This is a genomic window from Burkholderia sp. ABCPW 14, from assembly GCF_001523835.1.
Classification (GTDB): domain Bacteria; phylum Pseudomonadota; class Gammaproteobacteria; order Burkholderiales; family Burkholderiaceae; genus Burkholderia; species Burkholderia mayonis.
Map to the genome: position 1 here is coordinate 1 of NZ_LOVS01000199.1, position 46,932 is coordinate 46,932.

42 protein-coding genes and 3 pseudogenes are annotated in these 46,932 nt (G+C 66.2%); 22 read left to right on the forward strand and 23 right to left on the reverse strand.

The genetic code is table 11. From position 1 onward, the window contains the following. The first annotated feature begins 172 nt into the window (after positions 1-172). A complete protein-coding gene (locus tag WS62_RS30050) occupies positions 173-1,135 on the forward strand; it encodes a LysR family transcriptional regulator (RefSeq protein ID WP_066578843.1) in 963 nt (320 codons plus the stop codon). Positions 1,136-1,568: 433 nt separating this feature from the next. Here the strand turns inward: WS62_RS30050 and copC are convergent, their stop codons facing one another. Beyond that, a complete protein-coding gene (gene copC, locus WS62_RS30055) occupies positions 1,569-1,946 on the reverse strand; it encodes a copper homeostasis periplasmic binding protein CopC (protein ID WP_066578846.1) in 378 nt (125 codons plus the stop codon). A gap of 150 nt (positions 1,947-2,096) precedes the next feature. On the opposite strand from copC, the gene WS62_RS30060 reads away from it, so the two are divergent. After that, on the forward strand, positions 2,097-2,819 hold the full coding sequence (locus WS62_RS30060; protein ID WP_066578847.1) for a pseudouridine synthase: 723 nt from the start codon (positions 2,097-2,099) through the stop codon (positions 2,817-2,819). Between the two features lie 117 nt (positions 2,820-2,936). Then, entirely contained in the window at positions 2,937-3,125 is a 189-nt protein-coding gene (locus WS62_RS30065; protein ID WP_010102128.1) for a hypothetical protein, read from the forward strand. Here the strand turns inward: WS62_RS30065 and WS62_RS30070 are convergent. Further along, positions 3,118-4,197 carry an NAD-dependent epimerase/dehydratase family protein gene (locus WS62_RS30070; RefSeq protein WP_066578927.1) on the reverse strand — a complete coding sequence of 360 codons (1,080 nt, stop codon included), beginning with the start codon at positions 4,195-4,197 and terminating at the stop codon, positions 3,118-3,120. The genes WS62_RS30065 and WS62_RS30070 overlap by 8 nt on opposite strands. 28 nt (positions 4,198-4,225) lie before the next feature. Between WS62_RS30070 and WS62_RS30075 the strand changes: the two genes are divergently transcribed. The 3 genes from WS62_RS30075 (at position 4,226) to WS62_RS30085 (ending at position 7,187) form a co-directional block, all read left to right on the forward strand. Beyond that, entirely contained in the window at positions 4,226-5,257 is a 1,032-nt protein-coding gene (locus tag WS62_RS30075) for a CDP-6-deoxy-delta-3,4-glucoseen reductase (RefSeq protein ID WP_066578849.1), read from the forward strand. A gap of 280 nt (positions 5,258-5,537) precedes the next feature. Continuing rightward, positions 5,538-6,722 (forward strand): acetylornithine transaminase, encoded by a 1,185-nt coding sequence (locus WS62_RS30080; protein ID WP_066578852.1) that lies wholly within the window; start codon positions 5,538-5,540, stop codon positions 6,720-6,722. A 6-nt stretch (positions 6,723-6,728) separates the two neighbouring features. Further along, positions 6,729-7,187, forward strand: coding sequence for a GNAT family acetyltransferase (locus WS62_RS30085; RefSeq protein ID WP_066578858.1), 459 nt, complete (start codon positions 6,729-6,731; stop codon positions 7,185-7,187). A gap of 171 nt (positions 7,188-7,358) precedes the next feature. Here WS62_RS30085 and WS62_RS30090 read toward each other — a convergent pair whose 3' ends face one another. The 8 genes from WS62_RS30090 to WS62_RS30125 all read right to left on the reverse strand — a co-directional run bounded on the left by WS62_RS30090 (position 7,359) and on the right by WS62_RS30125 (position 14,452). Continuing rightward, positions 7,359-8,027 carry a DUF2278 family protein gene (locus tag WS62_RS30090; RefSeq protein WP_066578861.1) on the reverse strand — a complete coding sequence of 223 codons (669 nt, stop codon included), beginning with the start codon at positions 8,025-8,027 and terminating at the stop codon, positions 7,359-7,361. A 302-nt stretch (positions 8,028-8,329) separates the two neighbouring features. After that, positions 8,330-9,046, reverse strand: a complete 717-nt coding sequence (locus WS62_RS30095; RefSeq protein WP_066578864.1) for an ABC transporter ATP-binding protein — start codon at positions 9,044-9,046, stop codon at positions 8,330-8,332. Then, entirely contained in the window at positions 9,046-9,819 is a 774-nt protein-coding gene (locus tag WS62_RS30100; protein ID WP_066493674.1) for an ABC transporter ATP-binding protein, read from the reverse strand. The genes WS62_RS30095 and WS62_RS30100 overlap by 1 nt, the downstream gene beginning before the upstream one ends. A 61-nt stretch (positions 9,820-9,880) precedes the next feature. Then, positions 9,881-11,050, reverse strand: a complete 1,170-nt coding sequence (locus WS62_RS30105) for an ABC transporter permease subunit (RefSeq protein ID WP_066493673.1) — start codon at positions 11,048-11,050, stop codon at positions 9,881-9,883. A 10-nt stretch (positions 11,051-11,060) separates the two neighbouring features. Next, positions 11,061-12,011: a branched-chain amino acid ABC transporter permease gene (locus tag WS62_RS30110; RefSeq protein ID WP_066578867.1), complete on the reverse strand. Its 951-nt coding sequence runs from the start codon at positions 12,009-12,011 to the stop codon at positions 11,061-11,063. 222 nt (positions 12,012-12,233) lie between these two features. Then, on the reverse strand, positions 12,234-12,737 hold the full coding sequence (locus WS62_RS37735; RefSeq protein WP_066578929.1) for an FscRII: 504 nt from the start codon (positions 12,735-12,737) through the stop codon (positions 12,234-12,236). Between the two features lie 276 nt (positions 12,738-13,013). After that, the gene (ispH, locus tag WS62_RS30120) at positions 13,014-13,994 is read right to left on the reverse strand and encodes a 4-hydroxy-3-methylbut-2-enyl diphosphate reductase (protein ID WP_066493671.1); all 981 of its coding nucleotides are present in this window, start codon (positions 13,992-13,994) and stop codon (positions 13,014-13,016) included. 2 nt (positions 13,995-13,996) lie between these two features. Then, on the reverse strand, positions 13,997-14,452 hold the full coding sequence (locus WS62_RS30125) for an FKBP-type peptidyl-prolyl cis-trans isomerase (RefSeq protein WP_066493670.1): 456 nt from the start codon (positions 14,450-14,452) through the stop codon (positions 13,997-13,999). Between the two features lie 137 nt (positions 14,453-14,589). Here WS62_RS30125 and radC point away from each other — a divergent pair, with 137 nt between their 5' ends. The 4 genes from radC (at position 14,590) to nadB (ending at position 17,863) form a co-directional block, all read left to right on the forward strand. Next, the gene (radC, locus tag WS62_RS30130; RefSeq protein ID WP_066578870.1) at positions 14,590-15,375 is read left to right on the forward strand and encodes a RadC family protein; all 786 of its coding nucleotides are present in this window, start codon (positions 14,590-14,592) and stop codon (positions 15,373-15,375) included. A 299-nt stretch (positions 15,376-15,674) separates the two neighbouring features. Then, on the forward strand, positions 15,675-15,908 hold the full coding sequence (gene rpmB / locus WS62_RS30135) for a 50S ribosomal protein L28 (protein WP_004186391.1): 234 nt from the start codon (positions 15,675-15,677) through the stop codon (positions 15,906-15,908). A gap of 17 nt (positions 15,909-15,925) precedes the next feature. Continuing rightward, positions 15,926-16,093 carry a 50S ribosomal protein L33 gene (rpmG, locus tag WS62_RS30140; protein ID WP_004185395.1) on the forward strand — a complete coding sequence of 56 codons (168 nt, stop codon included), beginning with the start codon at positions 15,926-15,928 and terminating at the stop codon, positions 16,091-16,093. Positions 16,094-16,261: 168 nt separating this feature from the next. Beyond that, positions 16,262-17,863, forward strand: coding sequence for an L-aspartate oxidase (nadB, locus tag WS62_RS30145; protein WP_066578931.1), 1,602 nt, complete (start codon positions 16,262-16,264; stop codon positions 17,861-17,863). Between the two features lie 126 nt (positions 17,864-17,989). On the opposite strand, the gene nadC is transcribed toward nadB, so the two are convergent. The 6 genes and pseudogenes from nadC to purN form a co-directional block, all read right to left on the reverse strand. Beyond that, positions 17,990-18,874, reverse strand: a complete 885-nt coding sequence (gene nadC, locus WS62_RS30150; RefSeq protein ID WP_066578872.1) for a carboxylating nicotinate-nucleotide diphosphorylase — start codon at positions 18,872-18,874, stop codon at positions 17,990-17,992. Continuing rightward, positions 18,871-20,007 (reverse strand): quinolinate synthase NadA, encoded by a 1,137-nt coding sequence (gene nadA / locus WS62_RS30155; protein WP_066578933.1) that lies wholly within the window; start codon positions 20,005-20,007, stop codon positions 18,871-18,873. Before nadA ends, nadC begins: the two co-directional genes overlap by 4 nt. 169 nt (positions 20,008-20,176) lie before the next feature. Next, positions 20,177-21,373: a DesA family fatty acid desaturase gene (locus WS62_RS30160; RefSeq protein ID WP_066578873.1), complete on the reverse strand. Its 1,197-nt coding sequence runs from the start codon at positions 21,371-21,373 to the stop codon at positions 20,177-20,179. A 241-nt stretch (positions 21,374-21,614) separates the two neighbouring features. Further along, positions 21,615-22,394: pseudogene (locus tag WS62_RS30165) on the reverse strand (mechanosensitive ion channel family protein); the annotation flags it as partial. A gap of 178 nt (positions 22,395-22,572) precedes the next feature. Then, entirely contained in the window at positions 22,573-23,835 is a 1,263-nt protein-coding gene (locus WS62_RS30170; RefSeq protein ID WP_066578876.1) for an RsmB/NOP family class I SAM-dependent RNA methyltransferase, read from the reverse strand. Beyond that, a complete protein-coding gene (purN, locus tag WS62_RS30175; RefSeq protein ID WP_066578877.1) occupies positions 23,832-24,494 on the reverse strand; it encodes a phosphoribosylglycinamide formyltransferase in 663 nt (220 codons plus the stop codon). Before purN ends, WS62_RS30170 begins: the two co-directional genes overlap by 4 nt. A gap of 123 nt (positions 24,495-24,617) precedes the next feature. Between purN and WS62_RS30180 the strand changes: the two genes are divergently transcribed. The 5 genes from WS62_RS30180 to dut all read left to right on the forward strand — a co-directional run bounded on the left by WS62_RS30180 (position 24,618) and on the right by dut (position 30,849). Then, positions 24,618-25,610, forward strand: coding sequence for a bifunctional riboflavin kinase/FAD synthetase (locus WS62_RS30180; RefSeq protein WP_066578878.1), 993 nt, complete (start codon positions 24,618-24,620; stop codon positions 25,608-25,610). 114 nt (positions 25,611-25,724) lie between these two features. Next, positions 25,725-28,562 carry an isoleucine--tRNA ligase gene (ileS, locus tag WS62_RS30185; RefSeq protein ID WP_066578886.1) on the forward strand — a complete coding sequence of 946 codons (2,838 nt, stop codon included), beginning with the start codon at positions 25,725-25,727 and terminating at the stop codon, positions 28,560-28,562. Beyond that, entirely contained in the window at positions 28,563-29,066 is a 504-nt protein-coding gene (lspA, locus tag WS62_RS30190; protein WP_066578895.1) for a signal peptidase II, read from the forward strand. 62 nt (positions 29,067-29,128) lie between these two features. Next, entirely contained in the window at positions 29,129-30,340 is a 1,212-nt protein-coding gene (coaBC, locus tag WS62_RS30195; protein ID WP_066578897.1) for a bifunctional phosphopantothenoylcysteine decarboxylase/phosphopantothenate--cysteine ligase CoaBC, read from the forward strand. Between the two features lie 62 nt (positions 30,341-30,402). Continuing rightward, complete coding sequence (gene dut, locus WS62_RS30200) at positions 30,403-30,849, forward strand: dUTP diphosphatase (RefSeq protein ID WP_066493660.1); 447 nt, start codon at positions 30,403-30,405, stop codon at positions 30,847-30,849. A gap of 80 nt (positions 30,850-30,929) precedes the next feature. On the opposite strand, the gene WS62_RS30205 is transcribed toward dut, so the two are convergent. The 5 genes from WS62_RS30205 to clpS all read right to left on the reverse strand — a co-directional run bounded on the left by WS62_RS30205 (position 30,930) and on the right by clpS (position 36,792). Beyond that, a complete protein-coding gene (locus WS62_RS30205) occupies positions 30,930-31,715 on the reverse strand; it encodes a COG4705 family protein (protein WP_066578899.1) in 786 nt (261 codons plus the stop codon). A gap of 154 nt (positions 31,716-31,869) precedes the next feature. Then, positions 31,870-32,622, reverse strand: a complete 753-nt coding sequence (locus WS62_RS30210; RefSeq protein WP_066578902.1) for a hypothetical protein — start codon at positions 32,620-32,622, stop codon at positions 31,870-31,872. Positions 32,623-32,706: 84 nt separating this feature from the next. After that, positions 32,707-34,083, reverse strand: coding sequence for an amino acid permease (locus WS62_RS30215; RefSeq protein ID WP_066578906.1), 1,377 nt, complete (start codon positions 34,081-34,083; stop codon positions 32,707-32,709). A gap of 97 nt (positions 34,084-34,180) precedes the next feature. Further along, positions 34,181-36,481, reverse strand: a complete 2,301-nt coding sequence (gene clpA / locus WS62_RS30220) for an ATP-dependent Clp protease ATP-binding subunit ClpA (RefSeq protein ID WP_066578909.1) — start codon at positions 36,479-36,481, stop codon at positions 34,181-34,183. Beyond that, positions 36,478-36,792 carry an ATP-dependent Clp protease adapter ClpS gene (gene clpS, locus WS62_RS30225; RefSeq protein WP_009892611.1) on the reverse strand — a complete coding sequence of 105 codons (315 nt, stop codon included), beginning with the start codon at positions 36,790-36,792 and terminating at the stop codon, positions 36,478-36,480. The genes clpA and clpS overlap by 4 nt, the downstream gene beginning before the upstream one ends. A gap of 530 nt (positions 36,793-37,322) precedes the next feature. Here clpS and WS62_RS30230 point away from each other — a divergent pair. Beyond that, positions 37,323-37,526: a cold-shock protein gene (locus WS62_RS30230; protein WP_004196460.1), complete on the forward strand. Its 204-nt coding sequence runs from the start codon at positions 37,323-37,325 to the stop codon at positions 37,524-37,526. A 126-nt stretch (positions 37,527-37,652) separates the two neighbouring features. Here the strand turns inward: WS62_RS30230 and WS62_RS30235 are convergent, their stop codons facing one another. Together WS62_RS30235 and icd are read right to left on the reverse strand one after the other, a co-directional pair. After that, a complete protein-coding gene (locus WS62_RS30235) occupies positions 37,653-39,239 on the reverse strand; it encodes a multicopper oxidase family protein (protein WP_066578912.1) in 1,587 nt (528 codons plus the stop codon). Positions 39,240-39,406: 167 nt separating this feature from the next. Next, complete coding sequence (icd, locus tag WS62_RS30240; RefSeq protein WP_066578915.1) at positions 39,407-40,666, reverse strand: NADP-dependent isocitrate dehydrogenase; 1,260 nt, start codon at positions 40,664-40,666, stop codon at positions 39,407-39,409. 259 nt (positions 40,667-40,925) lie between these two features. On the opposite strand from icd, the gene WS62_RS30245 reads away from it, so the two are divergent. The 6 genes and pseudogenes from WS62_RS30245 to WS62_RS38545 all read left to right on the forward strand — a co-directional run. Further along, positions 40,926-41,504: a pseudouridine synthase gene (locus WS62_RS30245; RefSeq protein ID WP_066578918.1), complete on the forward strand. Its 579-nt coding sequence runs from the start codon at positions 40,926-40,928 to the stop codon at positions 41,502-41,504. Between the two features lie 263 nt (positions 41,505-41,767). Next, complete coding sequence (locus WS62_RS35480) at positions 41,768-41,983, forward strand: hypothetical protein (RefSeq protein WP_081463944.1); 216 nt, start codon at positions 41,768-41,770, stop codon at positions 41,981-41,983. 187 nt (positions 41,984-42,170) lie between these two features. Next, complete coding sequence (locus WS62_RS30250) at positions 42,171-42,680, forward strand: DUF192 domain-containing protein (RefSeq protein ID WP_066578934.1); 510 nt, start codon at positions 42,171-42,173, stop codon at positions 42,678-42,680. Positions 42,681-42,927: 247 nt separating this feature from the next. After that, on the forward strand, positions 42,928-45,042 hold the full coding sequence (gene fusA, locus WS62_RS30255; protein ID WP_066578921.1) for an elongation factor G: 2,115 nt from the start codon (positions 42,928-42,930) through the stop codon (positions 45,040-45,042). Between the two features lie 180 nt (positions 45,043-45,222). After that, positions 45,223-45,892, forward strand: a pseudogene (locus tag WS62_RS35485) (HoxN/HupN/NixA family nickel/cobalt transporter); the annotation flags it as partial. A gap of 287 nt (positions 45,893-46,179) precedes the next feature. Continuing rightward, positions 46,180-46,932: pseudogene (locus tag WS62_RS38545) on the forward strand (hypothetical protein); the annotation flags it as partial.

Genomic DNA, 46,932 nt, shown 5'->3' on the forward strand with positions numbered 1-46,932 from the left:
CACGCGAAGGCTGCTCGGCGCGTGCCGGCCAGCTTCGTTCCGGGCTGATAGGTTGGCGTCGTGGCGCATTCAGCTTCCTGTCAAACGACCAAGCACACTCGATTCGCGTTTGTGCAGAGCATCCCTAGGATTCATCCATTAACAAGACATTTAAAGTCTCGTCAAATCATCTATGCGCGAGGTCAATCGTTTCTCCGAGATGGCGGTGTTCGTTCAGGTGATCGAGTCGTGCGGATTCTCTGCGGCGGGACGACGGCTCGACATGACGCCGTCGGCGATCAGCAAATTCATTCAACGGCTCGAGACGCGGCTCGGCGTGCGCCTGCTGAACCGCACGACGCGCAAGCTGCAGCTCACGCCGGAAGGCGCCGCGTTCTACGAACGTTGCGTGCGCATCCTCGAGGACATCGCCGACGCCGAGCGCGAAGCGACGCGTGGCACGAGTCCGCAGGGGCGCGTGCGAATCAATTCGCACGTGCCGTTCGGCAAGCGCCATCTGATGCCGCTTCTGCCCGAGTTCCAGCGCCGCTATCCGGAGATCAGGCTCGACATCGTGCTATCGGATACGGTCGTCGATCTGCTCGACGACCGCAGCGACATCGCGATCCGCTCGGGCGCGCTCGACGATTCGCGGCTCGTGATGCGCAGGCTCGGCGGCAGCCGGATGGTCGTCGTCGGCTCGCCCGCGTACTTCGCGTGCAGGGGCGTGCCGGAGACGCCGGACGATCTCGATCGCCACCATTGCATCGGCCTCAGCAGCAACACGAAGGCATGGCCGTTCGTCGTGGCGGAAGGCCAGCGTCTGCGGCCGTCGGGCGGCAACCTGCTGCTCGGCGACGGCGAGAGCATCCGCGAGGCGGCCGTCTCCGGTCTCGGGCTCGCGCGGCTCGCGCGCTGTCACGTCGCGGAGGACATCGATGCGGAGCGCCTCGTGCCGGTGCTCGAAGCGTTCAATCCGGGCGACGAGGAAGAGATCAGCGCCGTGTTCGTCGGGCCGAGCGAACATCTGCCGGCGCGCGTGCGCGTGCTGCTCGATTTCCTGAAAGAGCGGATTCGCATCGGATCGCGCGTGATCGACGATCGGGACGAGGCACCGGCGACCGGCACGCGCGCCACCGTCACACGGCTGCGCTGAGCGCGCCGCGGTCGACGCGCCTCTCGGCGTCCGTCGTCCCCCCGCTAGCGCGCGTTCTTACGGCAGCGTTTCGATGCGGAGCATAGGGGCGAACGCTCGTCGAGCGCCGCCGTGCCAGTTCGCCGCGTCACGCATTCGGCGCATCACGCCGGCGGGCGAGATATCGAGATGCAAGAAGCATGGGCGATCCGTTTCGACAATCGCCGGCGCCGCCTCGGATGGCACGCCTCGAATGCGCGGATTTATTTTTATTCGAATGCGCTTTAAATCGATTCGACCAGGCGACAATAAACCGATCGATCCAGATTAATCGATTCCGCGCAACCGGATCGAATACGGATGATATCGAATGACGGATTCGGAAATATCCGATTTCGGCAAATGCCGCGGCGTGTTCGAATGCCGCGGCCGCACATTGCTTATTGCTTGCCGCTTATTTCACGGTGAACTGGTAGCTGCCCTGCGTGCGATGGCCGTCGGTCGCGACCGCAACCCACTTGACCGTATACGCGCCCGCCTGCAGCGGCTTGAGCGCGACCGACATGCGCTTGCGATCGGATGCGTCGACGACCGCCTTCTCGGCCGCGGCCGGCGCGCCCGCCGCGTCGACGACGACGATCGAGCTGAACGCCGGCTCGAGCGTTTCGGTGAAGCCGATCGACACGGCCTGCGGCGCGGCGACCGCGGCGTTCGCGGGCGGATCGGTCTTTTCGGGTTTCGCGTGCGCGAACGCGACGCTCGACAGCGTGAGCGCGAGCGCGGCGGCGAGGCCGCGCCGCGCGACGGAAGTCATCGTAGTCGTAGTTGTCATCGGGTACCTTCGTTCGAACGGGGAGTTGCGGTCGCGCCGAGCGCGGCCGCTCGGCCCCGAGCTTACCAGTCCCGGCGTGCGCTTGCGCTCGAGCGCGCCGCGACCGTTTGCCCGATCCGCGTTTGATACGCTTGCTACAATGCGCGCGCTATGGATCTCGAAAGCATTCTGTTTACACAAGGCTTCGGGTCGCGCCGCCAGTGCCGCGCGCTCGTCGAAGCAGGACGCGTCGCCGTCGGCGGCGCGACGTGCACCGACGCGCATGCGTCGTTCGACACCGCCCATCTCGCGTTCGAAGTCGACGGCGTCGCGTGGCCGTACCACGCTCGCGCGTACGTCGTGCTCAACAAGCCGGCGGGCTACGAGTGCTCGCGCGAGCCGCAGCATCATTCGAGCGTCTTCAGCCTGCTGCCGCCGCAGTTCGCCGAGCGTGGCGTCCAGTGCGTCGGCCGCCTCGACCAGGACACGACGGGCCTCCTGCTGCTGTCCGACGACGGCCAGTTCGTCCACGCGTACACGTCGCCGAAGCGCAAGGTGCCAAAGACCTACGTCGCGACGGTGCGCCACCCGCTCGACGACACGCAGCTCGATGCGCTGCGTGCGGGCGTGCTGCTGCACGGCGAGCCGAAACCGATCGCCGCGATCGCCGCGCGCGCCCGAGGAGAACGACTTCTCGAAATGACGGTCGCCGAAGGGAAATATCACCAGGTGAAGCGGATGGTCGCGGCGGCGAGCAACCGCGTCGAGGCGCTGCATCGCGCGAGCATCGGCGGCTTCGCGCTGCCGGCGGATCTCGCCGAAGGTGCGTGGCGCTGGCTCGACGAGCGCGATCTGGCCGCATTGCGCGACACCGCGAAAACCCTGTCAGGGTAAGTCCGAACGGCTACTGCGCAGCCATCCGGACCATGTTGCCTCGCAGCATGGCAGCGTCATCAAGCCCCGCTATACTCGAAACAAAACCACAACACGTTCCGGGTTTGGGGGGACATCATGACCATCAGCAATCCGATTGAAATTTCGTCCGTGATACTCGCGTTCGCGGCGCTCGGCGCGATCATGATCGGCGGGCTGCTCACCGCGATGCATCTGAAGCGCAAATATCATCCGAGTCTGATCGGCGCGCTGATCGGCGCGCTGCTGTGCTTCCTGCTGATCGAGGCGCTGCCGGCGATCACTTGATCGGGCGCGGCGCGGCCACGGTGCGCAGGAAATCATCGACGGTCGGATAGCGCAGCGCGACGCGCAATTCGCGCTTCATCCTCGCGTTCGCGAGCCGTCGCGACTCGCGCATAAACGACAGCAGCATCGGCTCGAGCTGCTGCTCCGCGTCGGCACGCGTGATGCGCGGCGGGTAGTGCATGCCGAACGCGCGCGCGACCTGCTCGAAGTAATCCCCCATCTTCAACTCGGTGTCGTCGCTCGCATGGACGACCCGCGCGGGCTTGCCGCGCGCCGCGGCGCGCAACAGGATCGACGCGAGATCGTCGGCATGGATATGGTTGGTATAGACGTCGTCGGCCTCGACGAGGGCCGGTGTCCCCTTCTCGAGCCGCGCGAGCGGCAGCCGGTTCGCCGCGTAGATGCCGGGAATCCGCACGATGCGCGCGGACAGCGCGCCGCGCGCGGTCGCGCGGCGCAATTGGCGCTCGGCCGACACGCGCCGTCGCGCGCGCGGATTCGCAGGCCGCACCGGACGCGTTTCGTCAACCCATGCGCCGCCGCAGTCGCCATAAACGCCGCTCGTGCTCGCGTACACGACGACGGGACGCGACAGGGCGTCGGGTACAATACGCGTTGCCTGAAAAGGCGGCCAAGCCGATCCGGCAGCGGCCCGCCCCGCGCGCAGCCTGCCGTACGCCGGCGCGAGCTGACGCGACGGCCGCCGCGGCGACGCGAGCGCGGCGACGAGCGCCTGCGTTCTGCGATCGACGTCGCCCGTCGCCTGCGGCGGCGCGAGATGCAGCACGACGCTTGCGAGACGCGCGAGACGCGCGAGCGTCGCGCGCTCGTCCAGATCGCCGACGACGGGCACGACGCCCGCCGCCCGCAGTTCGGCGCAGCGTGCCCGATGGCTCGTCAGCGCGACGATGCGCAGGTTCCGGCGCCGCGCGCGCAACTGCGCGACGCAACGCATGCCGACGTCGCCGCAGCCGACGATCAATACGCGCGGCCTGCGCAGGATTCGTGTCGCAATCATGGTGTATCGGTTGATCCGTAGGAATGCATTGTAGCTGCCGTGCACGCATTGCACGGTCCCCACTTTTTGTTCTCAACGACTTATGGCTTTTAACGTAACTCTCAAGCAAAGCGGCCGGCAGTTCCAGGTCGAGGCCGACGAAACCGTGCTCGCGGCGGCGCTGCGTCAGAACGTCCATCTGCCCTATGGCTGCAAGAACGGCGCGTGCGGTTCGTGCAAGGGCACGATCGTGCAAGGCCAGTTCGAGCAGGGACCGCACTCCGCGTCGGCGCTGTCGAACGACGAGCGCACGCGCGGTCTCGCGCTGCTGTGCTGCTCGAAGCCGCAGAGCGACCTCGAAGTCGACGTGCGCGAGATCGCCGGCGTCGACGGCGTTCAGGTGAAGAAGCTGCCGTGCCGCGTCGCGGCGCTCGAGCGCCGCGCGGACGACGTGATCGTGCTGAAACTGCAGTTGCCGGCGAACGAGCGCCTGCAGTATCTCGCCGGCCAGTACATCGAATTCATCCTGAAGGACGGCGCGCGCCGCAGCTACTCGATGGCGACCGCGCCGCACGAGGAAGGCCAGATCGAGCTGCACATTCGCCACATGCCGGGCGGCAAGTTCACCGACCACGTGTTCGGCGCGATGAAGGAGCGCGACATCCTGCGCTTCGAAGGCCCGCTCGGCACGTTCTTCCTGCGCGAGGATTCGGACAAGCCGATCGTGCTGCTCGCGTCCGGCACGGGCTTCGCGCCGATCAAGGCGATCATCGAGCACGCGCATCATCTGAAGCTCGGGCGCCCGATGACGCTCTACTGGGGCGCGCGCCGCAAGAAGGATCTGTATCTGCTCGACGTCGCCGAGCAATGGGCGAAGGAGATCCCGAACTTCGAGTTCGTGCCGGTGCTCTCCGAGCCCGACGCGAGCGACGCCTGGACAGGCCGCACGGGCTTCGTGCACCGCGCGGTGATCGAGGATCTGCCGGACCTGTCCGGCTACCAGGTGTACGCGTGCGGCGCGCCCGTGATGGTCGAATCCGCGCAGCGCGACTTCACGCAGCACCACAGCCTGCCCGCCGACGAGTTCTATGCGGACTCGTTTACGAGCGCCGCGGACCTCGCCCACGCCGTCTGAGCACCGCGCGGCCTCGGAAAAAACCGCCGCGACACCGAATTGTCGCGTCGCAGCGGTTTACTTGAGGCCGCGTGATGCCTTATGCTTGCGCACATGAACCGCTTCCAGTCCTCCCTCCGACGTCGCCGCTCGCCGCTCCGCACGGATGCCGCCGGCTCGTCACGGACTCGCGCGTAACCGCTTCCCCGTTACGCGAAAGCTGTTCGAACCACCAAGCCACGGCGTCCCCCGTGGCTTTTTTTATTGTCTTTTCGCCGACCGCGCCCCGGAGCCTGCCGCTATGCCGCTGAACGACTTTCCGATCGACTCGCTGATGTACATCACGAACCGCCCCGACATCGTGTTTACGCACGGCAAGGGCTCGTGGCTCTACGACCACACCGGCAAGCGTTACCTGGACTTCATTCAGGGTTGGGCGGTCAACTGCCTCGGCCACTGCAACGACGGCCTCGTCCAGGCGCTGCAGGCGCAAGCGGAGAAGCTGCTCAACCCGTCGCCCGCGTTCTACAACGAGCCGATGGCGAAGCTCGCGAGCCTGCTCACGCAGCACAGCGTGTTCGACAAGGTGTTCTTCACGAACAGCGGCGCGGAAGCGAACGAAGGCGCGATCAAGCTCGCGCGCAAATGGGGCCGCAAATTCAAGAACGGCGCGTACGAGATCATCACGTTCGACCACAGCTTCCACGGCCGCACGCTCGCAACGATGTCCGCGAGCGGCAAGGCCGGCTGGGACACGATCTACGCGCCGCAGGTGCCGGGCTTCCCGAAGGCCGAGATCAACAACATCAACTCGGTCGAGAAGCTGATCAGCGACAAGACCGTCGCCGTGATGCTCGAGCCGATCCAGGGCGAAGGCGGCGTGATCCCGGCGTCGAACGCGTTCATGCAGCAGCTACGCGCGCTGACGAAGCAGCACGATCTCCTCCTCATCGTCGACGAAGTGCAGAGCGGCTGCGGCCGCGCGGGCACGCTGTTCGCGTACGAGCTTGCGAACATCGAACCGGACATCATGACGCTCGGCAAGGGCATCGGCGGCGGCGTGCCGCTCGCGGCGCTGCTGTCGAAGGCGGACGTCGCGGTGTTCGAGGCGGGCGACCAGGGCGGCACCTACAACGGCAACCCGCTGATGACGGCGGCCGGCCACGCGGTGATCTCGCAGCTCGTCGCGCCGGGCTTTCTCGAAGGCGTGCGCGCGCGCGGCGAATACCTGAAGCGCAAGCTGCTCGAGCTGTCGGAAGAGCGCGGCTTCGAGGGCGAGCGCGGCGAAGGCCTGTTGCGCGCGCTGCTGCTCGGCAAGGACATCGGCCCGCAGATCGTCGAGAAGGCGCGCGACATGCAGCCGGACGGCCTGCTGCTGAACGCCGCGCGTCCGAACCTGCTGCGCTTCATGCCGGCGCTCAACGTGACGAACGAAGAAATCGACCAGATGATGGCGATGCTGCGTTCGGTGCTCGACTCGCTCTGATCGCACATGTCGACCGCGATCGTTGCCGACGACGTCGCGATCCGCCCGTTCGAGCACGGTGATACGGATGCCGTGCTCGCCGTGTGGCGCGATGCGTTTCCCGCGTACTCGGACGCAAGCACGCCGCACCGCGATCCGCGGCGCTCGATCGAGCTCAAGCTCGCGACGCAGCCGGAGCTGTTCTTCGTCGCGATCGCCGGCGGGAGGATCGCCGGGACCGTGATGGCCGGCTACGACGGCCACCGCGGCTGGCTGTATTCGCTCGCCGTCGAGCGCGGCGCACGGCGGCTCGGTATCGGCCGCGCGCTGCTCGTGCATGCGGAAGCGGCGCTCACCGCGCGCGGCTGCCCGAAAGTGAACCTGCAGGTGCTGCCCGGCAACGACGACGCGTGCCGGTTCTACGAAGCGCTCGGCTATCGCGCGGAAGAACGGATCTCGTTCGGCAAGCGGCTCGCGCCGGATTGAAGCTGCAAACGAGGGCAGCGCGCCGCGAGACTGCGCGGCGCGCCCCGCGCTCTTCCGGTCACCACGGCGCGTGCGGCCCTGACCGGATGCCGGTTCACGTGATTCCTCATCGGCATGCCGGCCGACGCGCCGCCGCGCAAGCGCACGCCCCTTCCCGCCGCTTGCGTCTCGCTACGAAATCGGCCCCGCGCCCGGCAGCGGATTGCCGAGGCTGTCGGTCGGCACCGCCTGCTGCTCGAACGCCGCGAAATACGCGGCCCACTGCTCGCCGCCGAGATCGACGAGAAGCGCGCCGTCCTGCCACACGTCGTTGTGGTCGTTCGCGTCGTCGCCCGCCTGATGCAGAAAATACGGGCCGGTCGATCCCTGGTTCATGTGCGTGTCGTGAATCCCGTTGCCTTCGACGTACGTGCGCCCGAACACGTACAGATCGAGATTCTGCTGAAGCGCGGCGTCGACGAGCCGCAACACCGACGGAATCGGTTCCGGATGTTCGGTGCCGTCCATCACGTCGCTGACCCGCCACGCCCCCGTTTCGCTCAGGACGTCGCTGCGCACGTAGTCGAGCGCCGGCAGCGCGTCGTCGTTCGTCAGGTCGGTGTAGCCTTCCGCGGCGGCGGCGAGCATCTGCGTGACCGGATGATGAAAATCGTAGACGAGCTTGTACTTGAGCAAGTCGTCCGCGTCGTTGGTGCCGACATTGATCGCGGCGTCCCAGTCGCCGCCGTGCAACGCGAGCGTCAGGTGGACGTGATACTGCGTCTCGTTCGCGCGCCCCACCGCCTTCAGACCCGCGACCGCTTTGATCTTCGCTTTCACGAAACCGTAATCGAGGCTCATGTGCGTCTCCGTTCGATGGTGGCACGCACATTGTGCCCGAGCTGCGTGTCGGTTTTCGATATGCCGATCGGCGAACGCCGCGCATCGTGCATCGGGAACTTGATCGGGCACGAAAGCCGACATCGGACGTCGCTTCGAGCGCCGCAATCAGCGGGGCACGCCATCGCACTCGGCCGCCGCGCCCCGATGCACGCGCCGCGCCGATGCCCCGATGCACAAAACAAAAAGCCGCCACGGCGAACCGTGACGGCTTCCTGAAAACCGCGCCGCGCGACCCGGCGCACGGCAAGCGTCGATCGTGCTTACTCGCCCAGATACGCGGCGCGCACCTTCGGATCGTCGAGCATCTGCTTCGCGTCGCCCTCCATCGTGACCGAACCCGAATCCATCACGTAGCCGCGGTCGGCCGCCTGCAGCGCGAGACGCGCGTTCTGCTCGACGAGCAGCACCGTGATGCCCTCCTTCGAGATCGTGCGCACCACTTCGAAGATCTTCTCGACCATGATCGGCGACAGGCCCATCGACGGCTCGTCGAGCAGCAGCAGCTTCGGCTTGGAGAGGATCGCGCGCGCCATCGCGAGCATCTGCTGCTCGCCGCCCGACAGCGTGCCCGCGAGCTGCGTCGCCCGCTCCTTCAGGCGCGGGAAGAAGCCGAACATCCGGTCGACGTCCTTCTTGATCCCGTCCGTGTCGTTGCGCAGATACGCGCCCATCTGCATGTTCTCGACGATCGACATCCGCGCGAAGATTCCGCGGCCTTCCGGCACCATCGCGAGGCCTCGCTTCAGGAGCTCGTGCGGCGGCACGCCCTTGATCGACTGGCCGTCGTACTCGATGTCGCCCGCCGAATACGGCTTGAGACCCGTGATCGCCTTCATCGTCGTCGTCTTGCCCGCGCCGTTCGCGCCGATCAGCGTCACGAGCTCGCCCTGACGAACTTCCATGTCAACGCCCTTGACGGCCTGGATGCCGCCGTAGTTGACCTGCAAGCCCTTGATTTTCAACATTGCCGTTGCCATCAGTGCACCCCTGCGCCGAGATATGCCTCAATCACCTTCGGATTCTTCTGCACATCCTGCGGCAGCCCCTCGGCGATCACCTTCCCGTAATCGAGCACCGTCATGCGGTTGCACAAATGCATCACGAGCTTCACGTCGTGCTCGATCAGCAGGATCGTGCGGCCGTCCGAGCGGATCTTGTCGAGCAGGCGCGTCAGCTCGACCTTCTCGGTCGCGTTCATGCCCGCCGCCGGCTCGTCGAGCGCGAGCAGCTTCGGATCGGTCGCGAGCGCGCGCGCGATTTCCAGCCGGCGCTGGTGGCCGTACGACAGGTTGCGCGCGGTGTAGTCCGCGTACTGCAGCACGCCGACGTAGTCGAGCAGCTCGATCGCGCGCTCCTTGATCTCGCGCTCTTCCTTGCGCTCGGCCGGCGTCTGGAACACCGCGCCCAGGAGACCGTGCTTCGTGCGCACGTGGCGCCCGACCATCACGTTCTCGAGCGCCGTCATTCCGCCGAACAGGCGGATGTTCTGGAACGTGCGCGCGATGCCTGCCTTCGCGACCTGGTGGACCGCGGTCGGCGTGTACGTGTCGCCGTCGAGCCGGAACTCGCCGGAATCGGGCGTGTAGAGCCCCGTGATCACGTTGAAGAACGTGGTCTTGCCCGCGCCGTTCGGGCCGATCAGGCCGTAGATCTCGCCTTCCGGGATCTCGAGGCCGACGTCGGACAGCGCCTGCAGGCCGCCGAAGCGCTTGTTCACGCCTTTGACGGACAGTCGAATTTGTTCGCTCATTGTCTTTTCTCCTGTGTCGACCAGCCCTGGCGCGTTAGCGCTCACGCTGGTCCCACGTCGTTTAAGCGCGCACCGGCTTCTTGCCGCCGCGCTTCGCCAGCTTCGCGATTCGGTCCTCATGCTTCGGCGCGGGCCACAGGCCTTCCGAGCGATACAGCATGATGATCACCATCGCGAGGCCGTAGAGGCCCTGGCGGATCACTTCCGTATCGATGATGTCGTGACCGAACAGCATGTGCTGCAGCGGGCTCATCGTCGAGCGCAGGAATTCGGGGAACACGGCGAGCAGTACCGCGCCGAGGATCACGCCGGGAATGTGGCCCATGCCGCCCAGCACGACGCACGCGAGCACGACGATCGATTCCCAGAACGTGAACGATTCCGGCGACACGAAGCCCTGGAACGCGCCGAACATCGCGCCCGACAGGCCGCCGAACGACGCGCCCATCGCGAACGCGAGCAGCTTCACGTTACGCGTGTTGATGCCCATCGCCTTCGCAGCGATCTCGTCCTCGCGGATCGCGGCCCACGCGCGGCCGATCCGCGAGTGCTGCAGCCGCGTGCAGACCCAGATCACGAAGAGCGCGCAGATCACGAACAGGTAGTAGTACATGTAGACCGACGGCAGCGAGAACCCGAAGATCTCGTGCGTCTGCGCGAGGTTGAAGCCCGCGACATTGACGGGATCGATGCCCGTGATCCCCTGCGGCCCGTTCGTCACGTTGACCGGACGGTCGAGATTGTTCATGAAGATCCGCACGATCTCGCCGAAGCCGAGCGTCACGATCGCGAGGTAGTCGCCGCGCAGACGCAGCGTCGGCGCGCCGAGCAGGATGCCGAAGAACGCGGCGACCGACATCGCTATCGGCACGATCACGAAGAACGGCACGTGCAGGCCGCCCGGCAACAATTGCGCGATCCAGTCGAAATGCGACGTCAGGTGCGGCGAGCTCAGGAGCGCCGCGGTGTACGCGCCCACCGCGTAGAACGCGATGTAGCCCAGGTCCAGCAGGCCGGCGAAGCCGACGACGACATTCAGACCCAGCGCGAGCATCACGTACAGCATCGCGAAGTCGAGCACGCGCACCCAGTAGTTGCCGCCCGCCGCGCCGATGAGAAGCGGCGCCGCGACGACGAGCGCCGCGGTCAGCACGCCGATGGTGACGGTCTTCGCGGTGTGGCGCTCTTCGACGAGCGAAGCCGACGTTTCGATCGGTTGAATGGATGTCATGTTGTTCTCCTTACGCGCGATCGGCGACACGTTCGCCCAAGAGGCCCGACGGCCGGAACACCAGCACGATGATGAGCACGATGAACGCGAACACGTCTTGGTAGTTGCTGCCGAACACGCCGCCCGTCAGATTGCCGATGTAGCCCGCGCCCAGTTGCTCGATGAGGCCGAGCAGCACGCCGCCCACCATCGCGCCGCCCAGGTTGCCGATCCCGCCCAGCACCGCTGCCGTGAACGCCTTCATGCCGGGGATGAAGCCCATGTAGAAGTGCACGTTGCCGTATTCGGAGGCAATCATCACGCCCGCGAGCGCGGCGAGCGCCGAGCCGATCATGAAGGTCGCCGAAATCACGAAGTTCGGATTCACGCCCATCAGGCTCGCCGTGTTCGGGTTCTCGGCGATCGCGCGCATCGCGCGGCCGAGCTTCGTCTTGTGCACGAGCAGCAGCAGACCCGCCATCACGAGAAACGCGACGATGACGATCGCGATCTCGGTCATCGAAATCACCGCGCCCGGATTGTTCTCGCCCGCCTTGATCACGCTGATCGGATCGGTCGGCAGCAACTGCGGAAACGGCAGCGGATTGCGCGACCAGATCATCATCGCGGCCGTCTGCAGCAGGATCGACACGCCGATCGCGGTGATGAGCGGCGCGAGACGCGGCGCCCGGCGCAGCGGCCGGTATGCGACGCGTTCGATCGTGAAGCCGACGCATGCGCAGACGACCGCCGCGATTCCGAGCCCGATCGCTAGCGTCGCGACGTGGCCAAGACCGGGGAAGTGGTTCTGCAGCACCGTGATCGCGGAAAGCGCGACCATCGCGCCCACCATCAGCACGTCGCCGTGCGCGAAGTTGATGATGCCGAGAATGCCGTACACCATCGTGTAGCCCAACGCGATGATGGCGTAGACACTGCCGAGCACCAGTCCGTTGAGGATCTGCTGGACGAAAATATCCATTTAAAGCTCCTTGGCCCGTGCCGCCGGATGAGCGCTCCGCCACGCGGATAAGCGATGGAATCGCGACAACTCGACGACACTGCGGGTACTAAGTCAATACCGGTAAGGTGATGTCGGCCCGGCGCGGACGGTGCGGACTGTGTGACCGCGCGTCTTGCCGGGACGGATACGAAAACGGCACCGCACTGAAGCTTCGGTGCCGTCGCGAGTCCCGTCTGTAATTCACGACTTGAGGACGGTGTGCTTGGCCTCCTTGAAGTCGTAGAGCGTCCATGCGCCAACCTTCGCGTCGCCGATGCGACCGCGCACGACATCGGCCGTCGCCTCGCGGGCGGGCGCCGGCATCGGATGCGGCACGTCGAATGCTTCGCTCGGGTCGGCGCGCCTCGTGGTGTCGGCGGTCGCGCGCACTGCGTCGTTTGCGATCGGCGCACGCCCGGACGCCGCCGCCGCGCGAACGACGGCCGTCCGTCGCGCGACCGGGTCGCCCGGCGCGCCGATGCCGACGGTTACGACGATGTCGGTGCGCGCGCGCTTGATCTGAGTCGGCATCGCGGCGAAATTCGCCGCAGGACGCCCGCCACCGGCGGCGGGCGCGTCGCTCGGGGAAGCCGTCGGGGCCGCCTCGGCTTGCGCCGCCGCCCCGCCGTCGCGTCCGTCGGCGGCCGCTGCGAAGAGCGCAACCGCAGCGTCGACGGGCCCGGCGTCAACCAACTTCAGATGCATCAAATAAGGTCTCCAGCGCCTTGCCAAAACCATGTTTCAAAGGCCACCAAGCCTGAAAACGGGCGCATTGTAACTCTATTTATAGGACGACCAATATTCCTGATTCGACAGGGTTTTCCTGCATTGCAACCTTTTTTGAGCACGCCATTTCGGACGATATTGCAACTTGGTTGCACCGTCACAGTGCCGAATGGTTGCTCCATGGGGAAATTCGCCCAAAATAAAAGCGCGCCCTAAGGCGCGCTTTTTGCAATCTGACTGAAATGAAACCGGCGATCAGGCGGCGGGCGATAGATTCAAGCCGCGCGGCAACGGGAACGACACGTTCTCCTCGATGCCCTCGAGCGCCCGCACGTTGGTCACGCCAAGCTCGCGCAAACGCGCGATCACCGCTTGCGCGAGCACCTCGGGCGCCGACGCGCCCGCCGTCACGCCGATCCGGCGCTTACCGGCAACCCACGCAGGGTCGATCTGCTCGGGGGCGTCCACCATGTAGGCGGCGACGCCGCGCTTCTCGGCGACTTCGCGCAAGCGGCTCGAATTCGAGCTATTCGGGCTGCCGACGACGATCACGACGTCGCACTGCGGCGCCATGAACTTCACGGCATCCTGGCGATTCTGCGTCGCATAGCAGATGTCCTGCTTCTTCGGCTCGCGGATCGCGGGAAATTTCGTCTTGAGCGCGCCGATGATCTCGGCCGCGTCGTCGACCGACAGCGTCGTCTGCGTGACGAGCGCGACGCGCTCCGGATCGGGCAGTTCGAGCTTCTGCACGTCGTCGACGCTTTCGACGAGATGCATCCCGCGCTCCACCTGGCCCATCGTGCCTTCGACTTCCGGGTGCCCCTTGTGGCCGATCATCACGATGTCGACGCCCTCCTGGCGCATCTTCGCGACCTCGACGTGCACCTTCGTGACGAGCGGACATGTTGCGTCATAGATACGCAGGCCGCGCACGGCCGCCTCGTCGCGCACCGCCTTCGACACGCCGTGCGCACTGAAGATCACCGTGTTGCCGGACGGCACTTCCGCGAGTTCCTCGACGAAGATCGCCCCCTTCTTCCTCAGATCCTCGACGACGTACTTGTTGTGCACGATCTCGTGGCGCACGTAGATCGGCGCGCCGTGCATCGCGATCGCGCGCTCGACGATCTCGATCGCGCGATCGACGCCCGCGCAGAAACCGCGCGGCTGAGCGAGCAGAATCTCGGCGTCGGCCGCGGCGACCTGACCGGACAGCGTATCGGTGGAGCTCATGATTACAGAATCCCGATGATTTTCACTTCGAACGTGAGCGCCTGGCCCGCGAGCGGATGGTTGAAATCGAAGAGCGCGGACGTCTCGCCGATCTCCTTCAGCACGCCCGCGTAGCGGCCGCCGTCCGGCGCGTTGAATTCGATCAGGTCGCCCGGCGCGAAATCGTCGCCGACCATGCCGTTATCGCGCAGCGTCGCGAGCGACACGCGCTGGATCATGTCCGGATTGCGCGGCCCGAATGCTTGCTCGGGCGTTAGCCGGAAGGTCGAATGGTGGCCTGCCTTGAGGCCGATCAGAATCTCTTCCAGCGACGGCGCAAGCTGCCCCGCGCCGAGCAGGAGCGTGGCGGGCTTGTCGGAGAACGTGCTGACGATGTCGGCGCCGTCGGCAAGGGCGAGCCGGTAATGAAGCGTGACGTGCGAACCGGGCTTCACTTCTGCAAGGTCGATGAGGCTCATGTGGTACTCGTTCAATCGGCGCCCGAAAACGACGGGCGGCACAACGCAAAGGCCTTATTGTAAGTCACCTCGGCGATCGAGGCGGAATGCGGACGTGATTCGCCTTGCGAGCACGCAGGATATTGGAGGTCAGCAGCATGCAGTACGAGACTTTTACAGTCGGCGAGAACGTCGACGACGAGCCCGCGCGCGATCGGCTCGCCCCGCCGCCGGCCGCTCCGCCGGCTCCGGCCGCACCGCCCCCGCAGCCCGCCGCCGCGGCGCACCGCGGGCGCGACCTGCCGCGCGAACGCCTGCTTGCGCGCGGGCCCGCCGCGCTGTCGGACGCGGAGCTCGTCGCGCTCCTCCTCGGCTCGGGCCTGCCCGGTCACGACGTGTTTGCGCTCGCGCACACGCTGCTCGCGCGCTTCGGCTCGCTGCGCACGCTCCTCGACGCGGCGCCCGACGACTTCAAGGGCCTGCGCGGAATCGGCCCCGCGCGCACCGCAATCCTGGTCGCGGTCGTCGAGTTGGCGCGCCGCGCACTCGCCGAGAAGGCCCGCGAGCGGCCGCTCGTCGATTCGCCGGGCGCGGTCGAGGATTATCTGCGGCTGCTGATCGGCACGCGACAGCACGAAGTGTTCGTATGCCTCTTCCTCGACGCCCGGCATCGGCTGCTGCGGACGGAGGAGACCGCGCACGGATCGCTCACGCGCATGGCCGTCTATCCCCGCGAAATCGTGCGGCGCGCACTGTCGCTGAATGCGGCGGCGCTCATCGTCGCGCACAATCACCCGTCGGGCGCGGTACGACCGAGCGCTGCGGACCGGCACTTGACGCGCGTGCTGCGCGACGCGCTCGCGCTCATCGACGTGCGATTGATGGACCATCTCGTCGTCAGCGCAAGCGACACGTTTTCATTCGCGCAGGCAGGCTGGATCTAGCGTGTCGCCGGTCCCACACCACGGGCTGCGCGCCCCCCCGCATCGCCTGGGCCGACGCCGCGCGAATCCCGTTGCGAAATTGGGTTTGATTTTCCTGAAGTTTTTCTGTTAGAATCGCCGTCTGTCTTTTTTCCAACCAGTTCTGAAGCCGCTGAAGCGGTCTCGTGGCCTTGTCGATCAAGGATCAACCACGGATCGGAGGCGCTTTTCCTGGCACGGCCGAGACTTACGTGGTCGCGCAAAGAAGAGAACCTTCACCGGCGATCGAACCCCGAATTCAGCGTATTAGGAGTGCTCTCATGGCACGCGTATGCCAAGTAACTGGGAAAGCGCCGATGAGCGGCAACAACGTTTCCCACGCCAACAACAAGACGAAGCGTCGCTTCCTGCCGAATCTGCAAAACCGCCGGTTCTGGGTTGAAAGCGAAAACCGTTGGGTGCGTCTGCGCGTTTCGAACGCCGGCCTGCGCCTGATCGACAAGAACGGCATCGATTCCGTGCTCGCCGACCTGCGCGCACGCGGCGAAGCCTAAGTCCAAGGAGCACTAACATGGCGAAAGGCGCACGCGACAAGATCAAGCTCGAGTCAACCGCTGGCACGGGTCACTTCTATACGACCACGAAGAACAAGCGCAACATGCCGGAAAAGATGGAGATCATGAAGTTCGATCCCGTCGCCCGCAAGCACGTGGCGTACAAAGAAACCAAGATCAAGTAATTCTCTGGTTTCGAAGAGCCTGATGACGACGAAAAGCCCCGCAATCGCGGGGCTTTTTGCGTTGGCGGTCGGACACCCTCTTTTCCGGCGCGGTATGCTCTGCCCTTTCCGCCCGCATTGCGCGCGGCGGAAAAGATAAGACAAAACGCGCAAGAAACGGAGATGCAGATGAATTTCGATGTGGCGATCGTCGGCAGCGGCCTCGCCGGCCTGTCGGTCGCGCTCAATCTCGCGCAAACGCGACGCGTCGCGCTGGTCGCGAAGCGATCGATGATGGAGGGCGCGAGCGACTACGCGCAAGGCGGCATCGCCGCGGTGCTCGATTCGGCGGATAGCGTCGAGAATCACGTGAACGACACGCTGATCGCGGGCGGTGGTCTGTGTGACGAAGCCGCGACGCGCTACATCGTCGAGCACGGCCGCGAAGCGATCGAATGGCTGATCTCGCAGGGCGTGCCGTTTACGAAGGACGACGCCGCGGAGCTCGGCTTCCACCTGACCCGCGAAGGCGGCCACAGCCATCGCCGCATCATTCACGCGGCCGATGCGACGGGCCACGCCGTGCTCGCGACGCTTTCCGAGCGCGCCCGCACGCACCCGAACATCACGTTCTTCGAAGATCACCACGCGATCGACCTCATCACGTCCGACCGCCTCGGGCTGCCCGGCCTGCCGGGCCGGCGCTGCGTCGGCCTCTACACGCTCGACGTACAGACCGGCCAAACGGTGACGATCGAGGCGCCGCACACGGTGCTCGCGACAGGCGGCGCCGGCAAGGTCTATCTGTACACGACGAACCCGGACACCGCGACGGGCGACGGCATCGCGATGGCGTGGCGCGCGGGCTGCCGGATCGCGAACATGGAGTTCATCCAGTTCCATCCGACCTGCCTGTTCCACCCGTACGCGAAGTCGTTCCTCATTTCCGAGGCCGTGCGCGGCGAAGGCGGCCTCCTCAAGCTGCCGGACGGCACCCGCTTCATGCCCGCGCACGATCCGCGCGCGGAGCTCGCGCCGCGCGACATCGTCGCGCGCGCGATCGATTTCGAAATCAAGAAGCGCGGGATCGACTGCGTGTATCTCGACATCAGCCACCAGCCCGAAGCGTTCCTGCGCGAGCATTTCCCGACGATCTTCGCGCGCTGCCTCGAGTTCGGCATCGACATCTCGAAGGAGCCGATCCCGGTGGTGCCGGCCGCGCACTACACGTGCGGCGGCGTCGTCACGGATCTCGCCGGACGCACCGACATCGCGGGCCTTTACGCGGTCGGCGAGACGTCGTGCACGGGCCTGCACGGCGCGAACCGCCTCGCGAGCAATTCGCTCCTCGAATGCCTCGTGATCGGCCGCGCGACCGCTAACGCGATCGAGAGCGCCGGCTACGATTCGGCGACGCACGGCCCGCTGCCCGCATGGGACGAGAGCCGCGTGGCGGACGCGGACGAGGAAGTGGTCGTCGCGCACAACTGGGACGAGCTGCGCCGCCTGATGTGGAACTACGTCGGCATCGTGCGCACCGACAAGCGCCTCGAGCGCGCGCAGCATCGCCTGAAGCTGTTGCGCGACGAGATCCACGAGTATTACGCACACTTCCGCGTGAGCCGCGATCTGCTCGAGCTGCGCAATCTCGTCGACGTCGCGTCGCTGATCGTCGACAGCGCGCGAGCGCGCCACGAAAGCCGCGGCCTGCACTACAGCCGCGACTGGCCACAGGCATTGCCGAAGGCGCTGCCGACCGTACTCACGCCAACGCGACGCGCATCGAAATGAAGCACGCATGACGCGCACCGAAAACGGCGCGCAATAAACAAAGGGCTGCCGGCGCATGGCTCGCCGGCAGCCCTTTTCTTCCGCCCCACCGCCCGCCCGACGATCCGGACACGCGTAGCCGTTACATCATTCGACGATGCGCATCGAGTAATCGGTCGCGCGCACGTCCTTCGTCAGCGCGCCGATCGAGATCCGGTCGACGCCCGTCTCCGCGATCGCACGCACCGTGTCGAAGTTCACGCCGCCCGACACCTCGAGCACCGCGCGGCCTTCCGTGTTGCGCACCGCGTCGCGCATCATGTCGAGCGTGAAGTTGTCGAGCAGCACCGACTGCGCGCCGTGGGCAAGCGCCGTGCGCAACTGCTCGAGCGTTTCGACCTCGATCTGCACCGGCACGTCGGCGTTCAGCGCGAACGCCGCGTCGAGCGCCTTGCCGACGCCGCCCGCCGTCGCGATGTGATTCTCCTTGATCAGGATGCCGGCATAAAGCGCGAGCCGCTGGTTCGCGCCGCCGCCGACGCGCACCGCGTACTTCTGCGCGAGCCGCAGGCCCGGCAGCGTCTTGCGCGTGTCGAGGATGCGCGTGCGCGTATCCTCGATCCGGTCGACATAGCGGCGCGTCGCGGTCGCGACCCCCGACAGCAGTTGCAGGAAGTTGAGCGCGTTGCGTTCGGCCGTCAACAGCGACCGCGCGGGGCCGCGCAATTCGCAGACAGTCGAGTCCGCCGTCATCCGATCGCCTTCGCAATACCGCCAGTCGACTTCGATCGACGGATCGACCGCGCGCACCACCGCGACGAACCACGGCACGCCGCACAGCACGGCCGCCTCGCGCACGATCACGCGCGCGCGGCACGGTGCGCCGTCCGGCACGAGACGCCCGGTCTGATCGCCGCTGCCGACATCCTCGGCAATCGCATCGGCGACATTGCGCGCGATCGCCGCTTCGAATGCGGCGCCGTATTCGCGCGAGATCTCAGCGAAGAGCGGCGACACTGCGTCGTTCGTCATGCCGCCCCCACGTTCGCGAAGAGTTGCTGATCGCGCTGCAGGTCGCCGCTCGCCTGCACGCGCTGCTTGTGACGCGCGGCGAACTCGAGCATCCGGTCGATCGGCACGCGCGCGCGCTCGGCGATCGGCGCGTCGACGAAGATTTCGTTGTGGCCGCGCTCGAGCACCTCGGCCAGATTCGACAGCGCGTTCATCGCCATCCACGGGCAATGCGCGCAACTCTTGCACGTCGCGCTATTGCCGGCAGTCGGCGCCTCGATGAAGGTCTTGCCGGGCGCCGCGAGCCGCATCTTGTGCAGGATGCCGAGATCGGTCGCGACGATGAAGCGCTGCGCATCGAGCTTCACGGCCGCGTCGATGAGCTGCGTCGTCGAGCCGACGACGTCCGCGAGCGCGACGACGCTCTCGGGCGATTCGGGATGCACGAGGATCTTCGCGTCCGGATATTCGGTGCGCAGCAGATCGAGCTCGACGCCCTTGAACTCGTCGTGGACAAGGCATGAGCCCTGCCACATCAGCATGTCGGCGCCCGTTTTCTTCTGGATGTAGCCGCCGAGGTGACGGTCCGGCGCCCAGATGAGCTTCTCGCCACGCGCATGCAGATCGGCGACGATCTCGAGGCCGATCGACGACGTGACCATCCAGTCGGCGCGTGCCTTCACAGCAGCGCTCGTATTCGCGTAGACGACGACCGTGCGGTCCGGATGCGCGTCGCAGAACTGCGAGAACTCGTCGATCGGGCAGCCGAGATCGAGCGAGCACGTCGCGTCGAGGTCGGGCATCAGCACGCGCTTGTTCGGGCTCAGGATCTTCGCCGTCTCGCCCATGAAGCGCACGCCGGCGACGACGAGCGTCCGTGCGTCGTGATCGCGGCCGAAGCGCGCCATTTCGAGCGAATCGGCGACGCAGCCCCCCGTCTCGTCCGCGAGCGCCTGCAGATCCGCGTCGACGTAATAGTGCGCGACCAGCACGGCCTTCTCGCGCGCGAGCAAGGCCTTGATCCGCGCCTTCAGCGCGTCGCGCTCGCCGGCGGCGAGCGGCTCAGGCACCTTCGCCCACGCCTCACCGACGCCGCAGGCCGCCCCTGCCGCGAACGGGCGGTCATACTCGACGGGTTTGATCGCCGATTGCATCTTCATCTCCTGTCGACCGGAGTTGGCGCTTGAGCGCGTACTCTGGTTCCGTACTAAGTTCAGCCCTGCTGATCGCCGCCGCGGAAAAACGGCCGGCCCAAAAGAAAAAACCCCGCCAGCGCGGGGTTTGTGACGTCCCGAAATTCTAATCGATTTCGGCTCGGGCGACTCAGGCGTAGCGGCGCAGGCGCGTCGCAAACTCTTGCAGCGCCTTGATGCCGCTTTGCTCGGCGCGATGGCACCAGTCCTGCAACTGCGCGAGCAACTGTTCGCGCGACGCATTCGAACGCTCCCAGATCGCGGCAAGTTCGGCGCGCAGCTGGAAGAACGTGTGCAGCTTCTGGCTGTTCGCGAAGATCTCCGGCAGCATCCGCTTCTGCGGCTCGTCGAGGCCCGCCTCGTCCTTGTGGAACCACTTGCGCGCGCCGCGCATCAGCTGGTACTTCTCGCGTGCGCCGAGCTCCTTCAGATGCGCGAGTTCCTGCTTGTACGCGCGCTTCAGCGTCTTCGCGTAGCGCGCCATCACCTCGTAGCGGTTCGACAGCACGGCCTGCAGCGTTTCCTGGTCGAGCACGGTCTTGCGCGCGGCGAGGCGCGGCGTCGGCGCGATCTTCTTCACCTTCGCGAGCCCGAACGCCGACATGATCCGGATGTACATCCAGCCGATGTCGAACTCGTACCACTTGTTCGACAGCTTCGCCGACGTCGCGAACGTATGGTGGTTGTTGTGCAGTTCCTCGCCGCCGATCACGATGCCCCACGGAAACAGGTTCGTGCTCGCGTCGGCCGCGTTGAAATTGCGATAGCCCCAGAAGTGGCCGAGACCGTTGACGACGCCCGCCGCCCAGAACGGAATCCACACCATCTGGACCGCCCACACGGTGAGGCCGACCAGGCCGAACAGCGCGACGTCGATCACCATCATCACGCTCACGCCGAGAATCGGATACTTCGAGTAGAGGTTGCGCTCGAGCCAGTCGTTCGGCGTGCCGTGGCTGTACTTGCGCATCGTCTCTTCGTTCTTCGCTTCCGCGCGATACAGCTCGGCGCCTTCGAGCAGCACCTTCCAGATGCCGCGCGTCTGCGGGCTGTGCGGATCTTCCTCGGTCTCGCACTTCGCGTGATGCTTACGGTGGATCGCCGCCCACTGGCCCGTCAGCATGCCCGTCGTCATCCACAGCCAGAAGCGGAAGAAGTGGCTCATGATCGGATGCAGATCGAGCGCCCGGTGCGCCTGGCAGCGGTGCAGATAGACGGTCACGCCGACGATCGTCACGTGCGTGACGGCCAGCGTGAACAGCACGATCTGCCACCACGTGAAGCGCAGAAGCCCGTTGGCAAAGAAATCGAGCAGGGAATTCAACAAGGCAGTTACCTGTGCAAGTAGTAAGGACGCCGGCTCAAATAACCTGCGTCAAGAAAATGAAAGCATACCGCGTAGTAGGACGGGATTTTACTTCATCCGTTCCAAGTCTTTGTAAAAAATGAATATTTCTTGCGGCAGTGCAATACGCGCGCGGGTGTTTTCGGGCTAAGGGGGCGCGACAGCGCCCCGCCCCCGCTATGCGTCCTGCCGCGTCCGCTCGGCCGCGAAGCCGTTTGCGCCGGCCCGCAGGCGCGATGCCGTGCGGCAGCCCGGTCACGCGAACTTCGCGCTGCGGAAACGGGATCGAAATCCCGTGTGCGACAAAAAGCCGCCAGATGTTCCGGTTGATTGCCGAGCGCACGCCCGCCGTTCCCTTCGCCGCGTCGGCAATCCAGAAACCGAGTTCGAGATCGATGCCGTCCGCGCCGAAACCGACGAGATACGGCGTCGGCGCCGGCTCCTCGAGCACGCGCTCGGCGCCCCGCACCGCCTCGACGAGCAACGACATCGCGTGCTCGACGTCCGACGTGTACGCCACCTGCACCGCGACCTTCGCATGACCGCGCGTCAGGTACGACGACTGGTTCTGCACGACGTGGTGATCAGCTTCTCGTTCGGAATCAGCGTCTCGTTGCCGTCAAGGCCGCGCACGCCGTGTAGCGCGTGCGGATCGGCGTGACGACGCCCTGCAGGCCGCCGGCGTCGATCGCATCGCCGAGCCTGAGCGACCGGTCGAGCAGGATGATGAAGCCCGACACGTAATTGCTCGCGATCTTCTGCAGGCCGATGCCAAGCCCGACGCGGAGCGCGCCGCCGAACACGCCGAACACGCCGAGCACCGTCACGCCGATCCCGACGAGCGACAGGCCGATCAGCACCGCCGCGAAGATGAGGAGCGTGCGGCCGACGCGCGCGAGCACGCCCCGCACGTTCGCATCGAGCGAGCGCGCATCAGCCGCTCCTCGAGCACCGAGCCGAGCCACGTCGCGACGACGAGCGTCACGCAGACCCACAGCGCGCCCAGCCCGGGCGGGCGGCGCGCGTCGATCTGGCCGCGAAAACGCGCGACGAGCCACGCGAGCCGCGAGCGAGCCGAGGAACGCGACCGCCTGCCCGATCATCGCCGGCTGGCCGAAGTCGTGGGCGACAGCCGCGAGCCGCCGGGTCAGGTGATTCGTGACCATCCGCGAATCCGCTCGTTATTGCACGCGCCGTTCGAGGACCGCGGCGAAGAAACCGTCGGTTGCATGGCGGTGCGGCCAGAGCGACAGGTAGTCGCCCGTGTCGAGCGTGATCCGTTGCTCGGCGAGCAAGTGGTTCGCCGGCACGAGCGCGAACTCCGGATGCGCGGCGAGGAATGCGGACACAATCGCCTCGTTCTCCGCTTCGAGCACGCTGCAGGTCGCGTAGACGAGCCGCCCGCCCTTCTTTACGAGGCGCGCGGCGCTCGCGAGGATCGACGCCTGCTTCGGAGCGAGTTCGGCGACCGACTCGCGCGACTGGCGCCACTTCAGATCCGGATTGCGGCGCAGCGTGCCGAGGCCGCTGCACGGCGCGTCGACGAGCACGCGATCGATCTTGCCCGCAAGCCGCTTGATCTTCGCGTCGTGCTCGCTGTCGATCAGCACCGGGTTCACGTTCGACAGCCCGCTGCGCGCGAGGCGCGGCTTCAGCTTCGCGAGGCGCTTCTCGGACACGTCGAACGCATACAGGCGGCCCGTCGAGCGCATCATCGCGCCGAGCGCGAGCGTCTTGCCGCCCGCGCCGGCGCAGAAATCGACGACCATCTCGCCGCGCCGCGGCGCGACGAGCGAGCACAGCAGCTGGCTGCCCTCGTCCTGGACTTCGATCTGCCCCTCTTCGAACAGCTTGAGCTTCGTGAGCGCCGGCTTGCCGACGACGCGCACGCCGAACGGCGCGAACGGCGTCGCGCCCGCGTCGACGCCCGCCGCGCGCAGGCCGTCGATGACCTGGTCGCGCGTCGCCTTCAGCGCGTTCACGCGCAGGTCGAGCGGCGCCGGATAATTGACCGCGGCGGCGAACTGCGCGAGGTCATCCGCGCTGACACGCTCGGCAAGCGCCTGATGAATCCAGTCAGGCAGGTTCGTGCGCACGCGCAGCGGCAGGCTCGCCGGATCGATCTTCGCGACGTGGTCGAGCCACGCCCACTCGGCGTCCGACACGAACGGCTTGAGCGCCGAGCGGCCGGCCGTCTGCATCAGGCCGAGCAGCGCGAGGCGCCGTGCCGGCGCGCCCGTGCCGCTCTCGGCGAGGTGAGCATATTCCATCTTCCGCCGCAACACCGCGAACACCGCCTCGGCGATCACGCCGCGCTCGGCGTGGCCGAGCTTCGGATGCGCGCGGAAGAAGCGGCTCGTCGTGACGTCGGCCGGGCCGACGAATTTCAGGACCTCGGCGAGCAGCGCCTCGGTCTGGCCAATCAGGAAACCGTGCAGCTTCATACGCCCTCGCTCGTCGATGTGTCGATTGCATCCGTGAACAGCCAGCGCGCCTCGTCGGGCGCGACGACCGCGCGCCCCGCTTCGAGGCGCAGCTTCCCTTCGACAAACCAGCGCACCGCGCGCGGATACAGCGCGTGCTCGGCAGCGAGCACGCGCGTAGCGAGCGCGGCGGCGTCGTCGCCCGCGACGACGGGCACGGCCGCTTGAGCCACGATCGCGCCGCTGTCGAGCTCCGGAATCACGAAGTGGACGGATGCGCCGTGCAGCGCGACGCCCGCGTCGAGCGCCTGCTGATGCGTATGGATGCCCTTGAAGCTCGGCAGCAGCGACGGATGGATGTTGAGCATCCGGCCCTCATATCTGGCGACGAAAGCCGGCGTGAGTATGCGCATGAAGCCGGCGAGCACGATGAGATCGGGGCTGAAACGGTCGATCTCGGTGGCGAGCGCCGCGTCGAAGCTGTCGCGGCCGTCGAATGCGCGATGGTCGACCACGGCGGTCGCGATGCCGTGCGACGCCGCGAATTCAAGGCCCGCGGCGCCCGGCCGGTTGGAAATCACAGCGGCGACCTCGGCAGGCCAGCCCTCGCGCGCGCAAGCGCGTACGATGGCCTCCATGTTGCTGCCGCGGCCGGAAATCAGGATGACGAGTTTTTTCATCCGCGGATTTTACCATTCGGCCCCGCCGTTTCCGGCACCCTGAGCCGCCCGGCCGCCCGAGCGTTTATAATCTTTTGCTTTGCGGCATCCGGCCGCTCATTCCCCACGCTGCCATCCGCTATCGTGAAAGTCTTTCGCGGCCTGCCCAACGCCGAAAGCCGCGCCCCGTGCGCGCTGACGATCGGCAACTTCGACGGTGTCCATCGCGGCCACCAGGCCCTGCTCGCGCGCGTGCGCGCGGCGGCGGATGCGCGCGGGCTGCCCGTGTGCGTGATGACGTTCGAGCCGCACCCGCGCGAATTCTTCAATCCGGCCGGCGCGCCGCCGCGGATCGCGATGCTGCGCGACAAGCTCGAGGCGCTGCGCGAGCACGGCGTCGACCGCGTGGTCGTCGAGCACTTCAACCACACGTTCGCGAGCCAGTCGCCCGAGGCGTTCGTCGAGCGCACGCTCGTCCACGGGTTGCACACGCGCTGGGTCATGGTCGGCGACGACTTCTGCTACGGCGCGAAGCGCGCGGGCGATTTCGCGTCGCTGAAGGCGGCGGGCGAGCGCCACGGTTTCGAGGTCGAGCAGATGGAAACGCTCGCCGACGCCGACGGCGCGCGGATCTCGAGCTCCGGCGTGCGCGCCGCGCTCGCGGCGGGCGATCTCGACGCGGCCGCGCGCGCGCTCGGCCACGGCTACGCGATCAGCGGCCACGTCGCGCACGGGCTCAAACTCGGCCGCGACCTCGGCTTCCCGACGCTGAACCTGCCGATCGCGCACAAGCGCCCGGCGCTGTCCGGCATCTTCGTCGTCCACGTGCACGGCATCGGGCCCGAGCCGCTGCCGGGCGTCGCGAGCTTGGGTGTGCGGCCGACCATCGACGATTCGGGCCGCGTGCTGCTCGAAGTGCATCTGCTCGACTGGCACGGCGACGCGTATGGCAAACTCGTTCGCGTCGAATTCCTGAAGAAGCTGCGCGACGAGGCGAAATTCGTCGATCTCGAAACGCTCGCGCGCGCGATCGCGCAGGACGTCGTCGACACGCGCGCGTACTTCGCCGCGCACGGCCGCGCGCCGGGCAGCCGCGCGACCGGTTTCGCGACGTCGGCCACCGACCGAATTAGCTGATCGACGCTGGGCCCGCGCCGGGCGACGCCGTCCGCCGCGCCACCCGAGGTCCGCGCCGCGCCTCTCCGATTTCACGACGCACGAGCGTCCCCAAGATTCCATAGCGATCCCGACATGAGCAACAAAAAAGCCGATTCGAAACCGCAGGCCAAGTATCCGGTCAACCTGCTCGACACGCCGTTCCCGATGCGCGGCGACCTCCCGAAGCGCGAGCCGCAATGGGTGAAGGACTGGGAGGCCCGCGGCGTCTACGACAAGATCCGCGCAGCGAGCCAGGGCCGCCCGAAGTTCGTCCTGCATGACGGCCCGCCGTACGCGAACGGCGACATCCACCTGGGCCACGCGGTCAACAAGATCCTGAAGGACATGGTCGTGAAATCGCGCAACATGGCGGGCTTCGACGCGCCGTACGTGCCCGGCTGGGACTGCCACGGGATGCCGATCGAGATCCAGATCGAAAAGCAGTTCGGCAAGTCGCTGCCCGCCGCCCAGGTGATGGAGAAGGCGCGCACGTACGCGACCGAGCAGATCGAGAAGCAGAGGGCGGGCTTCAAGCGCCTGGGCGTGCTCGGCGACTGGGGCAATCCGTACAAGACGATGAACTTCCAGAACGAGGCGGAAGAAATCCGCGCGCTCGGCAAGATCATCGAGAAGGGCTACGTGTACCGCGGCCTGAAGCCCGTGAACTGGTGCTTCGATTGCGGCTCGGCGCTCGCCGAAGCGGAAGTCGAATACAAGGACCGCACCGATCCGACAATCGACGTGCTGTTCGCGTTCGCGGAGCCGGAGAAGACCGCGCAGGCGTTCGGCCTGCCCGCACTGCCGCGCGCCGAAGGCGGGATCGTGATCTGGACCACGACGCCCTGGACCATTCCGGCGAACCAGGCGCTCAACCTCCATCCGGAAATCGTCTACGCGCTCGTCGACACGCAGCGCGGCCTCCTCATCATCGCGGAGGAACGCGTCGAAGCGTGCATGAAGGACTTCGACCTGACGGGCAACGTGATCGCGACGACGCGCGGCGACAAGCTCGCGAACCTGCGCTTCCATCACCCGCTCGCCGCCGCGCATCCGGGCTACAAGCGCACTGCGCCCGTCTATCTCGGCGACTACGTGACGACCGACACCGGCACGGGCATCGTCCACTCGTCGCCCGCGTACGGCGTCGAGGACTTCGTCTCCTGCAAGTCACACGGCATGACCGATTCGGACATCATCAACCCGGTGATGGGCGACGGCCGCTACATCGAATCGCTGCCGCTCTTCGGCGGCCTCACGATCTGGGACGCGAATCCGAAGATCGTCGACGCGCTGAAGGCGGCGGGCTCGCTGCTGCGCAACGAGCACTACTCGCACAGCTACATGCACTGCTGGCGCCACAAGACGCCGATCATCTATCGCGCGACGTCGCAATGGTTCGCCGGCATGGACACGCAGCCAAAGGACGGCGGCCGCACGCTGCGCGAGACCGCGCTCGACGCGGTCGACGCGACCGCGTTCTATCCGTCGTGGGGCAAGCAGCGCCTGCACAGCATGATCGCGAACCGTCCGGACTGGACGCTGTCGCGCCAGCGCCAATGGGGCGTGCCGATGGCGTTCTTCGTCCACAAGGAAACGGGCGAGCTGCATCCTCGCACGCTCGCGCTGCTCGAAGAAGTCGCGAAGCGCGTCGAGCAGGCGGGCATCGAGGCGTGGCAGACGCTCGATCCGCGCGAGCTGATCGGCGACGACGCGAACCTCTATGAAAAGAACCGCGACACGCTCGACGTGTGGTTCGACTCGGGCACGACGCACTGGCACGTGCTGCGCGGCTCGCACAAGGATCAACTGCAGTTCCCGGCCGACCTGTACCTCGAAGGCTCGGACCAGCACCGCGGCTGGTTCCACTCGTCGCTCCTGACCGCGTCGATGCTCGACGGCCGCGCGCCGTACAAGAGCCTCCTCACGCACGGCTTCACGGTCGACGGCGAAGGCCGCAAGATGAGCAAGTCGCTCGGCAACGGGATCGATCCGCACGAAGTCGCGAACCGCCTCGGCGCGGAAATCATCCGCCTGTGGATCGCATCGACCGATTATTCGGGCGAGCTCGCGATCTCCGAGGAGATTCTCAAGCGCGTGACGGAAGGCTATCGCCGGATTCGCAACACGCTGCGCTTCCTGCTCGCGAACCTGTCGGACTTCGATTACGCGAAGGACGCGCTGCCCGCGAGCGAATGGCTCGAGATCGACCGCTATGCGGTCGCGTTCGCCGCGCAACTGCAGACCGAGCTGCTCGCGCACTACGAGAAGTACGAGTTCCACCCGGTCGTCGCGAAGCTGCAGACGTTCTGCTCGGAAGACCTGGGCGGCTTCTATCTCGACGTGCTGAAGGATCGTCTGTACACGAGCGCGCCGGCGTCGAGCGCGCGCCGCTCCGCGCAGACGGCGCTCTACCACGTGACGCAGGGCCTCCTGCGCGTGCTCGCGCCGTTCCTGTCGTTCACGGCCGAGGAAGCGTGGCGCGTGTTCCGGCCGCAAAGCGACACGATCTTCACCGAAACCTACTACGCGTATCCGGAAGTCGCCGACGCCGACGCGCTCGTCGCGAAATGGTCGCTGCTGCGCGACGTGCGCGGCAGCGTAACGAAGGCGCTCGAGGAAGCGCGCACCGAGAACCGCATCGGCTCGTCGCTGCAGGCGCAAGTCGAAGTGCGCGCGTCGGGCGCGCGCTACGACGCGCTCGCGAGCCTCGGCGACGATCTGAAGTTCGTGCTGATCACGTCGGCGGCGAAGGTCGCGAAGGTCGATGCGGAAGCGGACGAAGGCGTCGACGTCGCGACGTCGAAGTACCCGAAGTGCGAGCGCTGCTGGCACTACCGCGAAGACGTCGGCGCGCACGCCGATCATCCGACGCTCTGCGGCCGCTGCTTCTCCAACCTGTTCGAAAACGGCGAAACCCGGAGCGCTGCATAAATGGCGAAGAGCACCCTGTCGAAATCCTCGGGCGGCGCGCTCGCGCCGTGGCTCGGCATCTCGCTGATCGTGATCCTGTTCGATCAACTGACGAAGATCGCCGTGCTGAAGACGTTCGCGTACGGCGTCATGCATCAGTTGACGCCGTTCTTCAACCTGACGCTGATCTACAACCGCGGCGCGGCGTTCGGCTTCCTCGCGACCGCGGGCGGCTGGCAGCGCTGGGCGTTCACGGCGCTCGGCGTCGGCGCGACGCTCGTGATCTGCTACCTGCTGAAGCGCCATGGCCACCAGCGCCTCTTCAGCCTGTCGCTCGCGCTGATCCTCGGCGGCGCGCTCGGCAACGTGATCGACCGCCTGCTGTACGGCCACGTGATCGACTTCCTCGACTTCCACGTCGGCGCGTGGCACTGGCCCGCCTTCAATCTCGCCGACTCCGCGATCACGGTGGGCGCGGTGCTCCTCATCTACGACGAACTGCGCCGCGTGCGCGGCGCACGCTGAGCGCATACACTTCGCGCAGGGGCTGGCGCGCGGCCGGCCCCACGTGCTTTCGGAGACCTCAGTTGGCACACGCAGAACTCGCAGGAAAACACCTCGTCGTCGGCCTCACGGGCGGCATCGCCTGCTACAAGATCGCCGAGCTCACGCGTCTTCTGACGAAGGCGGGCGCGACCGTGCAGGTCGTGATGACCGACGCCGCGACGCAATTCATCACCCCCGTCACGATGCAGGCGCTGTCCGGCCGCCCCGTCTACACGAGCCAGTGGGATGCGCGGATGCCGAACAACATGGCGCACATCGATCTATCGCGCGAAGCCGACGCGATCGTGATCGCGCCCGCGTCGACCGATTTCCTCGCGAAGCTCGCGCACGGTTTCGCCGACGATCTGCTGTCGACGCTGTGCATCGCGCGCGACTGCCCGCTTCTCGTCGTGCCCGCGATGAACCGCCAGATGTGGCAGAACCCGGCGACGCAGCGCAACGTCGCGCAATTGCGCCACGACGGCGTTGCGGTGCTCGGCCCCGATTCGGGCGCGCAGGCATGCGGCGAAGTCGGCGACGGCCGGATGCTCGAGCCGGAGGCGATCTACGAAGCGATCGTGTCGCACTTCCAGCCGAAGGTGTTCGCGCACCGCCGCGTGCTGATCACCGCGGGTCCGACGTTCGAGCCGCTCGATCCGGTCCGCGGGCTCACCAACCGCTCGAGCGGCAAGATGGGCTTCGCGATCGCGCGCGCCGCGCAGCAGGCGGGCGCCGACGTGCATCTCGTCGCGGGCCCCGTCCATCTGCCGACGCCGTGGGGCGTGTACCGCGAAGACGTGCAGACCGCGCAGCAGATGTACGACGCGGTGCTGAACGCGGTGCCGGACGCCGACGTATTCATCGCGGTCGCCGCGGTCGCCGACTGGCGCGCCGCGCAGCCCGCCGAGCACAAGATCAAGAAGACCGCCGACCACAAGATGCCCACGCTCACGTTCGTCGAGAATCCTGACATCCTCGCGACCGTCGCGGCGCGGCCCGATGCGCCCTATTGCGTCGGCTTCGCGGCGGAGAGCGGCGATCTCGACGTGCACGGCGAGGAAAAGCGCGTACGCAAGAACGTGCCCCTCCTGATCGGCAATCTCGGCCCGCTGACGTTCGGCCTCGACGACAACGAAGTCGTGCTGTTCGAAGCGAGCGGCACGACGCGCCTGCCGCGCGCCGACAAGATGACGCTCGCGCACGCGCTCGTCGCCGAAATCGCGAAGCGGCTGCCCGACACGAGCCTCATCTGACGCACCGCCGCGGCCGCCTCGCGCGTCCGCGCCTCTCAACCACCGTCACCGATTTTCGCCGCATGAAACTCGATCTCAAGATTCTCGACGCGCGTGTGCGCGACTACCTGCCCAAATACGCGACGACCGGCAGCGCGGGCCTCGATTTGCGCGCGTGCCTCGACGCGCCCGTCACGCTGAAGCCGGGCGACACGGCGCTCGTGCCGACCGGCCTCGCGATCCATCTCGCCGATCCCGGCTACGCGGCGCTGATCCTGCCGCGCTCGGGCCTCGGCCACAAGCATGGGATCGTCCTCGGCAACCTGGTCGGCCTCATTGATTCGGACTACCAGGGCGAGCTGATGATCTCGACGTGGAATCGCGGCCAGACCGAATTCGTGCTGAATCCGTTCGAGCGCCTCGCGCAACTCGTGATCGTGCCGGTCGTGCAGGCGACGTTCAATCTCGTCGACGACTTCGCGCAAAGCGAGCGCGGCGCGGGCGGCTTCGGCAGCACCGGCCGCGGCTGAGCCCAAGCGACAAAACGCGTGCGGGGCCCAACCGACCCCACACGCGCTTCCGTTCCCGCCTCTTGCCGTTACGCCGGCGCTCACTCCTCGAGCGCCGGCTGCTTCCAGCCGAGCTGCGGCTGCTCTCCTTCTTGCTTCGCCCGTTTCGCTTCGGCGAACATCGCATAGATCACGAGCGCGATCAGCACGCCCGCGAGAATCGCCGACGAACCGACGGTGCCAAACCCGAGGCCGCCCTTCGCGACGGGCTTCGTCAGCAGATCGCCGACCGTCGCGCCGAACGGCCGCGTCAGCACGAACGCCGCCCAGAACAGGAACACCTTCGACACGTTCGTCAGGTACGCGACGAGCACGATCACCGCGAGCAAGCCGCCGATCAGGAACGCGCCGCCCGCGAAGCCGAGGCCCGAGCTGTCGGCGAGGAAGTCGCCGAGCGCGGTGCCGAGCGTGTTCGAGAACAGAATCGCGATCCAGTAGAGGAGCTCGACCTTGCGCGTGCGGATCTCGGTGACCGCGAGCGATTCGCCCTGCAGCCGCCACACGGCGAAGATCGTCAGCAGGATCGCGACGAGAATGCCGGAGCCGGCCGCATAGCCGAGACCGAGCGTGCGGTCCATGAAGTCGGACATCGTCGTGCCGGCGGTGCTCGTCGCGACGATCACCGCCCAGTAGATCGCCGGGCGGTAGCGCGTCGTCGCGAGCTGTGCGGCGAGCGTGACGATGAAGAACGAGAACAGGATCAGCGAGCTGTACGCATAGCCGACATTGAGCGTCATCGACAGCAGATCGCCGCCGGTTTCGCCGAGCGTCGTCGCGCAGATCTTCATCACCCAGAACGCGAGCGTAATCGCAGGGAGCTTGTTCATGCGAGCCTCTCGAAGGAATTCGGAATAGACCAATCGCCGCAGCGCGGCACGAGACTCGAATATTAGAGAACGGCCGCTTAAGAGAGCGTTAACCCGCATGCGCGGCTTGCGGACATCGGCCGATTCGCATGTTGGCGCACACCGGTGGTGCACGCTATCGCTGTCTGCGCAGGATTGCCTCTGGATTCACGCCATGGATGAAACAATCCCGCGCGGTCACGACGAGATAGTCGTCGAGACGCCGCACGCCGAGATCGCATACGCCGCCCGACGCTTGCGCGCGCGACAGCGTCGCTTCGACGTCCGACACGGGCCGCATTCGCAGCAGCATCTCGACACGCGCCTGCGCGCCGCCCCCCATGAACGAATAGCTGACGCGATCGCCGTGCACGATCAGCCTGCGTGCGCCCTCGCTGCTGCGCCAGCGGCCGTCCCAGCCGGGCGCGCGCGTGGGCGTGCGGACCGGCTGCAAGTGCGAGCGCACGAGCCATCCGGACGTCGCGACACCCGCGCGGTCGATGTACGTCGCGTGCACCATGCCGTCCAGCCACATGTCGCCGTCCGCCGATTCGCTGACGACCACCTCGCCGCCCTTCGCGACGTAGCGGCCGCTGTTCTTGAAGCGGAACGACACACCTTCGGCGTCCGATTCGCGCGTGAAGAACGGGGACTTCGGCGCTTGCACGCTCGCGAGCCACGGCGTCGTGTCGAGGAGCGGCACGGTCCCGCCGCTCGAAGTCGCGCGCAAGGTCGACCCGAACGCGGCCGCGAACGGGCAAGCGAACGCGACACCGACGAGCGCGCTCAACGCGACGCGCCTCACCGCGCGCACGAGCGCTCCCGCGCTCGCGTCCGCCGTCGCGCGTTCGGCATCGGTCGCTTCGCCGGTCTTCTTCGTCATCGTCATTCTGTCTCTCGTCAGAAGTGCCGCCCCGAATTCGGCGCCGTCACGACGACGCCGCGCCCCGGCTTCGCGCTCGTCGCGCTGCAGCTAGCCGGCGTGCCGCGCGCGGTAATGCAGCCGATACGCGAGCGTCAGCAGCACGATGAACGCAATGCCGACCATCATCGTCATTCTGAACTCGCGCGTAAATGCCGTCGTCACGAGCACCGCGCCGACGAGCGCCGCGCCGAGCAGACTGCCGACCGGATGCAGCCACATCCTGAACGCGGGCGTCGGACCGCGATAGCGCGCGCGAAAGAAGAGATGCGTGACGAAAATCATCAGCCACGTGAACAGCGCGCCGAACATCGCGATCGCCATCAGCAGCGTGAACGCGGTCTCCGGATACAGCGCGACCAGCACGGCCGCGACCGCGACGCCGCTCGACGACACGACGAGCGCCGCGAGCGGCACGCCGTTCGCGCCGATGCGCCCGAAAAGCGCGGGCGCGAGCCCCGCGCGAGACAGGCTGAACATCATCCGCGTCGTCACGTAGAGTTGGCTGTTCATCGCGGAGAGCGCCGCGATGAGCACGACGAAGTTGATGACGCCCGCCGCGTACGGCACGTGCGTCGCGGCCATCACCTTGACGAACGGGCTTTCGTCGGTGCCGGCCTGCGTCCACGGCACGATCGCGAGCATCAGCGACAGCGTGAGCAGATAGAACAGCACGAGACGGAGCACGGTCGACCGAAACGCTTGCGACACCGCGCGCTGCGGATCGCGCGCCTCGCCCGCCGCGATCGCGACGGTTTCGATGCTCATGTAGCTGAAGATCGCGACGATCACCGCGACCCACGCGCCCGAGAAACCCTTCGGAAAGAAGCCGCCGTGCGCCGCGTAGTTCGCGAAACCGATGCCGGACGAAGCCGGCGCAGTCGAGACAAAGTACGCGCCGAGCCCGATGAACGCGACGATCGCGGTGATCTTCAGCAGCGAGAACACGTATTCGACGACGCCGTAGAGCGTGACGCTCGCCATGTTCACCGCGATCAGCACGGCGGAAAACCCGATGACCCAGTACCAGCCGGGCACGGCCGGATACCAGTACTTCATGAAGACGGCGATCGCGCTCACTTCGGTGCCGACCGCGAACACGACCGCCGACCAGTACGCATAGCGGACGAGAAACCCGGCGAGCGGGCTGACATAATGCTCGGCATACGCGCCGAACGAGCCCGACGTCGGATGCGCGACCGTCATTTCCGCCAGCGCGCCCATCAGCAGCAGCGCGATCAGCGCGCCGATCGCGTAGGACACCAGCACGCCCGGCCCCGCGAGCCCGATCGCGAAGCCGCTGCCCAGAAAGAGACCCGTCCCGATCGCGCCCCCGATCGCGATCATCGCCATCTGCCCCGACGAGAGCCCGCGCCGCAGACCCTTCTCGCGTTCGACGATCGAGTCGAACGTTCGTTGTTGCGTCAAACCAAACTCCTGCTTTCGTATTTTTTATCTGCTGCAAACAAAACGAAACGGCGCGGGAGACTTCCCGCGCCGTTCGTTTGAAGCGTTCAACCAGCGGTTATTCGACTTCCACCGTCTCTTCGTTGGGCTTGCTGGGCGGCGTCGCCGTCTTGTCGAACGACAGTTGCACCTTGTCGTTCTCGTCGACGTCGACCGTCACGTGACCGCCGTTGACGAGCTTGCCGAACAGCAGCTCGTCGGCGAGCGCGCGCCGGATCGTGTCCTGGATCAGCCGCTGCATCGGCCGCGCGCCCATCAACGGGTCGAAACCGTGCTTCGCGAGATGCTTGCGCAACACATCGGTGAAGAGGGCGTCGACCTTCTTCTCGTGCAGTTGCTCCTCGAGTTGGATCAGGAACTTGTCGACCACCCGCATGATGATTTCCTCATCGAGCGAACGGAAGCTGATCGTCGCATCGAGCCGGTTGCGGAACTCGGGCGTGAAGAGGCGCTTGATGTCCGCCATCTCGTCGCCGACTTCGCGACGCGTCGTGAAGCCGATCGTCGCCTTCTGCATCGACTCCGCGCCCGCATTCGTCGTCATGATGATGATGACGTTGCGGAAGTCCGCCTTGCGGCCGTTGTTGTCGGTCAGCGTGCCGTGATCCATCACCTGCAGCAGCACGTTGAAGATGTCCGGATGCGCCTTCTCGATTTCGTCGAGCAGCAGCACGCAATGCGGCTTCTTCGTGACGGCCTCGGTGAGGAGCCCGCCCTGGTCGAATCCGACGTAGCCCGGCGGCGCGCCGATCAGGCGGCTCACCGCATGACGCTCCATGTACTCCGACATGTCGAAGCGGATCAGCTCGATGCCGAGCGTGAACGCGAGCTGCCGCGCCACTTCGGTCTTGCCGACGCCCGTCGGGCCGGAGAACAGGAACGCGCCGATCGGCTTGTCGAGCTTGCCGAGGCCCGCGCGCGCCATCTTGATCGCGGCTGCGAGCGCGTCGATCGCCGGATCCTGGCCGAACACGACGCTCTTCAGATCGCGGTCGAGCGTCTGCAGCTTGCTGCGGTCGTCCTGCGACACGCTCTGCGGCGGAACGCGCGCGATCTTCGAGATGATTTCCTCGATCTCGCTCTTGCCGATCGTCTTCTTCTGCTTCGACTTTGGCAGCACGCGCTGCGCGGCGCCCGCTTCGTCGATCACGTCGATCGCCTTGTCGGGCAGATGACGGTCGGTGATGAAGCGCGCCGACAGCTCGGCGGCCGCCGACAGCGCGCCCGACGAATACTTGACGCCGTGATGCTCCTCGAAGCGCGACTTCAGGCCGCGCAGGATCGCAACCGTCTGCTCGACGGTCGGCTCCGTCACATCGATCTTCTGGAAGCGCCGCGACAGCGCCGCATCCTTTTCGAAGATCCCCCGATACTCGGTGAACGTCGTCGCGCCGATGCACTTGAGCGTGCCCGACGACAGCGCCGGCTTCAGCAGGTTCGACGCGTCGAGCGTACCGCCCGATGCGGCGCCCGCGCCGATCAGCGTATGGATCTCGTCGATGAAGAGGATCGCGTGCGGACGCTCCTTCAGCTCCTTGAGCACCGTCTTCAGACGCTGCTCGAAGTCGCCGCGATACTTCGTGCCCGCAAGCAGCGCGCCCATGTCGAGCGAATACACCTGCGCGTTCGCGAGAATGTCCGGCACCTCGCCGCGCGTGATGCGATACGCGAGGCCCTCGGCGATCGCCGTCTTGCCGACGCCCGCCTCGCCGACGAGGAGCGGATTGTTCTTGCGGCGGCGGCAAAGCACCTGCACGACGCGCTCAACCTCGGACTCGCGCCCGATGAGCGGATCGATGCGGCCGTCCTTCGCCATCTGGTTCAGATTCTGCGTGAACTGCGCGAGCGGCGTTTCCTTCTGCGTGCTCGCGTCGTCGGCTTCCGCGCTCGCATCGGCCGGCTTCGCGGACTCGCTGCTGCTCGTCTTCGCGATGCCGTGCGAGATGAAGTTGACGACGTCGAGGCGTGTCACGCCCTGCTGCTGCAGATAGTAGACCGCGTGTGAATCCTTCTCGCCGAAGATGGCGACGAGCACGTTCGCGCCCGTGACTTCCTTCTTGCCGTTCGACGTCGACTGCACGTGCATGATCGCGCGCTGGATCACGCGCTGAAAACCGAGCGTCGGCTGCGTGTCGACGTCGTCGGTGCCGGGTACGGTCGGCGTGTTGTCGTGGATGAAATTGCGCAGGTTCTGACGCAGGTCCTCGATGTTTGCAGCGCACGCGCGCAACACTTCGGCTGCCGTCGGATTATCCAGCAGCGCCAACAAGAGATGCTCGACCGTAATGAACTCATGCCGCGCCTGGCGCGCTTCCATGAACGCCATGTGCAGGCTGACTTCCAATTCCTGGGCAATCATGCTTCCTCCATCACGCACTGCAGCGGATGCCCGGCCTGCCGCGCATGGGTAACGACTTGCTCGACTTTGGTCGACGCGATGTCTCGCGTATAGACCCCACAAACCCCCCGCCCTTCGCGATGCACCTTCAACATAATCTGTGTGGCCGTTTCGCGATCTTTCTTGAAATACTCCTGCACGATCATCACGACGAATTCCATTGGCGTGAAGTCGTCGTTCAGGAGCACCACCTTGTACATCGAAGGCGGCTTGAGCTTCTGCTCCTTGCGTTCCAGGACGGTGCTGTCCTGCTTGTCCGGGATAATCGCCATACACCCATTCTAAACAACTCGGACAGGCCCGCAATCCTGTCATTAACCGACTGACCAGCCGGCGCCCTCCCCGGCTCCCCCACGTGCGGCAGCGTCCCTTTCACGTCGAACGGGAGCCGGCTGCGGGGCCGGCTCCCGTTCGACGTGCAAGCATGCGGCGTGCCGCCCGCGCATTGTGCATGGATCGAGTATCCCACAACGCGGACAACCTCGAACGCGCGTCACTCAAGCCTGCTATGTGCGACGATTATGCGACTTTTCAAGCCGCCTCGCTCGCTCCGATGCTGCGAAGCAAAGCCGGATAAACCCTGAAAATGGGTTCTTTACAACGTCCCCGTATACGTCTAAAAATTTTCTTGACACTCTATTAAAGAGCGCCAACAATCAAGCTGGCACTTTTTTCAATTTGTCTTTGACAATCGAAAGAGGCCGAGGTGAGCTTGTGAGGGGGGAACGGCTGCGTATGCCGGTCGTTTAGCTTTTCGAGCGTGCTCGTTGTAAGTAGCGACTGTGTGACAGGGGAAGTAGGTATGGCAACTGGTATTGTCAAATGGTTCAATGACGCGAAGGGCTTCGGCTTCATCACGCCCGACGAAGGCGGCGAAGATCTGTTTGCACATTTCTCGGCGATCAACATGCAGGGCTTCAAGACCCTGAAAGAAGGCCAAAAGGTCAGCTTCGAGGTTGTGCAGGGCCCGAAGGGTAAGCAGGCGTCGAACATCCAAGCTGCTTGAGGGCCGTCTGGATCAGGAATAGAAAACCCGGCTTCCAGCCGGGTTTTTTTTCGCCTGCTCGTCGAGCGTCGCGAACTGCGGCAAGCCGAGTGTGCGCTCGGTCGCCGAACTCGGCTGCAACGCATTTCAAACGACTTTCAGCGTTCCCATCATCCCGAGATCCTCGTGCTCGAGGATGTGGCAATGGAACATCCGCTCACCGCGCTCCGTCTGCGTCGTGAGAATCCGCACTTGCTCGCCCTTGCGAACGTTCACCGTGTCCCGCCATGCGCGATAGGGCTCCGGCGTCTTCTTCCCCGCCGTCTCGCGCTCGACCACCTGGAACTGCGTGCCGTGCAAATGAAATGGATGATCCATGTCGGTTTCGTTACGAATCGTCCACGACTCGACATCACCGTGTCGGCTTGTCAACGTCGCACGATGCGGCTCGAACGTCGCGCCGTTCACCATGAAGCGCATGCCGGCCGGTCGGCCGTGCGCGCCCGTGCGCATCATCGCGTCCATGTCCATCTGCTCGCCGAACACGACTTCCTTGCGCGCGACGGGCTCGCCAAGCACGGGCACCGCACGCAGCCGCTCGGGCAGCACGCGCGGCGCGGCGGGCTCGAACGCGATGTCGGCAAGCGGCTGCGCGGGATCGGGCGGCAGGCCGCCATGCCCGGCATCCGACATCGACATCTTGCCGCGATCGTATTCGAGTGCAGTCAGCACCGCGTGCGACGCCTTATCGCCCGCGCGCACGACGAGTTCGGCGCGCTCGCCCGGCGCGAGCAGCAGCGACGTCACGTCGCGCGGCGCATCGAACAGCCCGCCGTCGGTGCCGACGTGCGCGAACGATCGCCCGTCATCGAACGCGATGTGCAGATAGCGCGCGCTGCACGCGTTCCACATGCGCCAGCGCTCGTCGCCGGTGAGTGAAATGCGCGGCCGGCGCGCACCGTTGACGAGCACGAACTGGCCTTGGCGGCCGTTCATCCAATCCATCATGTCGTTCGATGCAATCGTGCCGTCGCGTGCAAGCTTGAGATCGGAGACGAACAGATGCCGCTCGGGCCAGCCAGCCAGCGGATCGTCGGCCGCTCGCACGACGAACGGCCCCGCGAGTCCGCGAAACACCTGCTCGGCCGTCATCATGTGCGGATGCGGGTGATACCAGTACGTACCCGCGCTCCCCTTCGGCAGCGTGAACCGATAGACGCGCGTCGCGCCCGGCGCGACGAGTTCGGACGGATTGCCGTCCTGGTTGGGCGGCACGGGCAGCCCGTGCCAGTGGATCGTCGACGGCTGCGACAGGCGATTGACGAAGCGGATCTCGACCATATCGCCTTCGCGCACGTCGATGAGCGGACCGACAGCCGGCCCCTGCGCGCCCGCGCCGAATTGCCAGAACGTCGTCGGCGCGGCGCCCGGCAGCAGCGCACGCGCGACGGGCTGCGCGGTGAGCGTCGCGCGGAATACGCCCGGCTCGCGGCTCTCGTTCGCGAGCACGCGCAGCGCGGAAAGCGGCGCGCCCGCGGGCAGCGCGTCGGCGGCCGCGAGCGCGGGCGGCGTAAGCTTGCCGTGCCGCGCGCGGGCGGGCGCGGGCTTCATGTCCGGCATGTCGTCCATCCCTTCCATGCCATCCATCGCGCGGCCCGCGGCGAACGCGCCGCGCGCGAAGAGCGACGCGACGGCCGCCGCCAGCGCGCTCGAAAGAAAATGTCTGCGCAACATCGATCGACTCCTGTGTCGCTGAAACGGAGCTTGCGACGATACACCAGTCCGGATGCGCGCCGCTCACTGCTTTCGGTCGCTGCGCGCACGCGTCGCACCAAAACGAAACACCCCGGCGGGCACGAAGCCCGCCGGGGTGTCGTTCGACATCGGCCGAGCCGACGCGCTTACTGCATGTTTTCGATCAGCACCTGGCCGAAGCCCGAGCACGACACTTGCGTCGCGCCTTCCATCAGGCGCGCGAAGTCGTACGTGACGCGCTTGTGCAGGATCGATTTTTCCATCGCGGCGATGATGACGTCGGCCGCTTCGGTCCAGCCGAGGTGGCGCAGCATCATTTCGGCCGACAGGATTTCCGAACCCGGGTTCACGTAGTCCTTGCCCGCGTACTTCGGCGCCGTGCCGTGCGTCGCTTCGAACATCGCGACCGAATCCGACAGGTTCGCGCCCGGCGCGATGCCGATGCCGCCGACTTGCGCGGCGAGCGCATCGGAGATGTAGTCGCCGTTCAGGTTCAGCGTCGCGATCACGTCGTACTCGGCCGGACGCAGCAGGATCTGCTGCAGGAACGCGTCGGCGATCGAATCCTTGATGACGATCTCGTTACCCGTCTTCGGGTTCTTCACGCGCATCCACGGGCCGCCGTCGATCAGCTCGCCGCCGAACTCCTTCTGCGCGAGCGCGTAGCCGGCGTCACGGAACAGGCCTTCCGTGAACTTCATGATGTTGCCCTTGTGCACCAGCGTGACCGACTTGCGGTCGTTGTCGATCGCGTACTGGATCGCCTTGCGCACGAGACGCTCGGTGCCTTCCGTCGACACGGGCTTGACGCCGATCCCCGAGGTTTCCGGGAAGCGGATCTTCTTCACGCCCATCTCGTCCTGCAGGAACTTGATGACCTTCTTCGCCTGCTCCGAGCCGGCCGCCCATTCGATGCCCGCGTAGATGTCTTCCGAGTTCTCGCGGAAGATCACCATGTCGATCTTTTGCGGCTCGCGCACCGGCGACGGCACGCCCTTGAAGTACTGCACGGGGCGCAGGCAGACGTACAGGTCGAGCTCCTGGCGCAGCGCGACGTTCAGCGAGCGGATGCCGCCGCCGACCGGGGTCGTGAGCGGCCCCTTGATCGACACGACGTATTCCTTCAGCACCTGCAGCGTCTCTTCCGGCAGCCACACGTCCGGACCGTAGACCTTCGTCGCCTTCTCGCCGGCGTAGATCTCCATCCAGTGGATCTTCTTCTTGCCGGCGTACGCCTTCTCGACCGCCGCGTCGACGACCTTGACCATCACGGGGGTGATGTCGAAGCCCGTGCCATCGCCTTCGATGTAAGGAATGATCGGCTGATCGGAAACGTTGAGCGAGAAATCCTTGTTGACGGTGATCTTGTCACCGCCTTCCGGAACCTTGATGTGCTGATACGGCATGATCGACTCCAGTGATATGGCTGGGCTGGTGGGTATCTGGTTTTGCGCGGTCGGGCGGCGGCGCCTGCCCTGCGCCGGCAACAGCGAGCCGCTATTCTAGCGCTCCCGCGGCGCAAGGCGGCGCGAACCTGGCGTGTCGGCCCCGCACAAGTCTTATATAAGACAAAAGACTTGCCGTTCCGTATTATGCATTAAGATTCCGCCATTTGCCATAGAACGCGGCCCGCGTTGCGCCGCCCGCCACCCGCGAGCCTTGCCCATGCACCTCATCGCTCTCAACAAGCCGTTCGGCACGATCTGCCAGTTCTCCACGCACGAAACCCGCGGGTCGCTCGGCGACTGGGTGAAGACACCCGGCGTCTATCCGGCGGGCCGCCTCGACGCCGACAGCGAGGGGCTCCTCCTCCTCACCGACGACGGCGCGCTGCAGGCGAAGATCGCCGAGCCGCGTCACAAGCTCGTCAAGCGCTACTGGGCGCAGGTCGAGGGCGCGCCGGACGCGGGCGCGCTCGCGACGCTCGAGCGCGGCATCGACCTCGGCGACTACGTAACCCGCCCGTGCCGCGCGCGCTTCGTCACGCCGCCCGACACGCTCTGGCCGCGCAACCCGCCGATCCGCTACCGCGCGGCGATCCCGACGACCTGGATCGAACTCGAGATCGCCGAGGGCAAGAATCGCCAGGTGCGGCGGATGACCGCATCGGTCGGCTTCCCTACGCTGCGCCTCATCCGAGTCGGCATCGGCGCGCTCGACCTGTTCGCGCTCGGCCTCGCGCCCGGCGAAACTCGCGAGTTGCCGCCGCGCGCGCCGTGGGAGCGCGCAAAGCGGCCCGGATGACATTTCGGTGACGCGCGAAACCGTGCGTCAACCGACTGCGAACCCGACGCGTTAAACGACGCAGATGCCACTTCCAGCTATCCGGCATTGGCAGCCGAACCGCAGGTCCGTCGTTCGAGCAACGACCCGCCGCGGACAGGCCGCCCGCAGCGCGGCGAGATTTTTCTCGACGCGCCTGTCAACCGAAAGGTGGATGGCACGTTAGACGACATGACTCCTATGCCGGGTCATTTGGTTAATTAACTAAAGCTGAGGAACACAACATGAACAAACTGATCGCCGCTCTGGTCGCTGGTCTCTTCGCAACGGCTGCTTTCGCGCAAGCTTCGGCTCCGGCCGCCGCTTCGGCTCCGGCTGAGAAGGCTGAAGCTGCTTCGGCACCGGCTAAGAAGGCGCACAAGAAGCACGCACACAAGAAGCATGCGAAGAAGGCGAAGGAAGCCAGCGCCGCTGAAGCCCCGGCTGCTGCTTCGAACTAAGTAAGCAATTTGTAAGACGCAGTTAAGAACACGTTGTTGCCGTTCTGACGGCGTTGCAAGGCAGATCACCGCGAGGCGATCTGCCTTTTCTTTTTGTTTGCCCGCTTCGCGCTGCGCGCCCGATCCGCGCGCCACGCCGCGCTTCGCGTACCATGCGGGTCTCGAATTCCCGACAGGAGCCCTTGCCGTGCGATCTTCCCCGCGCTCTTCGCTCGCCCGTCTCGCGCGAGCCGCCGTCTTTCCGGTCGCGCTCGCGCTCGCCGCGGGCGGCATGCACGCCGCATTTGCGCAAACCGCGCAACTGCCGCCCGGCGCGAAGCAGCCGAGCGAATTCCCGCGCGTCAAGCTGCGCGCCGGCATGTACGTGATCGATGCGGCCGTCGCCGCGAACGACGCCGATCGCGAGCAAGGTCTCATGTACCGCTCGCAGCTCGCGCCGAACGAAGGCATGCTGTTCGTGTTCAACGAGAACGCCGTGCATTGCTTCTGGATGAAGAACACGCTGATCCCGCTGTCGATCGCGTTCGTCCGCGCGGACGGCACGATCACCGACATCGACGAAATGAAGGCCGAGACGACCGACAACCACTGCCCGCGCAACAACGGCGTCTACGCGCTCGAGATGAGCCGCGGCTGGTTCACTTCGAAGGGCATCAAGCCGGGGATGAAGATCGACGGGCTGCCGAAGCCGCAGTGACGCCGGCGGCCGATGCGCGCCGCTCGTCACCGCCCGAAAGCCGGCCGCGCGCCGGCTTTTTTGCGCGCGCCGTCTTCATGCGCGGGCGGCGCGGACCGGTGCGTCGCCGACGGCAAAGACTTGATTGCCGATACATCGCCCGCATCTGCAAAAGCCTCGAGCAAGCGCTATGCTTTAAGTCTCGAAAGAGCGACGGGCCGGCCGCACCGGCCGGCCCGCTTCCGTCCAGAACCATCAGGAGGTTCACGTGCCCCGCAAAACCCCCATCGAGCGCTATCGCAACATCGGTATCAGCGCTCACATCGATGCCGGAAAAACCACGACGACCGAGCGCATCCTCTTCTATACCGGCGTGAGCCACAAGATCGGCGAGGTTCACGACGGCGCGGCCACGATGGACTGGATGGAGCAGGAGCAGGAGCGCGGCATCACGATCACGTCCGCGGCGACGACGGCGTTCTGGAAAGGCATGGCCGGCAATTATCCGGAGCATCGGATCAACATCATCGACACGCCGGGCCACGTCGACTTCACGATCGAAGTCGAGCGCTCGATGCGTGTGCTCGACGGTGCGTGCATGGTCTACGACTCGGTCGGCGGCGTGCAGCCGCAATCCGAAACCGTGTGGCGCCAGGCGAACAAGTACAAGGTGCCGCGGATCGCGTTCGTCAACAAGATGGACCGCGTCGGCGCGGATTTCTTCCGCGTGCAGCGGCAGATCGGCGAGCGCCTGAAGGGCGTCGCGGTGCCGATCCAGATTCCGATCGGCGCGGAAGAGCACTTCCAGGGCGTCGTCGACCTCGTGAAGATGAAAGCGATCATCTGGGACGACGACAGCCAGGGGGTCAAGTTCACGTACGAAGAGATCCCCGAGAACCTGCGCGCGAGCGCCGAGGAATGGCGCGACAAGATGGTCGAGGCGGCCGCCGAGGCAAGCGAGGAACTGCTCGAAAAATACCTGACCGACCATCACTCGCTGACCGAGGACGAGATCAAGGCCGCGCTGCGCAAGCGCACGATCGCCAACGAGATCGTGCCGATGCTCTGCGGCAGCGCGTTCAAGAACAAGGGCGTGCAGGCGATGCTCGACGCCGTGATCGACTACCTGCCGTCGCCCGCCGACGTGCCCGCGATCATGGGCCACGACCTCGACGACAAGGAAGCGGAACGCCATCCGAACGACGACGAGCCGTTCTCCGCGCTCGCATTCAAGATCATGACCGACCCGTTCGTCGGCCAGCTGATCTTCTTCCGCGTCTATTCGGGCGTCGTCGAATCGGGCGACACGGTGCTGAACCCGACAAAGGACAAGAAGGAACGGCTCGGCCGCATCCTGCAGATGCACGCGAACGAGCGCAAGGAAATCAAGGAGGTGCGCGCGGGCGACATCGCGGCCGCGGTCGGCCTGAAGGAGGCGACGACGGGCGACACGCTGTGCGACCCGGCGAAGCCGATCATCCTCGAGAAGATGGAATTTCCCGAGCCGGTGATCTCGCAGGCGGTCGAGCCGAAGACGAAGGCCGACCAGGAGAAGATGGGCCTCGCGCTCAATCGCCTCGCGCAGGAAGATCCGTCGTTCCGCGTGCAGACCGACGAGGAATCCGGACAGACGATCATCTCCGGGATGGGCGAACTGCACCTCGAGATCATTGTCGACCGGATGAGGCGCGAGTTCGGCGTCGAGGCGACGGTCGGCAAGCCGCAGGTCGCGTATCGCGAGACGGTGCGCACCGCCGCGGAGGACGTCGAGGGCAAGTTCGTCAAGCAGTCGGGCGGCCGCGGCCAGTACGGCCATGCGGTCATCAAGCTCGAGCCGAATCCGGGCAAGGGCTATGAGTTCCTCGACGAAATCAAGGGCGGCGTGATTCCGCGCGAGTTCATCCCGGCCGTCGACAAGGGCATCCAGGAAACGCTGAAGAGCGGCGTGCTCGCCGGCTACCCGGTCGTCGACGTGAAGGTGCACCTGACGTTCGGCTCGTATCACGACGTCGACTCGAACGAAAACGCGTTCCGGATGGCCGGCTCGATGGCGTTCAAGGAAGCGATGCGCCGCGCGAAGCCGGTGCTGCTCGAACCGATGATGGCGGTCGAAGTCGAGACGCCCGAGGACTTCATGGGCAACGTGATGGGCGATCTGTCGAGCCGGCGCGGCATCGTGCAGGGGATGGAGGACATCGCGGGCGGCGGCGGCAAGCTCGTGCGCGCCGAGGTGCCGCTCGCCGAGATGTTCGGCTATTCGACGTCGCTGCGCTCGGCGACGCAGGGTCGCGCCACGTACACGATGGAGTTCAAGCACTACGCGGAAACGCCCAACAACGTGTCGGAAGCCGTCATCAACGCGAAGCAGGTCGCGCGCAGGTAAGAAGTCAGCGCTCGGGGCCGCGCTGCGCGGCACGGCGCGACATGCGGCGCGGCCCGCGAATGACGAGCCCGTCCGGAAACGGACGGGCTTTTTTTACGGCACGCACCGCCCGGGCATCGACGAGATCACGGTGACGCTTCATGGCCACCGCCTCGTGACGACCGCCGTCGCCGTCGCCGCGCCACGCTCGGCGTCGCGCTGAGCGCGTCCGCGCTGCGCGACCGTTTCGACACGTTTCGCGACATCGGCGGCACGCTCGGCACTGCGGTGTCCGCAACGTTCCTGCTCGTGCTGGCAGGCGTGAGCCTCGCGATCCTGCGCGATGTGTGGCGGCGCAACCGCCGCGCGCCGGACGGTGCAAACACGGACGCCACGCATGCGCACCGGCCGGCTTCTTCGCGCGCTTGGTGCGTCCGCTGTGCCGGTTCGTCTCGACGAGCCGGCACGTGCATCCGGTCGGCGTGCCGTTTGGCTCAGTTTCAATTCTGTAACCGAAATCGGTCTGCTTGCGATCACCGCTACGCAGGCGAGTCGAGGCCTGCCGCGCTTCGGGATTCTGCTGCTTCCCACGCTGTTCATGGCTGGGATGACGCTGATCGACTCGACGGACGACGTGCTGATGATCCGCACATACGGCTGGGCGATGGACGATCTGCAGCGCAAGCTCCTTGACAACGCGAGCATCACGTTCGTGTCCACGCCGGTCGCACCCGAGACGGGCGGCATCGAGTCGGTCGGCCAGCGGTTCGGCGCGATCGGATTTGCGATTGCCGCACCGTTCCTGGCCGGCTGGATCGCATCGATCCCCTTCCATCGCTGGCAGCGTGCGGCCGACGCGCCGACGCGCTGATTTTCCTCCTGACGTTTCATTTCAGAAACAAAACAGCTTCACCGATGTTTCAGCGCCGCGCTCGCAAAGCGCTCATGCCTTGCGCAATGGGCGTGAGCGGCCGATGGCACGGTTATCGCAGAGAGGGGCTCGCACGGCGGGCCCGCGTGCCGATCGACATTGCCGGCTGGTCACGCACCAGTCCGGATGAAATCGGCCACTGAAACAACGACGCATCTTTGGGCCCCTGGGCAACACACGCATAAAGCGGCGCGGCGACAGGGACTGCGCGCTTCGGGAGACCCATGATGCACAAGACGAAACAGCTGTTCCGCGCGGCGGGACGATGCTATCGCGCGACCTTGCTGGCGGCAGCGGCAACCGCATTCGCTCACTTCTGCGGCTCGTATGCGGTCGCGCAAGAGACCCTGCCCCCAGGGCCGAGCGCCGTGCAGTCGCACGACGAAGCGCCATTCTCCGCGCCGTTGCAAGCGGTGCAGAAAGCGATGCCGGCCGGCAGGCCCGATGTATCCGCCAATACGGGCGTCACGATGCTGCTCGCGGAGCTGGCGTCGCCCTGTTCCGCCGACCCCGTGGCGTGCGGATCCATGCTTCATCTCGCCGACGGCGTGGGGGGCAACGGCGAGAGCGGAATCGGAAGCAGCGGCAGCCCGGGCAACGGCCGTGGAAGCGGTAGCGACGGAAACAACGGGGATGGCGCCGTCGGGCCCGCGGGCATCGGAGTCGGCGGGACGACAGGTTCGACCTCCGGCGGCACGACCGGCACGGGTAGCGGCCGCGGCAACTCCACGGGCAATGCATCGGGCATCGGTAACTCCGGCGGCGGAACGTCGGGTAGTAGTGCGTCAGGTGGCGGCGCTTCGGGTGGCGGTGCTTCGGGTGGCGGTGCTTCGGGTGGCGGTGCTTCGGGTGGCGGTGCTTCGGGTGGCGGTGCTTCGGGTGGCGGTGCTTCGGGTGGCGGTGCTTCGGGCGGCGGTGCTTCGGGTGGCGGTGCTTCGGGTGGCGGTGGCTGTGGTGGCGGCGGCGCGGGTGCGGGCGGT

Bases quoted from the DNA above. Each gene is read 5' to 3' on its own strand.
- WS62_RS30050 (WP_066578843.1), top strand. From the start codon at position 173: ATGCGCGAGGTCAATCGTTTCTCCGAGATGGCGGTGTTCGTTCAGGTG.
- copC (WP_066578846.1), bottom strand. From the start codon at position 1,946: ATGACAACTACGACTACGATGACTTCCGTCGCGCGGCGCGGCCTCGCC.
- WS62_RS30060 (WP_066578847.1), top strand. From the start codon at position 2,097: ATGGATCTCGAAAGCATTCTGTTTACACAAGGCTTCGGGTCGCGCCGC.
- WS62_RS30065 (WP_010102128.1), top strand. From the start codon at position 2,937: ATGACCATCAGCAATCCGATTGAAATTTCGTCCGTGATACTCGCGTTC.
- WS62_RS30075 (WP_066578849.1), top strand. From the start codon at position 4,226: ATGGCTTTTAACGTAACTCTCAAGCAAAGCGGCCGGCAGTTCCAGGTC.
- WS62_RS30080 (WP_066578852.1), top strand. From the start codon at position 5,538: ATGCCGCTGAACGACTTTCCGATCGACTCGCTGATGTACATCACGAAC.
- WS62_RS30085 (WP_066578858.1), top strand. From the start codon at position 6,729: ATGTCGACCGCGATCGTTGCCGACGACGTCGCGATCCGCCCGTTCGAG.
- WS62_RS30090 (WP_066578861.1), bottom strand. From the start codon at position 8,027: ATGAGCCTCGATTACGGTTTCGTGAAAGCGAAGATCAAAGCGGTCGCG.
- WS62_RS30095 (WP_066578864.1), bottom strand. From the start codon at position 9,046: ATGGCAACGGCAATGTTGAAAATCAAGGGCTTGCAGGTCAACTACGGC.
- WS62_RS30100 (WP_066493674.1), bottom strand. From the start codon at position 9,819: ATGAGCGAACAAATTCGACTGTCCGTCAAAGGCGTGAACAAGCGCTTC.
- WS62_RS30105 (WP_066493673.1), bottom strand. From the start codon at position 11,050: ATGACATCCATTCAACCGATCGAAACGTCGGCTTCGCTCGTCGAAGAG.
- WS62_RS30110 (WP_066578867.1), bottom strand. From the start codon at position 12,011: ATGGATATTTTCGTCCAGCAGATCCTCAACGGACTGGTGCTCGGCAGT.
- WS62_RS37735 (WP_066578929.1), bottom strand. From the start codon at position 12,737: ATGCATCTGAAGTTGGTTGACGCCGGGCCCGTCGACGCTGCGGTTGCG.
- ispH (WP_066493671.1), bottom strand. From the start codon at position 13,994: ATGAGCTCCACCGATACGCTGTCCGGTCAGGTCGCCGCGGCCGACGCC.
- WS62_RS30125 (WP_066493670.1), bottom strand. From the start codon at position 14,452: ATGAGCCTCATCGACCTTGCAGAAGTGAAGCCCGGTTCGCACGTCACG.
- radC (WP_066578870.1), top strand. From the start codon at position 14,590: ATGCAGTACGAGACTTTTACAGTCGGCGAGAACGTCGACGACGAGCCC.
- rpmB (WP_004186391.1), top strand. From the start codon at position 15,675: ATGGCACGCGTATGCCAAGTAACTGGGAAAGCGCCGATGAGCGGCAAC.
- rpmG (WP_004185395.1), top strand. From the start codon at position 15,926: ATGGCGAAAGGCGCACGCGACAAGATCAAGCTCGAGTCAACCGCTGGC.
- nadB (WP_066578931.1), top strand. From the start codon at position 16,262: ATGAATTTCGATGTGGCGATCGTCGGCAGCGGCCTCGCCGGCCTGTCG.
- nadC (WP_066578872.1), bottom strand. From the start codon at position 18,874: ATGACGAACGACGCAGTGTCGCCGCTCTTCGCTGAGATCTCGCGCGAA.
- nadA (WP_066578933.1), bottom strand. From the start codon at position 20,007: ATGCAATCGGCGATCAAACCCGTCGAGTATGACCGCCCGTTCGCGGCA.
- WS62_RS30170 (WP_066578876.1), bottom strand. From the start codon at position 23,835: ATGAAGCTGCACGGTTTCCTGATTGGCCAGACCGAGGCGCTGCTCGCC.
- purN (WP_066578877.1), bottom strand. From the start codon at position 24,494: ATGAAAAAACTCGTCATCCTGATTTCCGGCCGCGGCAGCAACATGGAG.
- ileS (WP_066578886.1), top strand. From the start codon at position 25,725: ATGAGCAACAAAAAAGCCGATTCGAAACCGCAGGCCAAGTATCCGGTC.
- lspA (WP_066578895.1), top strand. From the start codon at position 28,563: ATGGCGAAGAGCACCCTGTCGAAATCCTCGGGCGGCGCGCTCGCGCCG.
- dut (WP_066493660.1), top strand. From the start codon at position 30,403: ATGAAACTCGATCTCAAGATTCTCGACGCGCGTGTGCGCGACTACCTG.
- WS62_RS30205 (WP_066578899.1), bottom strand. From the start codon at position 31,715: ATGAACAAGCTCCCTGCGATTACGCTCGCGTTCTGGGTGATGAAGATC.
- WS62_RS30210 (WP_066578902.1), bottom strand. From the start codon at position 32,622: ATGACGATGACGAAGAAGACCGGCGAAGCGACCGATGCCGAACGCGCG.
- clpA (WP_066578909.1), bottom strand. From the start codon at position 36,481: ATGATTGCCCAGGAATTGGAAGTCAGCCTGCACATGGCGTTCATGGAA.
- clpS (WP_009892611.1), bottom strand. From the start codon at position 36,792: ATGGCGATTATCCCGGACAAGCAGGACAGCACCGTCCTGGAACGCAAG.
- WS62_RS30230 (WP_004196460.1), top strand. From the start codon at position 37,323: ATGGCAACTGGTATTGTCAAATGGTTCAATGACGCGAAGGGCTTCGGC.
- WS62_RS30235 (WP_066578912.1), bottom strand. From the start codon at position 39,239: ATGTTGCGCAGACATTTTCTTTCGAGCGCGCTGGCGGCGGCCGTCGCG.
- icd (WP_066578915.1), bottom strand. From the start codon at position 40,666: ATGCCGTATCAGCACATCAAGGTTCCGGAAGGCGGTGACAAGATCACC.
- WS62_RS30245 (WP_066578918.1), top strand. From the start codon at position 40,926: ATGCACCTCATCGCTCTCAACAAGCCGTTCGGCACGATCTGCCAGTTC.
- WS62_RS35480 (WP_081463944.1), top strand. From the start codon at position 41,768: ATGAACAAACTGATCGCCGCTCTGGTCGCTGGTCTCTTCGCAACGGCT.